Annotated in this window: 36 protein-coding genes; 22 read left to right on the top strand and 14 right to left on the bottom strand. The window is 69.4% G+C overall.

Features of this window, described 5'->3' with window-relative positions; all coding sequences use genetic code 11:
• Positions 1-371: 371 nt before the first annotated feature.
• On the bottom strand, positions 372-992 hold the full coding sequence (locus tag ACZ6YV_RS31705) for a hypothetical protein (RefSeq protein ID WP_465513114.1): 621 nt from the start codon (positions 990-992) through the stop codon (positions 372-374).
• A gap of 237 nt (positions 993-1,229) precedes the next feature.
• Between ACZ6YV_RS31705 and ACZ6YV_RS31700 the strand changes: the two genes are divergently transcribed.
• Positions 1,230-1,532: a hypothetical protein gene (locus ACZ6YV_RS31700; protein ID WP_465513109.1), complete on the top strand. Its 303-nt coding sequence runs from the start codon at positions 1,230-1,232 to the stop codon at positions 1,530-1,532.
• 24 nt (positions 1,533-1,556) lie between these two features.
• Here the strand turns inward: ACZ6YV_RS31700 and ACZ6YV_RS31695 are convergent, their stop codons facing one another.
• Complete coding sequence (locus tag ACZ6YV_RS31695) at positions 1,557-2,057, bottom strand: GNAT family N-acetyltransferase (protein ID WP_465513108.1); 501 nt, start codon at positions 2,055-2,057, stop codon at positions 1,557-1,559.
• Between the two features lie 64 nt (positions 2,058-2,121).
• Positions 2,122-4,797, bottom strand: coding sequence for an ATP-binding protein (locus ACZ6YV_RS31690; RefSeq protein WP_465513107.1), 2,676 nt, complete (start codon positions 4,795-4,797; stop codon positions 2,122-2,124).
• Positions 4,798-5,084: 287 nt separating this feature from the next.
• Between ACZ6YV_RS31690 and ACZ6YV_RS31685 the strand changes: the two genes are divergently transcribed.
• Genes ACZ6YV_RS31685 through ACZ6YV_RS31670 form a run of 4 tightly spaced genes read left to right on the top strand, consistent with a single transcriptional unit; the run spans position 5,085 to position 10,280 of the window.
• Positions 5,085-6,680, top strand: a complete 1,596-nt coding sequence (locus ACZ6YV_RS31685; protein ID WP_465513106.1) for a S8 family peptidase — start codon at positions 5,085-5,087, stop codon at positions 6,678-6,680.
• On the top strand, positions 6,677-7,261 hold the full coding sequence (locus ACZ6YV_RS31680; RefSeq protein WP_465513105.1) for an RNA polymerase sigma factor: 585 nt from the start codon (positions 6,677-6,679) through the stop codon (positions 7,259-7,261). The genes ACZ6YV_RS31685 and ACZ6YV_RS31680 overlap by 4 nt, the downstream gene beginning before the upstream one ends.
• Complete coding sequence (locus ACZ6YV_RS31675) at positions 7,258-7,728, top strand: hypothetical protein (protein WP_465513104.1); 471 nt, start codon at positions 7,258-7,260, stop codon at positions 7,726-7,728. The genes ACZ6YV_RS31680 and ACZ6YV_RS31675 overlap by 4 nt, the downstream gene beginning before the upstream one ends.
• An 8-nt stretch (positions 7,729-7,736) precedes the next feature.
• Positions 7,737-10,280 (top strand): CHAT domain-containing protein, encoded by a 2,544-nt coding sequence (locus ACZ6YV_RS31670; RefSeq protein ID WP_465513103.1) that lies wholly within the window; start codon positions 7,737-7,739, stop codon positions 10,278-10,280.
• 16 nt (positions 10,281-10,296) lie between these two features.
• Here the strand turns inward: ACZ6YV_RS31670 and ACZ6YV_RS31665 are convergent, their stop codons facing one another.
• Both ACZ6YV_RS31665 and ACZ6YV_RS31660 read right to left on the bottom strand, forming a co-directional pair.
• Positions 10,297-11,325, bottom strand: coding sequence for a sensor histidine kinase (locus tag ACZ6YV_RS31665; RefSeq protein ID WP_465513102.1), 1,029 nt, complete (start codon positions 11,323-11,325; stop codon positions 10,297-10,299).
• 17 nt (positions 11,326-11,342) lie between these two features.
• Positions 11,343-12,002: a response regulator transcription factor gene (locus ACZ6YV_RS31660; RefSeq protein ID WP_465513101.1), complete on the bottom strand. Its 660-nt coding sequence runs from the start codon at positions 12,000-12,002 to the stop codon at positions 11,343-11,345.
• Positions 12,003-12,102: 100 nt separating this feature from the next.
• Between ACZ6YV_RS31660 and mptB the strand changes: the two genes are divergently transcribed.
• Positions 12,103-13,581, top strand: coding sequence for a polyprenol phosphomannose-dependent alpha 1,6 mannosyltransferase MptB (gene mptB / locus ACZ6YV_RS31655; RefSeq protein ID WP_465513100.1), 1,479 nt, complete (start codon positions 12,103-12,105; stop codon positions 13,579-13,581).
• Between the two features lie 117 nt (positions 13,582-13,698).
• On the opposite strand, the gene ACZ6YV_RS31650 is transcribed toward mptB, so the two are convergent.
• The 3 genes from ACZ6YV_RS31650 to eno form a co-directional block, all read right to left on the bottom strand.
• Positions 13,699-14,568, bottom strand: a complete 870-nt coding sequence (locus ACZ6YV_RS31650) for an aminoglycoside phosphotransferase family protein (protein ID WP_465513099.1) — start codon at positions 14,566-14,568, stop codon at positions 13,699-13,701.
• A gap of 280 nt (positions 14,569-14,848) precedes the next feature.
• Entirely contained in the window at positions 14,849-16,081 is a 1,233-nt protein-coding gene (locus ACZ6YV_RS31645) for a cytochrome P450 family protein (protein ID WP_465513098.1), read from the bottom strand.
• A 264-nt stretch (positions 16,082-16,345) separates the two neighbouring features.
• Complete coding sequence (gene eno, locus ACZ6YV_RS31640) at positions 16,346-17,629, bottom strand: phosphopyruvate hydratase (protein ID WP_465513097.1); 1,284 nt, start codon at positions 17,627-17,629, stop codon at positions 16,346-16,348.
• 194 nt (positions 17,630-17,823) lie between these two features.
• Between eno and ACZ6YV_RS31635 the strand changes: the two genes are divergently transcribed.
• On the top strand, positions 17,824-20,805 hold the full coding sequence (locus tag ACZ6YV_RS31635; RefSeq protein ID WP_465513096.1) for an AfsR/SARP family transcriptional regulator: 2,982 nt from the start codon (positions 17,824-17,826) through the stop codon (positions 20,803-20,805).
• Positions 20,806-20,867: 62 nt separating this feature from the next.
• Here the strand turns inward: ACZ6YV_RS31635 and ACZ6YV_RS31630 are convergent, their stop codons facing one another.
• A complete protein-coding gene (locus tag ACZ6YV_RS31630) occupies positions 20,868-22,064 on the bottom strand; it encodes a DUF8189 domain-containing protein (RefSeq protein ID WP_465513095.1) in 1,197 nt (398 codons plus the stop codon).
• Between the two features lie 454 nt (positions 22,065-22,518).
• Between ACZ6YV_RS31630 and ACZ6YV_RS31625 the strand changes: the two genes are divergently transcribed.
• The 7 genes from ACZ6YV_RS31625 (at position 22,519) to ACZ6YV_RS31595 (ending at position 29,124) form a co-directional block, all read left to right on the top strand.
• Positions 22,519-22,635: a lasso RiPP family leader peptide-containing protein gene (locus tag ACZ6YV_RS31625; protein WP_005163738.1), complete on the top strand. Its 117-nt coding sequence runs from the start codon at positions 22,519-22,521 to the stop codon at positions 22,633-22,635.
• 100 nt (positions 22,636-22,735) lie between these two features.
• Positions 22,736-24,562, top strand: a complete 1,827-nt coding sequence (locus tag ACZ6YV_RS31620; RefSeq protein ID WP_465513094.1) for an asparagine synthase-related protein — start codon at positions 22,736-22,738, stop codon at positions 24,560-24,562.
• Positions 24,559-24,825, top strand: coding sequence for a PqqD family peptide modification chaperone (locus ACZ6YV_RS31615; RefSeq protein WP_465513093.1), 267 nt, complete (start codon positions 24,559-24,561; stop codon positions 24,823-24,825). The genes ACZ6YV_RS31620 and ACZ6YV_RS31615 overlap by 4 nt, the downstream gene beginning before the upstream one ends.
• On the top strand, positions 24,822-25,241 hold the full coding sequence (locus tag ACZ6YV_RS31610; RefSeq protein WP_465513092.1) for a lasso peptide biosynthesis B2 protein: 420 nt from the start codon (positions 24,822-24,824) through the stop codon (positions 25,239-25,241). Before ACZ6YV_RS31615 ends, ACZ6YV_RS31610 begins: the two co-directional genes overlap by 4 nt.
• A 71-nt stretch (positions 25,242-25,312) precedes the next feature.
• Positions 25,313-27,121, top strand: coding sequence for an ABC transporter ATP-binding protein (locus ACZ6YV_RS31605; protein WP_465513091.1), 1,809 nt, complete (start codon positions 25,313-25,315; stop codon positions 27,119-27,121).
• A gap of 51 nt (positions 27,122-27,172) precedes the next feature.
• Entirely contained in the window at positions 27,173-27,847 is a 675-nt protein-coding gene (locus ACZ6YV_RS31600) for a response regulator transcription factor (protein WP_465513090.1), read from the top strand.
• Positions 27,844-29,124 carry a sensor histidine kinase gene (locus ACZ6YV_RS31595; protein WP_465513089.1) on the top strand — a complete coding sequence of 427 codons (1,281 nt, stop codon included), beginning with the start codon at positions 27,844-27,846 and terminating at the stop codon, positions 29,122-29,124. The genes ACZ6YV_RS31600 and ACZ6YV_RS31595 overlap by 4 nt, the downstream gene beginning before the upstream one ends.
• Here ACZ6YV_RS31595 and ACZ6YV_RS31590 read toward each other — a convergent pair.
• Together ACZ6YV_RS31590 and ACZ6YV_RS31585 are read right to left on the bottom strand one after the other, a co-directional pair.
• A complete protein-coding gene (locus ACZ6YV_RS31590; RefSeq protein WP_465513088.1) occupies positions 29,105-30,358 on the bottom strand; it encodes a DUF1501 domain-containing protein in 1,254 nt (417 codons plus the stop codon). The genes ACZ6YV_RS31595 and ACZ6YV_RS31590 overlap by 20 nt on opposite strands.
• Before the next feature lie 10 nt (positions 30,359-30,368).
• Complete coding sequence (locus tag ACZ6YV_RS31585; RefSeq protein ID WP_465513087.1) at positions 30,369-31,583, bottom strand: DUF1800 domain-containing protein; 1,215 nt, start codon at positions 31,581-31,583, stop codon at positions 30,369-30,371.
• A 194-nt stretch (positions 31,584-31,777) separates the two neighbouring features.
• On the opposite strand from ACZ6YV_RS31585, the gene ACZ6YV_RS31580 reads away from it, so the two are divergent.
• Genes ACZ6YV_RS31580 through ACZ6YV_RS31570 form a run of 3 tightly spaced genes read left to right on the top strand, consistent with a single transcriptional unit; the run spans position 31,778 to position 33,758 of the window.
• Positions 31,778-32,482 carry an ABC transporter ATP-binding protein gene (locus tag ACZ6YV_RS31580; protein WP_465513086.1) on the top strand — a complete coding sequence of 235 codons (705 nt, stop codon included), beginning with the start codon at positions 31,778-31,780 and terminating at the stop codon, positions 32,480-32,482.
• Positions 32,479-33,195 (top strand): ABC transporter permease, encoded by a 717-nt coding sequence (locus tag ACZ6YV_RS31575; protein WP_465513085.1) that lies wholly within the window; start codon positions 32,479-32,481, stop codon positions 33,193-33,195. The genes ACZ6YV_RS31580 and ACZ6YV_RS31575 overlap by 4 nt, the downstream gene beginning before the upstream one ends.
• A complete protein-coding gene (locus ACZ6YV_RS31570) occupies positions 33,192-33,758 on the top strand; it encodes a hypothetical protein (RefSeq protein WP_465513084.1) in 567 nt (188 codons plus the stop codon). The genes ACZ6YV_RS31575 and ACZ6YV_RS31570 overlap by 4 nt, the downstream gene beginning before the upstream one ends.
• A gap of 9 nt (positions 33,759-33,767) precedes the next feature.
• Here ACZ6YV_RS31570 and ACZ6YV_RS31565 read toward each other — a convergent pair whose 3' ends face one another.
• The 3 genes from ACZ6YV_RS31565 to ACZ6YV_RS31555 form a co-directional block, all read right to left on the bottom strand.
• Positions 33,768-34,448, bottom strand: coding sequence for a response regulator (locus ACZ6YV_RS31565; protein WP_465513083.1), 681 nt, complete (start codon positions 34,446-34,448; stop codon positions 33,768-33,770).
• The gene (locus ACZ6YV_RS31560) at positions 34,442-35,299 is read right to left on the bottom strand and encodes a sensor histidine kinase (protein WP_465513082.1); all 858 of its coding nucleotides are present in this window, start codon (positions 35,297-35,299) and stop codon (positions 34,442-34,444) included. The genes ACZ6YV_RS31565 and ACZ6YV_RS31560 overlap by 7 nt, the downstream gene beginning before the upstream one ends.
• Before the next feature lie 635 nt (positions 35,300-35,934).
• Positions 35,935-36,705, bottom strand: a complete 771-nt coding sequence (locus ACZ6YV_RS31555) for a TSUP family transporter (protein WP_465513081.1) — start codon at positions 36,703-36,705, stop codon at positions 35,935-35,937.
• Between the two features lie 134 nt (positions 36,706-36,839).
• Between ACZ6YV_RS31555 and ald the strand changes: the two genes are divergently transcribed.
• From ald to ACZ6YV_RS31530, 5 genes are all read left to right on the top strand, one after another.
• On the top strand, positions 36,840-37,943 hold the full coding sequence (gene ald, locus ACZ6YV_RS31550) for an alanine dehydrogenase (RefSeq protein WP_465513080.1): 1,104 nt from the start codon (positions 36,840-36,842) through the stop codon (positions 37,941-37,943).
• A gap of 65 nt (positions 37,944-38,008) precedes the next feature.
• A complete protein-coding gene (pdxR, locus tag ACZ6YV_RS31545; protein WP_465513079.1) occupies positions 38,009-39,472 on the top strand; it encodes a MocR-like pyridoxine biosynthesis transcription factor PdxR in 1,464 nt (487 codons plus the stop codon).
• A 111-nt stretch (positions 39,473-39,583) separates the two neighbouring features.
• Positions 39,584-41,248, top strand: coding sequence for an amidohydrolase (locus ACZ6YV_RS31540; RefSeq protein WP_465513078.1), 1,665 nt, complete (start codon positions 39,584-39,586; stop codon positions 41,246-41,248).
• Entirely contained in the window at positions 41,245-41,457 is a 213-nt protein-coding gene (locus tag ACZ6YV_RS31535) for a DUF3311 domain-containing protein (RefSeq protein ID WP_465513077.1), read from the top strand. The genes ACZ6YV_RS31540 and ACZ6YV_RS31535 overlap by 4 nt, the downstream gene beginning before the upstream one ends.
• The gene (locus ACZ6YV_RS31530) at positions 41,457-42,896 is read left to right on the top strand and encodes a sodium:solute symporter family protein (protein ID WP_465513076.1); all 1,440 of its coding nucleotides are present in this window, start codon (positions 41,457-41,459) and stop codon (positions 42,894-42,896) included. Before ACZ6YV_RS31535 ends, ACZ6YV_RS31530 begins: the two co-directional genes overlap by 1 nt.
• Positions 42,897-42,970: the final 74 nt, after the last annotated feature.

The following is a 42,970-nucleotide window of genomic DNA, read 5'->3' as shown; positions in this document are numbered from 1 at the left end:
CCCGCAAAACACTGGAATGGCTTACACCCCAAGAGAAACTCAACATGCTACTGTCCTAAATAGAGCATGTTGCGACGACCGCATGAATCCGCCGCTCCTTCACTACCTTCAGGGTAGGTAAGGAGCCTTCACGGACCGGACCTGCGCTCAACCGCGGCCAGAATCCGGTAGGTAACTAAGACGCCTTTGGCTCTAGCCCGAGCCGCTCATGGCCGCGGTCGTGCGGGGGCCATGAGCGCATTCGCGGCAGCGTGTTGCGAAAGCCACTTTCGCAACGTTCAAGGTTGCGAAAGTGGCTTTCGCAACACGCGCTGGGAGTGAGTGCTGCGGCGAGGCGTCGGTCGGGGTGGTCGTGAGTGGCAAGTGTCGTTCTAACGACCCGAATCACTCACGACCACAATGCGGGCAAGGGCTGCGACGACCGCGACGGCATGGCGGGGCAGGTGCTGACCGGCCCAATCCGTTGCCAGCGCGAGGAAACTGGCGAGGTCCTGCTCGGCTTTACCGAGAAGGCGACGGAGATCGACGGCGGGCAGCTCGATCACCGGACTGTCGCGCTGTTCCGCGTCGACGGTCAGCCGGACGGTCTCGCCCAGACGTTCGGCCACCGGATCGGGATCGTGCCCGAATCCGACCTGTCCGCCGCCATCGAAGACCTGGTACCACTCGCGCCAGTCCTCCAGGCCGTTGCAGCAGCCCGGCAGAAGAGTCACGCCTGTGGCGCTGTCCGTCACCCGCAGCCCTCCTGCGGCGAAGAGCGTGTCGAAGGTGAGCAAGCCGTGCAGGAACGACCCCAACAGGTCGGCGGGACGGGGCGGGCGGTCGTTGTGTTCGGGGTCGATGTCGTTGTCCGCGACGAGGGACATCATCGCGGTCCCGACCTCCAGGGGCGTGAGCTCGCCGCTGAGCGCCAGATGGCCGAACGACTCGACCTCCGCGACTGGCCAGAGGGCGAAGCCGTCAGTCACGCGGACTTCCAGGACGGGCTGCATCGTGATCACCCGGCCAGTATCGCGCGACCCGTCCGTCAATTCTCCCGATTATTTGGTGAGCCCTCCTCCCGCGCGAATCCGAGACGCCCCAAGAGGCGGACTTCGCGGCCCGTTAGGCGAACTCTTCGAACCCGCTCGGCAGGCGCCGGAGCAATACAGTCCTCTTTGTGTCCTGATTGGACACATCGCCCGTACGGAGGGATGAACATGCGAAAGCTCGTTCGCAGGGTCGGCGGCATGGCCGTCGCTGCTTCAGTGACCGGCGGCATCATGGTCGCGGCCGCCTTGCCCGCTCAGGCAAGCTTCGTCACGCCGGTGTACGGAATGACCTGCGACACCGGTTACAGCTCGACCTACCAGGCGTGGGGAGTGTGCAACGCGCCCGGTCCGGCGAAGTGGAAGCTGAGGGTCGACTGCAAGTTCGGCGGCACATACGACACGATTTGGTATTACCCGCCGCAAAACCAGTGGTACCGGATCGACCACGACATCAGCTGCAACGTCGGCGTCAACTCCGTTTCCGTTGTCGAGGGGAGCTGACACTGTCGGCTCGCAACGCGGCGGTCAGCAGGCGATCTTCCGGTGGAAGCACACCCGATCGTGGCTGGGGCCGTCGTAGTCAGTGTGTACGGGGAGACCGTCGACCACCTGGTCTCCGGTTTCGAGGGTGAACTCCATGGCGCGGTGAAAGGCGATGGACCCGCTGTTGACTGGCGAGGTGATCGCGCGCACGTCCGTGCGACCTGCTTCGGCGGCACGCTGGAAGAAGGTCGTGTACAGGCGGCGGGCTGTCCCTTGTCCGCGAAGCCGCGGGTCCACCCCCACGAAATGGATGTACGCCTCCGCGTCGTTGTCGGCGGCGTAGAAGCCGACAAGGAAAGCCCTGATTCCGGTTTCGTCCTCCAGGACCAGGCTTGTACTGGAGAAGAACTGCAAGAACAGTTTGGGGAGCAGAAGGGAAAGTTCGCGAGCCTGCTCGGGTGTCCGTGAGTCGCCCCACCACTGTTGTACGCAGGTGACGATCTTGCCGTGGTCGGAGACGTGGGCTTGACGCAGTTCCGGCATGTGTTCCCTTTCAGAGCCGAGAGTCTTGGTACGACACCGTTTCTATCAGGAAGCCGCTGCCGTCTCAGTCACCTTGCCCGGAAGACGCGTCGTGGAGGCGCTGGCGGACCTCGGCGGCCCTGTTGGGGTAGCCGGTGTCGTCGTAGACAGCGACGGCCTCTTCCCAGCAGGCGATGGCTTCACCGGTGTTGCCGAGTTGATGGAGGCAGATAGCCAGGACGTCCAGCGGCTCGGCGATGGTTTCGTCGCGGTTGAGGGGTGTTTTGTGGCCGATGGCGATCGCGTCCCTGCACAGAGCGATCGCGGTGTCAGGAATACCCAGTTGACGCCACGCACGTGCCAAGTGCGTCAGGGCTGCCGCTTCGCCAACGATATCTCCGGCTTGGCGGCGTAGGCGCAGGCCACGTTCGGCATGATCGAGCGCGACCTGGATGCGGCCGAGGCCAAGGTGAGCGACGCTCAGATTTCCCTCCACCACAGCCTCCCAGCGTCTGGTCTCGAGTCCCCGGCTCAGTGGCAACGCCAAGTCGAGCCACCGCACCGCTTCATCGAACTTGCCCTGTCGGAGCAACAGCAGGCCATGGTCGTTGAGCCCGTACACCTGGAGCGGAGTGTCATCAATTTGCTCGGCCAATGCGGCTGCAAGATGGAGGTCGGTTTGGACCTGGTCCCACCAGGCTAGATAGCCGGCTATTTCCCCGCGGCCGAGCCGGAGGATCGCTTCCTGGGCACGGTTGCCTGCGCGGTTCGCGGCTGCTATCCCGGCGCCGTAGGCGTCGATCGCTTCGCGCGGGCTGCCTGCAGAGCCGAGGAATCGACAGGAGCGGGCGAGGAGGACGGTGTGGTGGTCGAGCCGGTGATCGACGGCCTGCTGGAGCGCGGCCAGAATGTTGGCGCGTTCGGTGGTGAGCCAGGCCCATGCCTCGTTGAGATCACCGAGGGCGTGCGGTTGGTCGGGTTCGGCTGTAGTAGGGATTGGCGAGGCCAAGGGGTAGAGGTGGTGGTCGGCGGTGCGGGTGGTGTGGGCGTACCAGGTCAGCATGGATTCCAGTGCCCGGTCCCGATCGTCCTCGGAGTCGTGGCGGCGCGCCTGGTCGGCGGCATAGGCCCTCAGCAAGTCGTGAAACCGGTACCGCCCACCGGCGGTGGGCTCGATCAGGTGCGCGTCGGCCAGGGCGGCGAGCAGAGGGCGAGCAGAAGCGGGCGAAAGCTCGGCGAGCGAGGCGGCGGCGGGCAGGGATAGGTCTGGTCCGGGGTGCAGCCCGAGGCGCCGGAACAGTCGCGCCTGCTCGGGCGGGAGTCGCCGGTAGGACCAGCCGAACACCGCCCGGACGGCTGCCTGCTCATCACCGAAATCGCTGAGGACGTCGAGCCGGGTGCTGTCGTCGGCCAGTTCGGCGACGACCTCGGTGACCGTCAGAAAAGAGTGGGCGGCTACACGGCTGGCCGCGACCCGCAGTGCCAGCGGCAACCGCGCGCACAGCCGGACCAGTTCGCCGATCGCGTCCGGTTCGGTGGCCGCCCGTTCGGCGCCGAGGATGCCGGTGACCAGGTCGAGCGCTTCCGGTTCGGTCAGCAGGTCGAGGGTGAGGCGGTGAGCGGCGTCGGTGACGACGAGGCCGGTCAGGCTGTCGCGGCTGGTGACCACCACCATGCACCCGGCGGTGCCGGGCAGGAGGGGCCGGATCTGCTCGGCGCTGTGGGCGTTGTCGAGGACGAGCAGCGTGCGTTTGCCCGCGAGCAGCGACCGCAGCAGCGCCGCCTGCGCGTCGACGTCGGCGGGGATCGCGCGGGCCGCGACTCCCAAGGCCCGGAGGAACCCGCTGAGGGCTTCACCGGGAGTGACGGGGACTCCGGGGCCGTAGCCGCGCAGGTTGACGTGCAGGGTGCCGTCGGGGAACCGGTCCTGGATCCGGTGGGCCCAGTGCAACGCGAGAGTGGTCTTGCCCATGCCGCCCGCGCCGTCGACCGCCGTGATCACCACCGACTGCGGCCGCCCGTCGTGCTGGTCGGGGCCGGGCGGGATCAGCGCGTCGAGCGCGGCCAGATGCTCGGCCCGCCCGGTGAAGTCCCGCACTGATCCCGGAAGCTGCCGGGGCACCACCCTCCCCGAACCCGCGCGCGGACGCCCCGCCCCGGCACTCGAGTCGGCCGGATAGGGGTGATCGGGCAGGGTGATCCAGCCGGTCGTCGCGATCTCTTTGACGTCGACAGGTACCGGCCGCCAGGTCGCGGGCGCGGCGCCGGGGGTGTGGCGCACGACGTCGTCGAACAGCCAGTCCGACGCGATCACCGCCAGCACCCCGGGCGACGCGGCGAGCGCGGTCTTCAGCGACGGCGCGTCGCACAGCCGGAACGTCAGCGTCAACGACGACGATGTGACACCATGCTCGTCGTAGCCGACCTCCCCGGCATGCAACGCGACCCGCAACCGGATCCGCTGCGCCTCCGGGTGAGTGTCGTTGTGCACCCGTAGCCGGGTCACCAGCACCGGCAGCGCCGCCTCCACGAAGGCCGCCTTGTCCACTTCGCCCGGCACCAGCACGAACAGCGCGTCTCCACGGTCCTCCCGATAGCAGCTCGCCCACGCCGTCCCCGTCGCGGCGAACACCGTCTCCATGACGTCGTAGAGACCGTCGCGCACAGCCCGCTGATGCGGTCCCGTCCGCCGCCGATCCCCGAACCCCTCCACGTCGGCCACCACGATCAAGTGATGCCGCGAACCCCGCCCCTCGATCATCGCCGCTCCCCTCCCGGCCCCGCCGGACAGCAAGACACGACAAGGGTCTCAAGAACCGTCGGTCAGGGATAAGTGTTGCGAGGCGAGCGCCGGGTTCTTCGAAATATTTTCGAAGCGGAAAGCATTCGCGGTTCGACGAATTCTTTGCGGTGACTGATGATTTGTTGTCAGAACTTGCCTGCGCGGTTGAATTTCGTTACCCGGTTGAGATAGCCGTTTTGTATCCGTATCCAGCACTTCCGCGACCTCAGTCACATGGTCCGCAGCGCTGTGAGAGGGAGGCCGTGATGGTGGTCAGGTTCGTCTCGCCCGACCCGAACGCATACCCCGTATCGGACACCGTCGAGGAGGCTTACCTGCCACCTGTTCCTCCGGAACTGCTCGAACGTCACGGCGCCCGGGTGCTGAAACCCGCCGACGCGCTCGTCGTCGCCGGGTGGCCATCGGAACGGTCGAGCAGGTTCTTGCCCGCGGTCTATCGCGCGAACGTCCTCGTGATCCCCGCGGACGCGTGGAACGACGGCCCCACCCGCGCCGGTATCGAAGCCGTCCTCAGGGAGATGGGCCTGCGGGCCGTCACTTCCGGCGGCGAGTCGCGCCCGGCGGGTGCGCCGGTCGCGCTCGCCTTGGGGCTCGACAAGGGAGTGACCGCGCGGACCATCGACGCGTGGGAGGCGCTGCAGCGTCTGCGCGCGGCCTCCGCCGGCGGCAGGGCGGCGCTCGACCCGGCCACCGTGCGACGGTTTTCCCTGGACCATCTCCTGTTCACCGGGGTGGGCCTGACCGGCGTTCCGTGGGACGTCACCTCGCTGGGCGGGCGCGTCAGCGGTGGCCGGGCGGGGGTCCGGTCGCGGATCCCCGTGTCCCTGCCCGGACCCGCGCCGGCGCGCCCCTCGCTGCCGCGCCGTCCCACGGTGCTGGTTCCCGATTCCGGCACCGGCCCCCACCCCTGGCTCGACGTCTACGACCCTTCGCGAGGAGGGCAGCCCGCCGACGAGTTCATCGTGGTCGCACCGGACATCCAGGCCGCGATCCTCGAGAACGAGAGGCTGCTGGCGGTGACGGCGCCGACGGAGTTCCTCGCCGACCATCGCGACGGGCCGATGGCGACGGACGCGCTGATCGGCGAGGTCGCCGCGGACGCCGGCCACGGCACCTTCATCGCCGGTGTCATCCGGCAGGCGGCGCCGCGGGCGAAGGTGCTCGCGGTCAGGATCGTGCACACCGACGGTGTCGCCTATCTGTCGGACACCCTGCTCATGCTGCACAAGGCGCTGGACCGGGTCCGTGCGGCGCAGAAGAAACCCGGCGACCCGAGTCTCATGATCGACGTCATCTCGTTCTCCATCGGATACTTCGAGGAGTGGCCCGCGGCCTCGCAGTACACCTCGCAGCTCGCCGAGGTCATCGGCAAGCTGACCGAACGCGGCGTGGTGGTCGTCGCCGCGGCAGGCAACAGCGCGACGACACGCGAGTTCTTCCCCGCGGCGCTTTCCACCCGCCCGCTGGGAAAGGGGCCGCGGGTGGTCGGTGTCGGCGCGCTGAATCCCGACGGCAGCAAGGCTTTGTTCTCCAACGAAGGTGCCTATGTGTCCTGCTGGGCCGACGGCGTCTGCGTGGTGAGCACTCATCCGACGGACATCGACGGCTCGGAGACCCCGGATCACCACGTGCCAGCGCTGGGCCGGAAGGGGTTCGATCCGGACTGTTTCTCGAGCGGGTTCGCGATCTGGGACGGGACCTCCTTCGCCGCTCCGCTGGCCGCCTCGGCGGTGCTCAACGCACTGATCCGGGCCTCGGAGCAGGAGGAATCGCAGCTCGCGGCCTGCACGCGAGGCGCCACGCGCAAGAGGGCCGAAGCGGCTTTGGAACTACTCCGATGAGCGCGTCGTCCGGCTCACTCGACTTCGAACATCTCGCGGCACTGCTCAAATCCGCCCAGGACGGCGACAGGGAGGCCTTGAACGGGCTGATCGAGATCCTCACCCCGTTGCTGTGGCACGTCGCGAGAGCGCAGGGGATCGACAGGGAGAGCGCTTCCGACGTCGTCCAGACGTCCTGGCTGAACCTTCTCGGTTCCCTCCATGAGATCCACAGCCCGGCGGGCCTGACGGCCTGGCTGATCACGGTGACCAAACGGGAGACCTGGCGGGCGCGGACCCGGCACCGGGCCGAGAGCCCGCCGGACGACGCCTTCCTGGAGTCGGTGTCCGCACCCGGCCCGCGTCCGGACGAGGAGGCGGTCACCGCCGATCAGCGGCGGCGTTTGTGGGCGGCGGTGAACAAGCTGCCCGAACGGTGCCGGACGTTGCTCCGCATCGTTGCCTTCGTGCACCGCCCGGACTACGAAGAGATCGGCTCGGCGCTCGGCATCAAACGAGGCAGTGTCGGGCCGACGCGAAGCCGTTGCCTGACCCGGCTCAGACAGATCCTGACCACCTCCCACGGCGAGGAGTGGAGATGAACGGCATCAACGACGGGTGGATCGACGAACTGGACCGGACGCTCCTCCGGCAAGTACGCGAGCTGTGGGACGAGGCCGATCCGGTACCGGCGACCCTCGTGGAACAGATCCAGTTCGCCATCGGGCTCGAAGACGTCGAACTGGAGGTCTTCCGGCTGGCCGAGACCGGAGGGATACCCGCCGCCAGAGGGGACGAGCGCAGCACCCTGCTCACCTTCGAATGCAGCAGCCTCACGATCATGGTCAGCGTCGGCGCCCGCAACGACGGCACGGTCCGGCTCGACGGGTGGATCCAGCCGCCGGCCGCGCTGCTCGTCGAGGTCAGGACGTCGTCCGGCTCGATCACGGTCAGCTCCGACGAGGAGGGGCGCTTCGCCGCAGACAGGGTGAGCCGGGGCATGGTGCAGCTGATCGTCCGGCCGCCGGGGGAATGCCGGACGATCAGCACCCCGGCGATGGAACTCTAGGCCCGGTCGTGGCGCCGGAGCACCGGTCGCCGAAGGACATCGGCGAGCACGCGCGGGAGCTGCACCGCAAGGGGATCGACGCGACCAACAGCGGGCATCCCGTTCGCGGGGCACGCCTGCTTCGCGCCGCGTTGAGACTGCTGGATCGGCGCGCGCCCGCCGACGGCACCCTCGTCGCGAGGGTGCTGAGCACGCTCGGCGGTGTCGAGGTCGTGCTCGGCAACAGCGACCACGGCTTCGAGCTGCTGGATGCCGCCGAGGAGATGCCCCTCGCCCCCGGCGACCGCGGAGCCCTCCGCCAGCAGCGCGGGCTGGCCCTGATCCTGGTCGGCCGGATGACCGACGCGCTCGCCTGCTTCGACGACGCCATCCCGTTGCTGAGACGGTCCGGCGAGCCGGTGGCCCTGGCCAGGGCGCTGCTGAACCGCGCGCTGCTGCACCAGACCGCGGGCCGGGTCCGCCTCGCTCTCGCCGACCTCGACGCTTGCGCCGAAATCGCGAGAGCGCACGGTGCCGTCGACGGACTTCCCCGCACACTGGCGAAAGCGCTCCAAGGGCGGGGACAGGCGAAGGTGCTCACCGGGGACATTCCCGGCGCCCTTCGCGATTTCAGCGCGGCGGCCGAGGTCTACGCGGAACATGGCGAGGGCATGCTGGCCCCGCTCGCGGTGGACAAGGGACGAGCTCTGCTCGCGGCGGGCTTGCCGAGCGAAGCGGCCGCCGAACTCGATCTGGCGCTCGCCCGCTTCCCGCGGCTCCGGATGGATCAGGAGCACGCCGAAGCCGAGCTCACCAGGGCGCGAGCCGCCTTGGCGGCCGGGGACCTGGCGGGCGCTCGACGGTGGGCGGGCCGAGCGCGACGCCGATTTCGCCGACGGGGCAACGACACCTGGGCCGAAGTCGCCGCGCTTACCTTGCTGCGGGCCGACTTCACGGCCGGTGGCCGGATGAAGCCGGTGGCGGTGGACGCGGCGGAACTGGCTACCCGGCTCACGCGGCTGGGGCTCCGCAACGACGCGGAGACGGCGAAACTCCTGGCGGCGAGGGCGAATATCGCCCACGCCGAGCCGGATGCCGCTCGCGCCGCGCTGGAAGACCGTGCCCTGCCTGGTGGCCCGCTGGCGAACCGGCTGCTCCGGCACCTCGCCCGGGCCGAGCTCGCGTGGTCGACAGGGGACCGGCGGGCGACCTTGGCCCAGGCGCGGGCCGGTTTGAAAGCGCTGGAGGCCTATCGAAACGGGTTCGGGAGCCTCGACCTGCGAACCGGTGTGGCGTCACTCGGCCGCGACCTGGCCAAGACCGGCCTGACAGCGGCATGGGCGACAGGTTCGCCGGAAGTCGTCTTCCGCTGGCTCGAGCGCTCACGTGCCCAGGCCTTCGGGATCCAGCAGGTCCACCGGCCCGACGGGGAATCCGCCGACGCCGTCGCCGAACTGCGCCAGCTCGCCGGTGAGATCCGCGCCGCGGAACTCGACGGCACTTCGGCCGCGGAGGCGCGCCGCCGGTGCACCGAACTGGAGCGCCGGATCAGGGCGCGAGGCTGGGAAGCCGAGGGTTCCGCCCTCCAGGTGTCCAGGGCGACCTACCGCGGCGTACGCGAGGAACTGTCCAAAAGGGACAGTGTGCTGATCGGATTCCTCGCCGACAAGGACAGATTCCGCGCGATGGTGATCGACGGCCGGCGCGCGTCGCTGATCGACCTCGGCGATGCGACCGTGGTGTCCGAAGCGCTCATGCGCCTGCAGAGCGATCTGAACGCGGTCTGTGGCCGGACGTTGCCGCCCGCGCTGGAGCAGGTCATCCGGGCTTCGGTGCGTCGCCAGGTCGGTGTGCTCGCCCAGGAGCTGATCACACCGCTGCTGCCGGAACTGGGGGACGCCGACGTGGTGGTGGTACCCACGGGAGTGCTTTCGATCGTGCCGTGGGGCCTCCTCGGCCCGCTCCGCGGCCGACCGGTGACCGTCGCACCGTCGCCTTCCGCGTGGCTCGCCCTCAGCGCGGCGCCCGCGCGCGAGACTTCGGACCGCGCGGCGATGCTGGCTGTCGCCGGTCCCGGCCTCGAACACGCCGCGAGCGAGGCGGGGCGCGTCGCGAAGGTCTATCCTCGCGCGGAAGTGCTGGCCGGGAACGACGCCACGATCGAGGCGACGTCGAAGGCGCTGGCCGAATACGATTCGGTGCATCTGGCCGCGCACGGACATCACGAGCAGGAGAACGTGCTCTTCTCCCGGCTCGACCTCGCCGACGGCCCGCTGATGGCCTACGACGTCCAGCTGCTCGAGTCCGTCCCGGCGCACGTCGTCCTTTCCGCCTGCGACATCGGTCAGGCGGTGGTCCGCCCCGGTGACGAGATCCTCGGGTTCACCGCGGCGTTGCTCTACAGCGGGAGCAGAACCGTGATCTCCAGCGTCGCCAGGGTCGACGACGGCGCTGTCGTCCAGGTCATGGAGTCCTACCATCGTGCGCTGGCGCGAGGGACGGTACCCGCCAGGGCACTGGCCGACGCGACCTGTGGCGAAGTGCTGATGCCGTTGGTCTGCTTCGGCCAGTGACCCCGTGCCTGCCGGATCAGGGCAGGACCACGTCCACCCGCAGGCCGCCGTCTTCGCCGGGAACGGCGGTCACCCGGCCGTCGTGCGCGGTGGCGATCGAGTGCACTATGGACAGTCCGAGACCGGCGCCGTCGCGGTGGTTCGTGCGGTCGGCGGTCAGCCTGCGGAACGGCTGGAACAGCGTGTCGACCGACTCGGCCGGCACGCGCTCGCCGGAATTGCGCACGCTCAAGGCGGGTTCACCGCCGACGGTCACTTCGATCCAGCCGCCCGGCCGGTTGTACTTGATCGCGTTGTGCACCAGGTTGGCGATCAGCCGCTCCAGCAGGACGGTCTCGCCGGACACGGTCCGTTCGGCGATTTCACGGCGTACGATGAGTTCGCGCTCGGCCAGCCGCTCGTCGAACCGGGCGAGCACCGAGTCCACCAGTTCGTCCAGCCGCACCGGCACGGTGCCGGGCAGCCCGCGATCCGCCTCGGCCAGTACGAGCAGTCCCTCGATCAGCTGCTCGTTGCGCTCGTTGACCACCAGCAGCTGCGCCGCCAGCCGCCGCACGTCGTCGCCCCCACCGGTGACCATCGCGACCTCGGCGAGCGTCCGTTGCACAGCGAGCGGCGTCCGCAGCTCATGCGACGCGTTCGCCGCGAATCGGCGCTGCCCCTCGAAACCGACGGCCATCCGGTCGAGCATCCTGTTCACCGCGGCGGCCAGCGCCCGCACTTCGCCGTCGGTCTGCTCCAGCCGCATGCGCTGGCCGAGGTTCTGCGGCCCCAGCTGCTCGACGGTGGCGGTGAGATCAGGCAACGGCCGCAGCACCCAGGCGGCCACCGGCCGCCGCAGCAGGATCACGAGCACGAGCGCCGCGACGAGCGGCAGCGTCCACAAGAGCCCGCCCGCCGTGTCGGCGCAGCCGGTGCCCCGCGGGCAAAAGCTGCGGTCCGCGAACGTCCCGAGCACCATGCCCGCCGCCTTGGCGAGCGGGTAGGCGAGCAGCACGAGGACGATCAGCGCGCCGAGGAGGACCAGCTCGACGCGGCCGCGCACCGACGCGAGCGCCCGCTTCAGGTACCCAGCCGGTAGCCCGCCCCGGACACGGTGTGGATCACCTGCGGTGTCCCGAGCTTCTTCCGCAACGTCATCACCGTGACCCGCACCGTGTTCGTGAACGGATCGGCGTGTTCGTCCCATGCCTTCTCCAGCAATTCTTCCGGGCTGACTACCCGTCCTTCGGCGCGCAACAGCACCTCGAGGACGGCGAACTCCTTGGGGGACAGGGACAACAGCCGACCGTCACGGGACGCGAACCGTCTCGCCGGGTCTAGCTCGACACCGGCTCTGTCGAGCACCGGCGGCAACGCCGGACGGGCTCGCCGGGCCAGCGCGTGCACCCGGGCGACGAGTTCGGCGAACGCGAACGGCTTGGTGAGGTAATCGTCCGCGCCGAGGCCGAGCCCGTCGACGCGGTCGCGGATGCCCGCCGCGGCCGTGAGCATCAGCACGCGGGTCTCTCCGTCACCTTCGGCGATCTTCCGGCACACCTCGTCGCCGTGCACCAGCGGCAGGTCGCGGTCGAGCAGTACGACGTCGTACCGGTGGACGGCGACACGTTCGAGCGCGGCGTCGCCGTCGTAGCAGACATCCACCGCCATGCCCAGGTGCCGCAGGCCTTCGGTGATGGAATCCGCCAGCATCCGCTCGTCTTCGGCCACGAGTACGCGCATCAACCATTCTCCACGATCCACAGTAGAACGCCGGACGGATAAAGAACCGATAAAAGCCGATCTTAACGGCCCGAGAGCACCGGCCGGTTAGACCTGCCGCATGATCTTCATCGGAAGGAACGCGGCCACCGTGGGATTGGCCGGGTCCCTGCTGGTCTCGTTCGGCGCGTTCGGGGCGGGGGCGACGCTGCGGGCCGATCCCGCCCCGTCCGGGCACGTCCGGACGCTCGCCACCGCTGTGCTGTACCTGGGTCTCGCCCTGCTTCTGGCGGCTTGGGTCCGGTTAGGACACTCGACGCGTGCGGGCCGGACGAGTGCCCGCGAGGTCACGCGGGCGACCTGGCTGTGGTGTGTACCGCTGCTGTGCGCGCCGCCGTTGTTCAGCACAGATCTGTACACCTACCTGGCTCAGGGTGCGGTGGCGCAGGCCGGTCTCGACCCGTACACGCACGTTCCCGCCGAGGTTCCCGGCCCGATCACCGACAACGCCGTGGGCGGGTGGTCGTACATTTCGTCGCCGTACGGGCCGCTGCAGATCCTGATCGTGAAGAGCGTGCTCGCCTTGACCGGCGAGAATCTGGTCGTCGGTACTTTCCTGACGCGGCTGGCGATGGCGGCAGGGTTGGCGTTGCTCTGTGCCGCTTTGCCCGTCCTGTGCCGGCATCTCGGTGCCCGGCCGGAACGCGCGCTGTGGATGACGACGGCGAATCCGCTGATGGTGCTGTGCGTGGTTTCGGGCGGGCACAACGACTTGCTGATGGCCGGGCTGCTCGCGGCCGGCGCGGCGCTCGTGCTCACCCCTGCGCCCGGGACGGGGTTCGCGCTGGTCGCGCTGGCCGCCGCGGTGAAGGCTCCCGCGGCTGTGGCGTTGCCGTTCCTGGTGTGGGTTTGGGCGGCACGGCGATCGGCTTCGCCGCGTGGCTTCTTCTTCGTGTCCGCGGCGGCTGTGTCCATTGTGGTCGGCACGTTCGGGCTGTGCTCCGTCGTCGCCGGGGTCGATCTCGGCTGGATTCGGGCGCTGAGCGGAAATTCGATGCTGGAACCCTGGCTGTCGATCCCGACCGCGCTCGGGAAGATCGGCCAGGCGTTGTCGCCCGGCTCCGTGGATGCCGTCGCGGCGTGCCGGATCGCCGGCTGGGTCGTCCTCGCCGGTCTGGTGACATGGCTGTGGTGGCGTTCACGGGCGGGTGGCGCGGCCGCGGTGCGCGGGGCGGCGTTGGCGCTGCTGGCGGTGGTGGTGCTGGCCCCGGTGGCGTTTCCCTGGTACTTCACCTGGCCGCTGGTGCTCGGGGCGGCGGTCGCGTGGCCGATCCGCTATGTCGCGGTCGCGGCCGCCGCCTCGACGTGGCTCGTGGTGAGCACCCACCCCGACGGGGCGACCCTGCTGCCGCCGTGGGGATTCGGGGTGCTCGCGGTGGTGTCGGCGGGCGTCGGTGTGCTGACCGCATGGGGAGATTCGCGCGTTCTGTGGTGGCGATGGGTCACTCGCGCCGGACTTCCCGTTGTGCGGTGGCGTGGAGGCTGCTCAGCAGCGCGAGGGCGTGGGCGCTGGGCGTGGCGGGTTCGGCCTGGTAGATGATCAGCCCGGGGCGTTGTCGGACACTGCGAAGCAACTCGCGGAATTCCAGCACGTCACCACACTGGTGTTCGTGGAACGTCCTGATTCCGGCTGAACCGCTTGCCTCGCAAGAGATGGTCAGCCGGCGAGGGCCTGGGTGACCTGGCGGGCGGTCTGTGCGGCGACGCGGGGATTGACGGCGGCGTAGGAGAGGTAGGCGTTCAAACCGGTGGCCAGGGCCCAGCCACGTCCGCGAGTCCAAGTGGCGTCGTCCACGTCGAGGGCGGCGCGGAAGGTGGCTCGTGTTTCGGCCGACATGAGGGTGAAGGCGATGATCAGGTCGCAAGCCGGATCGCCGATCCCCAGCTCGCCGAAGTCGATGACCGCGCTCAGGCGGCCGCCGGTCGTCAACAGGTTGCCGGTATGGAAATCGCCGTGGAACCAGACCGGTGGACGGTCCCATCCGGGAGCGGCGAGCGCAGCGTCCCACAGCTCGCTCATCGCTTCGGTGTCGAAGGTTTCGCCGGTTTGTGCGATGGCGGATCGTGTCGCCGTGTCCCGTGCGGCCAGCGGCCCGCCGGTGAGATCCTCGGTCGTATCGGTGTCGAACCGATGGAGTGCGGTCAGGAACTCGGCCAGCGCACCGGCGGCCTCGTGCGAGCCGGAAAGGGCGTCGACGGTCGCCACCTCGCCGTCCAGCCAGCGCGACACCGCCCACGGCCACGGATAGCCGAAGTCCGGTTCTCCCACCTCCACCGGCACGGGAACGGTCAGTGGCAGGTGCGGGGCGAGCCGGGGCAGCCACTCGGCTTCCTTCCTCGCCTGCTTGATCGCGCCGCTGTGGCGGGGCAGCCGAACGGACAGTTCCTCGCCCAGCCGGTAGATCACATGGTCCGACCCGGCCGGGGTGAACGGAATCAGCGGCAACTCGGCCCATCGAGGGAACTGTGTGTCGACCAGTCGCCTTGCCAGCTCGGCATCGATTGCCGGGGTTGTCTCGGCGGTCAAGAACAGCTCCTGTAGGTCGTAGCGGTTAGGTGAGGGAGGGTTTCATGTCCCTCGTCCTTCGCTCAACCAGTTTGATTTCCGCTGCCCGCCTCGGCCAAGGACAAGTTCGTGAAACGGTGCGAGCAAAGATGAGGGCGCGAGGTGTCACTCAGGGTGAGGGGTGTGTGGAAATAGGGACGCTCAACGTCCCTATTTCCACACACCCCTCAAACCCGGCCGTCGTGACCGGCCCGGCCACGTTTGCCTTGGCCCAACCGAATCTCCGGCGCGACACCCCTCGCTAGGCAGCGTCCGGACGAGGTCCGTGCAGCAACACCGGCAGCACGCGATGCCCGTTGGAAATAAAGGAGTCGAGAGGCCGCAGAGCGTCCGGTGAGGTCGCGAGTGTCATGTCCGGGAACCGTTCGAACAGGGCGGGCAAGGCGATCGCCGCTTCCATTCGAGCCAGCGGCGCGCCGAGACAGTGGTGCACCCCGAACCCGAACGCGACATGCGACTTGTCGGTGCGGGCGACGTCGAACGCGTCGGCGTCCTGGCCGTGCAGCGCCGGGTCCCGGCCGGCGGCGGCATAGCCTGCCAAAATCGCGTCACCCTGCCGGATGACCATGTCTGCGAGAGGGATGTCCTCGACGGCGTAGCGCAGGGGCAGGTGTGCCACCGGCGCCTGCCAGCGCAGCGTCTCCTCGATCGCGTCGGGCCAGGAGATCCGCCCGGCGCGGATCTCGGCGAGCTGGTCGGGATGGGTCAGTAGCGCGATGATGGCCTGGTCGAGGAGGTTCACGGTGGTTTCGTGGCCTGCCGAGATGAACAGGATCAGGGTGTCGATCAGTTCGGTTTCGTCCAGCCGGGCGCCGTCGTCCTGGCTCTGCGCGGCGATGAGCGCGGTGGTGAGGTCTTCGCCGGGGGCCGACCGCTTGGCGGCGACGAGTTCGGTGAAGATCGAATGGATTTCCTGGTACGCGGCCAGCATCGTCTCTTGGCTCGCCGAGGTCTGGAAGAAGGTGTCGACAGCCTTGCGCAGCGTGGCGCGGGCCGAGTCCGGTACCCCGAACAGCTGGCAGATCACCTCGATGGGGACCGGGTAGGCGAAGCTCTCCCGCAGGTCAACGGGTTTGCCTGCGGGCAAGGCCGCCATGTCGTCCAGCAGGCCGGTCACGATCCGGGTGATCCAGGGTTGCAGAGTGGCGATCCGGCGCGCGGTGAACGCCTGCGCCACGAGTGAGCGCAGCCGTTTGTGGTCGGCGCCGTACGCGGTGAACATGTTCCGCACCGAAACCCACACGAGCAACGGCCAGTCCGCGCTGATGTCGGCGAGTGCCGGCCAGTGTTGCCGCGCGTCCTTGGAGACGCGGGGGTCGTTGAGCAGGCCACGCAACAGTTCGTAGCTCGTCACCGACCAGGCCACCACGCCGCCCGGCAGTTCGACCTGGGTGATCGGGCCACGTTCGCGCAGCCGTTCGTTCTCGGCGTGGATGTCGTGACCGTTCGGGTCCAGCACCAGCGGACGTGTCACCGGAGATCCCCCTTTTCGGCGATTGGGCCGAGTCCAGCGTGCCAGCCGTCGCCATCGCCCGGCTACAGCCAATCGGTGACATGCCCGGGAGGACGCCGTCAAAGCCGGGAATGTGGAAGGTGGCGAGCGCTCTTGGCTCGCCACCTTCAGGACATTCCGCGGCGCGGCTCACGGCACCGAAACCCTTGCGGACGTGACGCGAAGGGAACCTTCCCATGCCCTACCCTCAACGGAACCGTTTTGCGGCCGGCTGGGCCGGATTCGTCAGCGGCGGCCGCTTAGCGTGGTGGCGCCGGCGTAGCGGGCTTCGGTGCCGAGCTTCTCTTCGATGCGGATGAGCTGGTTGTACTTGGCCGTGCGGTCGGAGCGCGACAGCGAGCCGGTCTTGATCTGGCCGCAGTTGGTGGCGACGGCGAGATCGGCGATGGTGGTGTCCTCGGTTTCGCCGGAGCGGTGCGACATCACCACGGAGTAGCCCGCTTTGTGCGCTGTCTCGACCGTGGTGAGGGTTTCGGTGAGCGTGCCGATCTGGTTGACCTTGACCAGGATCGAGTTCGCGATGCCGCGTTCGATACCGTCGTTGAGCAGCTTCACGTTGGTGCAGAAAACATCGTCACCGACGAGCTGGACGCGGTCGCCGATGGTGTCGGTGAGCTGCTTCCATCCGGTGAAGTCGTCCTGGGCGACACCGTCCTCAATGGACACGATGGGGTAGCGCGAGGTGAGGTCGGCGAGGTAGGCCACGTGCTCCTCGACGCTGCGCTTGCGCCCTTCGCCCGTGTAGTCGTAGACGTCGCCGGTGTAGAACTCGGACGCGGCGGGGTCGAGCAGCAGGGCGATGTCCTCGCCGGGGGTGTAACCGGACTTCTCGATCGCGCGCAGCACGAATTCGAGTGCTTCGTCGGCGGAGCTGAGGTTCGGCGCGAAGCCGCCTTCGTCGCCGACGTTGGTGCCGTGCCCGGCTTCGTGCAGCGAAGCGCGCAGGGTGTGGAACACCTCCGAGCCCATCCGGACGGCTTCGGCGAAGGTCTCGGCGCCGAGCGGGCCGATCATGAACTCCTGGAAGTCGATCGGGTTGTCCGCGTGCGCGCCGCCGTTGATGATGTTCATCATCGGCATCGGCAGCAGATGCGCGAACACGCCGCCGACGTAGCGGTACAACGGAAGTCGCTTCGCGGCCGCGGCCGCTTTGGCCACGGCGAGCGAGACGCCGAGCGTGGCGTTGGCGCCGAGCCGGGCCTTGTTCTCGGTGCCGTCCAGCGTGATCAGCGCGCGGTCGACGTCGGCCTGCGCTTCCGCGTCGCGCCCGACGATGGCCTCGGCGATCTCGGTGTTGACGGCGTCGACGGCTTTGCGGACACCCTTGCCGTGGAAGCGGGTCTTGTCCCCGTCGCGCAGTTCGACGGCTTCCTTGGTCCCGGTGGAGGCGCCCGACGGTACGGCGGCCTGGCCGAGCGAGCCGTCCGCGAGTTCGACCTCGACTTCGACGGTCGGGTTGCCCCGGCTGTCGAGGATCTGACGGCCGTGGACGCGGATGATCGCGGTCATTTTGCTCCTCGATGAGTCGCGCCGGAACGCCGTGCCGGAACGGCCACGGCGGCCTGGCTGCGGTGCGCGGCCCCCAGCGAGCCGCGAGACATCCGCGAGGCTAGCAGAAATCACTGAATCGATCCCGTGCCCTGACCAGGCCTGCGTGAACGATTTGCGGCTTTACGATGCCTCGGGAGCGCTAGGGGTCGGGAGTGGAATTCCAGGTTCTGGGATCGATCACGTTGTGGGCGGACGAGCGGGTGTTCCCGGTCGGCGAGCCGCGTCAGCAGCAGATTCTGGCGGTGTTGCTGCTCGAGGCCGGGCGGACGGTCGGTGTCGACACACTGGTGAGCCGGGTCTGGGGCGAGGCGCCGCCCAACCAGGTTCGCCGTTCCCTGCAGGCGCACATCACGCGCATCCGGCGGGTGCTGGAGCAGGCCGAGCCGGGGAGTGCGCGGCTCGCGCGGGACGCCGGTGGTTACCGGCTGGACATCGGCCCCGACCAGGTCGACGTGTTCCGGTTCCGGAGCGCGGTGCGGGACGGCGACCGCGCCGCGCTGGCCGAGGCGCTGGGCCTGTGGCGGGGCGAGCCACTGGCGGGGCTGCCGGGGGAGTGGGCCGAGCGCACCCGCCGCACCCTGAGCCAGGAACACGAGGCCGCCGTGGTGGCCTGGGCGACGGCCGAGATCCAGGAAGGCCAGGCGGCCGCCACGATCGGCAGGCTGACCGAGCTGCTCGGGGAGCATCCTCTGCACGAGGGGGCCACGGCGGTGCTGATGCGCGCGCTGTACGCGGTGGGCCGGGCGGCCGACGCCCTTGCCCTGCACGAACGGATCCGCCGGGCACTGCGTGACGAACTCGGCGTCGATCCCGGTCCGGAACTGGCCGCGGTGTACGAAGCCGTGCTGCGCCACGACCTTTCACCGCGGGAGCCGGGACGGCCGGTCGTACCCGCGCAACTGCCGGCCGACGTCACCGAGTTCACCGGCCGGGACGGCGAGATCGCCGAGCTGGACAGGCTGGTGGGCAGGGTGGGTGACGAGCCGGTGATCGTCTGCCTGACCGGCACGGCCGGGGCCGGCAAGACGGCGACGGTCGTGCACTGGGGCCATCGGGTGCGTGACCGGTTCCCGGACGGGCAGCTGTATCTGGATCTGCGCGGGTACGCGCCGGAGCAACCGGTGCCGCCCGAGGACGCGCTCGCCGCGTTCCTGACCGCGTTGCTGCCCGGCGGCGCGGAGGTACCGCTCGGTGCGACCGAACGCGCTGCCCGCTTCCGCACCGAGCTCGACGGACGGCGGATGCTGGTGGTGCTGGACAACGCGGTCTCGGTCGAGCAGGTCCGCGCGCTGCTGCCCGGCACCGGCACCTGCGCCGTCGTGGTGACCAGCCGCGACTCGCTCACCGGTCTCGTGGCGCTGCACGGCGCGCACCGGGTCACCCTGGACCAGCTCCCGCTCGCCGACGCGGTCACCTTGCTCAGGCGCCTGGTCGGGCGGCGGGTGGACGCCGAACCCGGGGAGGCCGCCGCGCTCGCCGAGCGGTGTGTGCGGCTGCCGTTGACCCTGCGCCTCGCGGCCGAGCTCGCCGTGTCCCGGCCCGCGGTCCCGCTGTCCCGGCTGGTCGCCGAACTCAGCGAGGCTCAGCGCACCCTCGACGTGCTGAGCGGCGGAGAAGACCAGCGGGCCGCCATCCGGGCGGTGTTCTCCTGGTCGTCGCGGCACCTGAGCGACCAGGCCGCCGACGCCTTCGCCGCGCTCGGCCGCCACCCCGCCCGGGCCTTCGACGTCCACGTCCTGGCCGCGCTCGCCGGGCAGCCGCTCGAGACGGCCCACACCCTGCTGAACACTCTCGTCCGCGCGCACCTCGTGCAACCGGCGGGCGTGGACCGGTATCTCATGCACGACCTGCTCAAGGCGTACGCGGCGGAAACCGGCAGCGTCGACGAGCGTGCCGCGCTCGACCGCGTCTACGCCTACTACCTCGCCACCGTCGCCGCGGCGATGGACCGGCTCTACCCCGGCGAAGCCCGCCGCAGGCCGTCGGTTCCCGCCGCGGCGAGCCCGGTGCCCGGGTTCCCCGGCGTCGACGACGCGCGGGATTGGCTGGCCGCCGAACTCGCCACGATGCCGGTTCTGGCCACGCACGCGGCGACGCACGGCCGGCCCGAGGCCTCGGTGACGTTGTCCCGGTTGCTGTTCCGCTACCTCGACGGGCGCAACGAGACCGTCGCCATCGCCATCCACGATCACGCGCGCGCCGCCGCCCACACCATCGGCGATCGCGTCGGCGAAGCGACCGCCTTCCACGCACTCGGCGGTGTCCATCTCCAGGCGGGCCGGGCCGACGCGGCCGTGGCGCACCTGCGGGCGGCGTCCACCCTGTTCAAGGAGATCGGCGACCTGTCGTCGCAGGGCCGGGCCGTGGCCGCCGTCGGTATGGTCGAAGAACGCGCCGGACGGTACCGGCCCGCCATCGACCACTATTCCCGTGCGCTGGCCCTGTTCCGCCATGACACCGACCTGGTGGCCCAGGCGCACGTCCTGACCAGGCTCGGCGCCACCCAAGCCCGGATCGGGCACGCCGCCGCGGTGACCAATCTGGACCACGCGATGGCGCTGCACGAGCGGGCGGGCCACCACTTCGGGCAGGCGTGGGCCAAACTCGGATTCGCCGAGATCGCGCTCACCCGCGGCCACCTGAGCGACGCCCTCGCCCTGCACACCGAAGCCGTGGAGCTGTTTCGCGCCGTCGGCCACCTCGGAAGCGAAGCCTGGGCCATCGACGGTCTCGGCAGGACCCACACACTCCTCGGACGGCCCGACAGGGCGGCCGAACATCACCGGCGGGCCCTCGACCTGTTCGTCACCCACGGCGACCGCGACGGCGAAACCTGGGCACTCAACGGGCTCGGCGAAGCGTGCCGCGCCGATGGCGACCCCGCCGCCGCCCAGACGCAGCACGCCGCGGCGGTGCGTCTCGCCGGCCGAACCGGTGCGCGAGAACAGGAAGCCCGCGCCCACCACGGTCTCGCCAGAGCCGCTGCCGACATCGGCGACCTCCTTGCCGCACAACGGCACTACACCGACGCCTTCGCGATCTATCGCGACCTCGGCCTGCCCGCCGCCGACCTGGTCCGAAAGGAACTGGCGGACCATCCCGAGCAAGGGCCTCCGCCGGCAGACAGCGCGTGAAGGCCCCCTTCCCTCGACTGAGCCGAGGGAAGGGGGCCTTCACGCGCGAAACGATCTGGTGGTCAGCCGTGCAGTGGTCCTCCGAAGGCGAAGAAGGCCGTGAAGCCGCCGACGAAGTTGGTCTGGATCCGGCTGTACAACCGGTTGTCAGTGCCTCTCACGATGAACTGATCGGCCACCGTTCGGATGGGCGTCGCTGTCCCGCCGCTCGCGGCAGGGTTGCCGAAGGATTTGCCGCCGAGGTCGATGTACCCGCCGAACCTGTTCGACCCGGGTGGGCGCCGGTTCAGGTAGGTACGGAGGTTGGTGCCCCGGTGGTAGAACTGCAGCCCGGTGTCCTTGGCGATGGAGACGGCGATGTCGCTGGTGGCGATACCGCCCAGATTGACCCAGCCCGGGGCGTTGAAGTTCCAGGTGAAGATGGCGTTGCTGCCCGATTGACGGGTGAACACCTCGTTGCCCCGGAAGGTGAACATGGCGCCCTCGTTGACGAGCGTCGGGTTGCCGGTGGTGAACAGGTCGCCGAGCTGTGTCCAGCCGGGGATCGACCCGGTGGTGTTGTCGATGACCGTCGAGTACAACCGGTTGACCACGCCTCGCACCACGAGCCGGATGCTGATGTCGAGGCCCGGCGAATCGATGACAGCCGCCGAAAGCTCGCTGGTGGCGTAGAGGCCGAGGTCGGACCAGCCCTGTGGTGCGCCCTGGACGAGCAGATTCGTGAAGACCCGGCCGGTGTCCATGTCACGGGCGAAGATCCGGATCATCGGCAGCCGGGAGCCCCGGGTGGGGATCTTGACCGCGGTGACCTCGCTGGAGATCCGCAGCCCGGGAATGACCTCGAAGGCGGTCGGGAAGTTGTACGAGACGACCAGGCTGGTGATCGCCTGGTTGTCGGTGTTCCTGGCGAAGATCTGCGCGCCTTCGGGCGCGGTGACGCCCGTCGGGTCACCGATGATCTGCTGGCCGAGGGAACGGAAGTCCGCGTAGCCGTTGGTGCTGGGCGTTCCCGGGCTGTACAGGATGGTCTTGTCCAGCCCGCGGGAGACCATGAACAGACCCGACGGGTCGATCACCGGGGTGCTGTTGAAGGTGACGTCCGGATCCAGCGGCGCCGCGTCGGCGAGGGCCGTGCCCGGTGCCGTGAGGGCGACCAGGGCGGACATGGCCACCCCCGCCAGCGTCCTGACCAGTATCCGGCGCCGGTTCCGCGGCTTGGCCGCGGGACCGGCGCTGTTTCTCCTGCCTGTCGTGATCATCTGTCCTCCGTAATTGGTTGAGACCTGTTGGAAGCTAGGTCCGCCCACTTGCGGGAATGTTGTGGAACCGCAGTGGCCGACAGCCCGGCGCCGAGGGAGGCGCCCCGGTTCCGGATTCCTTACTACATCTTCGTCGCGATCGACATCGATGTCTTCGAAGGTCAAGGAACACTCCGGGGGAATTGCCGACACCCTGCTCGCCACTGCGCGAAAATGGCCTGGAATATCCGTCGTCCGCCGGGCCGGGTCCTGCGAAATCCATCGACGTCCCGATTGTCTCGGGGTGTCCTTCTGAGATTCCTTGACAGTGACTTACTTGTCTCGGTACACAGGCCATGTCGGTACTCGGCCACGGGGAGGCTGGAGCAAAACTCGGGCCAAGTGGTTGTACCGCAACGTGTCCGACACGGCGGACGCGGGGAAGGGAACAGAGAATCGGAAAGGAGGTGTGCACATGTATTCGAAGCCGACCCTGCTCAAGCTCGGTTCTTTCGAGCGGCTGACGAAGCACAGCCGTCCGGCCAAGAAGGACAAGGCGGGACGTCGTCGTCCTCGCCACGTTCTGCTCTGATAAGTCGCTTTCAGGCGCGTGGTGGCGTGATATCCGCGAGGCGGGATATCACGCCGCCGCGTGTATTTCGGGATCGGTTTCGAACGGGGTGGCCTTGACGGTGAACAATGCTCATGCGGGGGAGTGGCTGATCGCGCTTCCCGACCATCCGGATGCCGCCGCGGTCGTCGCCAGGCTCGGCCCGGCACCGCGGCGAGTCGACCATCCCTCGGGCAGGCCCTGGCTGATCGGCCACTGGGATCCGGTCGACCTGCGGGTCGGTTCCGCCGGAGACGCGGGGTCCGTCGCGGCCCTCGGGTTCTGTTCTGCCACAGTCGAGAAGCTGTCGAAGCTCGCGGAGCGGGCCGCTGACGTGTCAGCGCTGGACGATCTCCCGCTGGCAGGCAGTTTCCATCTCCTGGCCACCTTGGGCGGCACCAGTCGGATCCAGGGCAGCCTGTCGGGTTTCCGCCGGGTGTTCCATGCCTCCGTGGGCGGTCTGACCGTGGCGTCGACCCGCGCGGACGTGCTGGCCGCGCTGACCGGCGCCGAGATCGACCGGTCTCGGCTGGTGATGCGGTTTCTGCTGTCGGAGGTCCCGCTCCACACCGTGAACTCGCCGCTCTGGCAGGGAATACACGTGGTGGACGAGGACTCCTGCCTGCTCCTCTTCCCCGACGGGCGCTTCCGGATCCGGCGGCGCTGGGAACCGCCCCTCGACGACCTGCCGCTGGCTGAAGCCGCCGACGCGCTGCGGGTGGCGCTGGCCGACGCGGTGCAGACCCGGCTGGACACGGGCCTGAAGGTGACCGCGGATCTCTCCGGTGGCCTGGATTCCACCACCTTGTGCTTCCTGGCCTCGCGCGGAGGCCGTCCCTTGACCGCTGTCACCCAGCTCGCCATGGACGTCGGCGACGACGACCCCCTGTGGGCGGACCTGGCCGCCGAGCACCTGCCGAAGCTGCGCCGGATCAAGGTTCCCCGCGCTGAACTGCCCGCCCATTACAGCGACGTCCTCGACCGTTTCCCGCCGACGGAAGAGCCGTTTCCCGGCGTTGAGGACCGCCCCATGTATCGCGCGCTGGCAGCGAGGGCGGCCGCGGCGGGGTCGCAGGTCCACCTGACCGGTGACGGCGGCGACGAGACCTTGATGGGTGGCGCGGCAGGCGTGTTCGAACTGCTGCCCGCCCAGCCGTTGACCGCGTTGCGGCGACTGCGTGCGTACCGGGCGCTGGAGCACTGGAAATGGCGCGATATCGCCAAGTACGCCCTGGAACGGCGGAGCGACTATCCGGCCTGGCTGGCGAAACGCGCCCGCGGGATCGTGGCCTCGCCACTGGACGACGAGGGTGCGTCCAACCTCGTGCAACTGCCGCCATGGGCCACGGCCGAGGCGGTCGACCTCGCCCGGAGCCTGCTTCAGGAAGAAGCGGAGAAAGCCCGTCAGCACGGGCACAACTGGACGGCTCACCACACGATCTGGGGAATCCGCCTCTGCGCGAGCCTGGTGCGGGCGACGACACCGCTGTACGCGGCCGAAGGAATCCGCGTGACCTCGCCGTACCTGGACGACGCGGTGATCCAGGCTTGCATGGCGGCTCGCGCGCATGAGCGCCGCACTCCCTGGCAGTACAAACCCCTTCTGGCGGAAGCGATGCGGGGCATCGTGCCCGAACGGTGCCTGGCGCGCTCGACGAAAGCCGAGGGCTCCAACGTCGAACACGACGGCTTGCGCGCCAACGCGGACCGGTTGGCGGCGCTGTGCGACGAATCGCGGCTCGGCCGGTTGGGCTTGATAGACCCGGGCACGGTGCGGGAAATCTGCACCAGCTTCCGGATGCGGCTTTTCACCCCGTACGCCCTTTCCATCACCCTCAGCTGCGAGCGGTGGCTGCGCGATCTGGAACAGCCGGTCACCGCGGACTCGACCCCGGGGAGTGCCTCATGACCTTGCGGCTGCGCGACGACGTGTCGCTGACCGAGGGCGAAGACGGTGGCGGTGTGCTTCTCAACGAGCGTTCCGGAGAATACTGGCAACTCAACCTCAGCGGCTTCACGACTTTGCGGATGGGGCTCGCGGATGCCGAGGAACAGGTCATCGCCCGTGCCCTGGTCCCCGATGGCGCGCCGACCGGCGTGGAGCAGGCGTTGCTCGACATCAGGGAACTCGTCGAGCAGCTGGTGTCGGCAGGGCTGGTGACCCGGTCGTGAGCTCGCCGGAGACGCTGTTCGCCGCCGATCGGCCGCCGTTGCTCCTCCGGTTGGCGGCCCGGCTGGCGGTCGCTGTCGCACTGCCGATGGCCCATCTCCCGCCCCGCCGGATCCGCCGTCTGCTGTCGGTGCTGCGCCGGGGCGCGGTTCCGGCCACTTACGGGCAGGCGAGGGCGGCGCGGTCGGCCGTCATCACGGTCAGCCTGACCTGTGCCGGCAAAGGTTGTCTGCCCCGTTCGATCGCCACCGCGCTGCTGTGCCGGCTGCGGGGCCGGTGGCCGACGTGGCGGGTCGGGGTGCGCACCGGGCCGTTCGGCGCGCACGCGTGGGTCGAGGCCGAAGGCCGTGCCGTGGACGAGGGAGAGCAAATACTGGCCTTCCGTCCGCTGATGACGGTCGAACCACGTCACCGCTAGCGGTTTCGCCCGGTGGATACCATCGAATCCGGGAATCCCGACAGATATCGACAAGGCATCAGGGAGCCTGCATGGTCACCGAGGTCCAGTCCGGTCGCGCCGATCGGAACGCCGATGTGGACGAGGAAGATCAGGAGCCGGAGACCGACGAGAAAGTGCGGGTGAATTGGCGCGAGCTCGTCCGGATCACCCGCGGCCATCGGCTGCCCATCGCCGGGGCGATGGGATTGGCACTGCTCGGCGGCCTGACCGGTCTGGCGCAGCCCTTGCTGGCGACCAAAACCATCGACGCGTTCTCCGGCAGCCGCCCTTACGCGCTGCTGCTGACCTTGCTGGGCTTGGTTTTCCTGGCCGAAGCCGTCATCACCGCCTTCAGCCACTACATGCTCGAACGCACCGGCGAGAGCATCGTCCTGGGGTTGAGGTTGCGCATCGTCGACAGGCTGCTGCGCTGGCCGATGCGCCGCTACCAGCAGCATCGCCTCGGTGACCTGCTCACCCGTACCACCAGCGACACCACCCTGCTGCGCGATTCACTGGCGTACGACCTCGTCGAGGCCACCGTCGGCGTGTTCATCATCATCGGCGGCATCGCCATGATGATCTGGCTGGACGCGATGATGTTCCTCATCGTGGCCGCGATCGTCGGCACGATCGGCGGCCTGACCCTTCTGCTGCTGTCGGGAATCCGCACCTCGGTGGAAGACGCGCAGGACAACCTCGGCGGGATGAGCGCCGAGCTGGAACGTGCGCTTTCGGCTATCCGGACCGTTCGGGTAATGCGCGCCGAAGGCCGTGAGAAGGACCGCATCGGCCGCCTCGCCCAGGAGGCCTATGCGAGCAGCCTGCAAGCCGTCAAACGCAACGCCGTCATCAATCCGGCGATGACCCTCGCCGTGCACGGCGCCATGATCACCGTGCTCGTGGTGGGCGGGCTGCGGGTGGCCGGCGGCGGGACCTCGCTGGCCGACCTCGTCGGATTTCTGCTCTACGTCACCTATATCGCCACGCCGATGGCGAACATGTTCGACGTCTTCGCCACGCTGCAACGAGGATTGGCCGCCCTGCAGCGAGTCGACGACGTCACGCGGATTCCCACCGAGGACGAGGAAATCGCGCGGCCGGCGACCACCCGCCCCCGCACTCTCGAGAACTCCCCGGGCACCGAGACCCCGGCGATCGAATTCCGCGAGGTGGGTTTCTCCTACGAACCCGACCGTCCGGTGTTGCGGGAGGTGTCGTTCAGCGTCGAACGCAACAGTCACGTCGCGCTGGTCGGCCCGTCCGGCGCGGGCAAGTCGACGATTTTCGCGCTGATAGCCCGCTTCCACGATCCGCAGACCGGGCACATCCTCCTGGGTGGACGGGACAGCACCCACGAGATGTCCGTCGACGAGTGCCGTGAGGCGATCAGCTTGGTGGAGCAGAGCGCACCGGTCATGCACGGCACCCTGCGGGAGAACATCGTCTACGCCAAACCCGGTGCCGAAGCCGCCGAGATCGAGCGTGCCGTCGAACTGGCCAGCCTGGAAGGTCTCGTCCGCCGCTTGCCGCAAGGCCTCGACACCCCGGTGGGTGAGCACGGCAGCGCCCTCTCCGGGGGTGAGCAGCAACGCGTCGCCATCGCGCGGGCCCTGCTGCCACGGCCGCAGCTGCTGCTGCTCGACGAACCGACCTCACAGCTGGACGCGGCGAACGAAGCGGTCCTGGCCCGCACCATCGAGCACATCACCGCCGAATGCACGCTGCTGGTGATCGCGCACCGGCCGTCCACGATCCAGGCGGCAGACAAGACCGTCCTGCTGAATCACGGACGCGTCGAGGCGATCGGGCCGTACTCGGAGGTCGCGGGCGCCGAACCCGGCTCGCCGCCTGCCTGAGGATCGGCTGAAGATCCCTGCGCGTTCCTCCCGAGCGGGGAGAATGGGCGCATGGAACCGGCTCGGGTGCTGCTCGTCGAGGACGCGGAGGCGATCCGCGCCGCTGTCGAGTCCGCGCTGACCGGCGCCGGGCACCGGGTGCTCGGCTTGCCGGACGGTGAACAGCTGGAACGGTGCCTCGCCGAGTTCCGGCCCGATCTGGTGGTGCTGGACGTCATGCTGCCCGGGCGCGACGGTTTCGAGCTGCTGAAGGTCGTGCGCCGGTCCACCACGGCCGGGGTGCTGCTGCTGACCGCGCGGGACGCCGTGGACGACAGGCTCCGCGGGTTCGGCGAGGGCGCCGACGACTACGTGACGAAGCCGTTCGTGCTGGCCGAACTCGTGGCCAGGGTGGAGGCGGTGCTGCGGCGGCTGGGCCGGACGCGTCCGGTCGTCGAGGTCGGCGACCTGCTGATCGACGTCGAATCCGGAGTGGTGCGCCGGGCCGGGGTATCGGTCGAGCTGACCGCGACCGAGCTGAAACTGCTCACCTTCCTCGCGAACCGCCGGGACCGCGTGGTCGGGAAGGCGCAGCTGCTCACCGGGGTCTGGGGCTACGACGACTACGCGGCGAACCTGGTCGAGGTCCACATCAGCGCCTTGCGCCGCAAACTGGAGGCGAACGGCCCGCGGCTGCTGCACACCGTGCGCGGCCTCGGTTATGTCCTGCGCGACGGGGACGCATGAGCCGCCTCGGCACCGTTTCCCTGCGCCGCCGGGTGACCGTGACGGCGTCCTTGGTGCTCGGGGTGGTGCTGGTGGCGCTGGGATTCACCATCTCCGCCGTGTTCTCCGCCCAGGGCGAGCGGAATCTGAACGCGTTGCTCGCGGGACGGGTGCAGCTGGCTCAGCAGCTGGCGAAGGAGAACGTCGCGCCGTCGAATCTGGTGCGCCGGATCGACGCGCGCGGGGTGGTGGTGAGCCTGCGGCTGCCGTCGGGGGACACCATCGGCACGCCGCCGGAGCGTTCCGGCGACGGGAAACGGGTGAAGGCCGTGCTTTCGGGGCCGCCGCGGATCGACGGCGCCGAACTGGTCCTGACCGCGGACACCGCGTTGCTCGACGGCGCCGAGCGCACCTTGGCCCGGGTACTGGTGATCGGCGGGCTGGTCGCGATCGTGGTGACGGCGTTCGCGCTGCTGCTCGGGATGCGGGTCGCCCTCCTGCCGCTGGACCGGATGACCGGGCTGGCGCGGTCGATCGCGTCGGGTAGCCGGGGTGGCCGTTTGTCGCCTTCGCGGACGGACACCGAACTGGGCCGCACGGCGGAGGCCTTCGACGAGATGCTGAATTCCCTGGAGGCGTCCGAAGAACGGATGCGCACCTTCGTCGCGGACGCCGCGCACGAACTGCGCACGCCGGTCGCCGGGGTGCAAGCGGCCGCCGAAGCGGTGCTGGAGCTGGGCCCCGACGCGCGGCCCGAACAACGCGAACAGCTGGAGCTGCTGCTGATCCGGGAATCGCGGCGGGCCGGACGGCTGGTCGAGGATCTGCTGGACCTCGCGCGGATCGACGCCGGTGTCCGGCTGGAGCCGGAAACGGTGCGCCTGCGGGAGCTCGCGCGAAATCAGGCGGACCGGCTGACGCTGCTGGCGCCGTCGTCGACGGTGGTGGTGTCCGGCCCGGAGGCCGAGACCGTCGCCGACGAAGCCCGCGTCACCCAGATCCTGGCGAACCTCGCGGACAACGCCAGGAACGCGGCGGGTGACACCGGCCGGATAGAGTTCCATTGTGGACAGTCGGCGGACGGTGTCTTCGTCGTGGTCACCGATTCCGGGCCCGGCGTGCCGGTGGAGGACCGGGAGCGGATCTTCGGCAGGTTGGTGCGCCTGGACACCGCCCGGCGCCGTGATCGCGGTGGTTCGGGACTGGGCCTGACGATCGCCCGCGGCCTGGCCAGGGCCCACGGCGGGGACCTGACCTGCGAAGACGCGGGGTTCCGGCTCACCCTGCCGTACGGATGAGGTTCTCCAGCCGGGTGGTGTGCCCGGACAGGACCCGGCCGGGATCGGTGCCGAGGACGTCGCCGAGCACGGTGGCGTAGACGTCGCGGAAGTCGGTCGTCGCCTTGAGATCGTCGTCGTCGAGATCGGTCAGGCTCGGTTGCTCGCCGTGGAAACCGCCCTGGACGTGCTCGCCGAGCACGAACATCGGGCCCGCGGTGCCGTGATCGGTGCCGTCACTGGCGTTCGCGCGCACGCGCCGCCCGAATTCCGAGTACACCAGCACGGTGACCTGCTTGCCCCGGTCGCTGCCCTGCAGCCGCCGCACGAACGGTGTCAGCGCGGTGTCGAGTTCGGTGAGGAGCCGCTGCTGCGTGCCACGCTCGTCGGAATGGGTGTCGAATCCGCCGAGCGACACGGAATACGCGCGCGTCGGCACGCCGGCCTCGACCAGTCCCGCCACGAGGTCCAGCTGAGCGGCGAGGCCCGAGCCGCCGCCCGCCGACGCTCCCTTGTTCCGCTGCTCGTCCTCATCGTCCTTTTCGGACGCGTCATGCGCGGCTCCACCGAGAACGCGGACGGCGTTGTGCAGATCGCCGATCGAGCGAGCGGCCCTGGCACGCCAGGGATCCTCGCCGGGGAGCGGCGCGCCGAGAGCGGCGAAGGCGGTGCCCACTTCACCCTTCGGCAGCACCAGCCCGCCGACCGGCATCGACGCGGCCGCGGTGCTCTCCCCGGCCAACAGCGGCGGAAGCACCGGCTCGACCGAGACCGCGCGCAGGGGATCCGCGCCGGAGGTGTCCAGCCAGCGTCCGAGCCAGCCTGTCGGCACCGAGGTGTCGGGGGAGGCTGTCTGCCAGATCGCCATCGACCGGAAGTGACTGTGGTCCGGCTTCGGATAGCCGACTCCCCGCACGACAGCCAGTTTTCGCTCGTCCCACAGGTCTTTCAGCCCTTTCATGCCGGGGTTCAGCCCGAGCCCCTCGCCGAGGTCGAGCACTTCCCCCGGCTGATAGGCCAGGTCGGGCCTCGCGTCCTGGTAGGCCTTGTCGCCCGCCGGGATCACCGTGTTCAGCCCGTCGTTGCCGCCGTAGAGCGTGACGACCACCAGGACTCCCGCGTTCGGATCCAGCGGGTTCTCCGCGGCCGCGGTCATCAGCGAGTCCCAGTCCACCCTGGTCGCGCCGACGGCGAGCGCGCCGGCCGCGGTCACCCCGGTCAGGGTGAGAAAACGGCGCCGGGTCACGGTTTTCATGCTGTCCTCCTCATCCGCTCACGACATACTCAGGCGCGCACGCGGCCACCGTGAGCAGTGTGCGAGGGTCCTTGGCCACGCCGTCCAGCGCGGTCTTGGTCCGGTCGGACCAGGTGTCGATCCCGAAGGTTTCCTGTAGCCGGCCCAGGGCGTCGTCCCGCGCTTTCTGGGCGACCAGCCGCGCGAGGTTCATCCGCGCCACCCCGGCCGACGTCGTCAGCCACGCCCCGCCCGCGGGCCAGCCGCCGACGCTCGGTGGCCGGAACGGCAGCTGTCCCATCCCGCGCAAGCCGTTGAGCAGCTTCTTGGGGTCGAGATCGCTCGCCTTCACGCCGGCGCCGCGCAGCAGGCCGACCAGCCACTCGACGGGCTGCTTGACGATCGTCGTGGCCGTGTCCCGGAACGCCGGTTCCCCGGCGATCGCCCGGAGTGCGGCCTGGATGTCCCGGCCCGGCCCGTACGCCGCGATGACCCGCTGCTGCGCGTCCGGTGGCGGCGGTGTCGGTGAAACCAGGCGGAACCACAACCGCCCGGTCACGAAGGCCGCCGATTCCGGCCGTTCCAGCACGAGGTCCACAAAGGACTCCGCGGCGAAGTCGACTGTCCGGCCGAAGATCTGTTTCGGGCCGTGGTCCTGGCGTTGGGTTTTCAGTGTGGCCGCGCCGGTCTTCTTGTCCAGCGTCCAGCCGGTGAGCGCGCGGGCCGACTCGCGTACGTCCTGCTCGGAGTAGTGCCCGACGCCGAGCGTGAACAGTTCCATGAACTCCCGCGCCAGGTTCTCGTTCGGCGAACCGACCTTGTTGTCGTTGCCGTCGAGCCATTTCAGCATCGCCGGGTCCACCACCAGCGCCTTGGCCAGTGCGGTGAACGCGCCCCGGCCGAGCTGGTGGAAGGTCTCGTTCTGCGCCAGCATCAGCGCCGGCTCGCGGACCTTCTGCTCGCTGGTGGCGAAATGCCCGTGCCAGAACCAGGTGAGGCGCTCGGCGTCGTCGGCGACCATGCGGTCCAGCCACCAGATCGCCAGCCGCTGCTCCTGCTCGGCTCTGGCCTGCTTGTTCTCCTTCTTGTCCTTGCGGTCGGGCAGCGCGGCCAGCGGCGGTGCCTGCCGTGCGCCTCCCGGCGACAGGAGGGCGTCCAGGGCCGGGAGCGGCTCCCCGGGGCGGGGGCCGAAGCCGAAGCGATCGGCCAGCCGCCGGGCAGCGGCGCGTTCATCGAGGACAGCCATGGCCCGATTGTGGGCAGCGGCCTGCCGGGCCCGCCAGGAACACGGGCACATCTTCAGGTGACCCGAAGGTCGCGGCCGTAGGACCCAGGGCCCAGGGGCGCCGGTCAGGATCGGTCCCCGGTCCGACGCGAGCGGGTGTCCCGCCGGGATGGACTGGCGAGCGACGTGATCGCGCTCGACGGGAAGAAGACCTGATGCTCAAGTTCGACCGGCTCACCAAGCGACGAGGATCGGCGACGATCCTCTCCGAAGTCAGTTTCGAAGCGCGTCCCGGCAGGGTGACCGGCTTCCTCGGGCCCAACGGTGCCGGGAAGTCCTCGACCCTGCGGATCCTGCTCGGACTCGACCGGCCGACCTCGGGAACAGCGCTGGTCGACGGCGTTCCGTTCGCCGAACTGCGGGATCCGCTGCGCAAGGTCGGCGCCGTACTCGACGGCTCCGGGGCGCATCGCTCGCGCACCGCCCGGGCGCATCTGAAGTGGGTCGCCGCGGCGGGCGGTATCCCGCGCGGCAGGGTGGACGAGGTCCTGGCGGAGGTCGGGCTGTCCGCGTCCGCCGGCAAACGCGTCCGCGGCTACTCGCTGGGGATGGGGCGACGGCTGGCCCTGGCGGCGGCGCTGCTCGGCGACCCCGAGGTGCTGGTGCTCGACGAACCGGTCAACGGTCTCGATCCGGAAGGCATCCGCTGGATTCGCGGCTTCCTCCGCGAGCGGGCCGCGGCCGGGCGAACCGTCCTGCTGTCGAGCCATCTCATGGGAGAACTGTCGGAAACCGTCGACGACGTCGTGGTGATCGACGGCGGCAGGATCGTCGCACAGGGAACGCTCGCCGAAGTCGTCGGCGGGCACCGGAGCCTGGAGGACGCCTTCTTCGCGCTCACCACCGAGGTCGCGCGATGAGGGCCTACCGGAGCGAACTGCGCAAGCTCAGCTCGCTGCCGTCGGTCTGGGCCGCGTCGGCGATCGGCGTGCTGGTCCCGGCCGGCCTCACGTTCCTCAACGCGAAGTCGGCGGCAGCGCGTGGCAACGTGGACATCGGGTTTCAGGAACTCGCGTTCGGCGTGGTGGGCGCGATCATCCTGGGCGTCGTCGCGGTGAGCAGCGAATACACCACGGAAGGGGAGAACGCCGGAGGCAGCCGCCAGATCACCACGAGTCTCACGGTCGTGCCGTCCCGGCGGCGGTCGCTGATCGCGAAGCTGGCCGCCGTGAGCACCGTGGTCAGCGTGATGGCGGCGGTTTCCGCCGCCATCACGCTGACGAACGTCGAAGCGCTGCTGGGCGCGAGTGACTTCGGGCGCCTGCCCGGAGTCGTCCTCTACTGGGTACTGACGGCGCTGCTCGCGTCCGGCCTGACTTTGTTGACGCGTAACGGCATCCTGCCGCTCACCGTGCTGATCCTGAACACGTCGGTGGTCACGGTCACCTACCTGCTCTCGAAACTCACGCCGCTGGCCGCGTTCTTCCCCGACCTGGCCGGGTTTCGCCTGTTCATCAGGCGAGTGGAGCTGCCCGTGCAGCTTTCGCCGGTCGCCGGTGGCCTGGTGATGACGGCCTGGGTCGCCGCGCTGCTCACCGCGGGTTTCCTGGTCTTTCGCGGGCGGGACGCATGACGGGCGTCCGGGCCGAGATCCTCAAGCTGCTCAGCCTGCCCGCGACGTACTTCACCCTGCTCGGCACTCTGGGGGTTTCGGCGCTCCTCGCGATTCCTTTGTCGCGACAAGGCATCTCGCCTGTCGGCTATACCCAGGCGGGGTTCATCGTTCTCGGCGTCATCGCCGTGACGTCGGAGTACAGCGGCGGCCAGATCCACGTGACCCTCACCGCCATGCCACGCCGGATCGCTCTGCACCTGGCCAAAATGGCCGCCCTCCTGATCGTGGCCGTCCCCGCGGCCATCGTCACCGTGCCGGCCGGTGGGTCATGGGTGGGAGCGAGTGCCTACCTCGCACTCACCGCGGTGCTCTCCGCCGCCGTCGCGACCGTCCTGCGGCGGAGTGTTCCGGCGGTGGCGGGGCTGCTCGGGTACTACTTCATCGTGGGTCCGCTTCTCCGCGATCGAGTCACGTTCGCGGCCTATCTGCCGGACGTCGCGAGCCACGACCTCGTCGCGTTGGGCTGGACGCTCGTCGCCGTAGGGGTTTCGGCGACCACGTTCCACCGGCGGGATGCTTGACCGCACGCCTCAGCTTCGCGGAACCACCAGTCCGAGGTCGTACGCCGTGATCACCAGCTGAGCGCGATCGCGGGCCGAAAGCTTGCTCAACAGCCGGCTGATGTGCGTCTTCACCGTCTTGATGGAGATGGTCAGCGTCTCGGCGATCTCGGTGTTGGACAACCCGCGGCCGACGAACGTGAGGATCTCGACCTCACGCTGGGTCAGCCCTGACGTCGGGCGCGGGCCCTGGTGCGGCGGCGCCGTGACGTAGTGCTCGATCAACCGGGTGAGGATGGCGGGCGCGAAGAGGGATTCGCCGGCGTGCGTCCGGCGGACGGCGGCGATGAGCTCGTCGGGTTCGGTGTCCTTGAGCAGGAAACCGCTCGCTCCCGCGCGGAGCGCGCCGTAGACGTACTCGTCCAGTTCGAACATGCTCAGGACGAGGATCCTGGTCCCGGCCAGGTCGGGGGAGGCGCTGATCTCCTTGGTGGCCACGATCCCGTCCTGGCCGGGCATGCGGATGTCCATCAGCACCACGTCCGGGCTCAGCCGCCGCGCCATGTCCACCGCTTGGGTTCCGTCCTCGGCCTGTCCGACGACGACCATGTCCGGCGTGGCGCCGATGATGATCGCCAGGCTGTGCCGCAACAGCCGTTGGTCGTCGGCGAGCAGGACCCGGATCGGTGGCTGTTCGGGATTCGTCACCATGCTCCGTCGGGTAGCCGCGCGGTGAGCCGGAATCCTGCTCCGGCCGGAGCCGCGCGTAGGTCGCCGCCGAGCATCTCGGCACGTTCTCGAAGTCCCGCCAGGCCGTGGCCGGCACCGCGGGCGGGGGACCAGGCACCTCGCGGCCCGTCGTCCTCGACGGTCACGAGGATCGTGTCGCCCTCACGCCGTAGATCGACGCGAGCGATCGTCGGTCCTGCGTACCGCGCGGTGTTCGCGACTGCTTCGCGGACGATTTCGCAGACTGTCGCTTGTACCCCAGGGGAAACGTCCCCCAGTTCGCCGACGTCCAGCCGCGGCTCGAGGCCCAGCGGGCGGGCGGCCTCGACGATGGCCGGAAGATCCGACAGGTTCAGCACGGGCCGCAACGGCGCGCCGCGCTCGTCAGGATCGCGAAGCACCGCCAGCATGCGCCGGAGTTCGGTGACCGCGTCCCGGCTCGCCTGCTCGATGTCGACGAGCGCCTGCTCGCGCTCCGCTTCCCGGACGTCTCCTCGGACCAGCCTCGCCGCACTGGCCCGCAGCGTGATCACGCCGAGGCCGTGGGAAACGATGTCGTGGAGTTCCCGGGCGATCCGGAGCCGCTCATGATGCGTGGCGTGCTCCGCCGCCCAGCCGGTAAGACGTGCTTCGTAGTCGAGGCGCCGCTTGCGGGCGCGAACCAGCGTCCACGTCGTCACTCCGATGGCCGTGGCCACGACGAGAATCGGCGCGATGACCGCGCCCGGCCCGTTCGCGCCGACGGCCAGCAGCGCGACCGCGGCCACGACCAGCACCGCGGAGGCGACCAGCCACGCGCGCGATCGCCATACGGGGCGGTCCGGCGGTGTCATCACCGGCCATCGTATTACCGGTCACCGGGAGCGAAAGTCGCGGTACAGGGGGCGTGAGCGGCGATTCGGGTTCGGGCCAAGAGTGCCTTGGGTGCCTACGGGATTCTGGCTGGGGTTGATCGCCGGTCCTGTCCGTGAAGGACACTTTCCCAAGTACATGAAGGACTCCTTCACTGCGCTAGACGCAATGAAGGAGTCCTTCATGTACTTGCGGATCGCCACATGCGTCCCACATGCACCAACAGTCACAGCAGTAGCACGGCAGGCGACAAGGGTGCCGCGCCGTGGTGGGTCGGGTTGGTCGTGAGTGGCAAGTGGGGTTCTATTGAGGGGTTAGGCAAAGGTGTGGGGTCGACGAGGGCGCGTGTTGTCACTCAGGGTGAGGGGTGTGTGGAAATAGGGGCGCTCAACGTCCCTATTTCCACACACCCCCCTGTCCGACTGTCGTGACCGGTCCGGTCACGACAGGAGTGTGTGGATTTCTGGTCATCCAACGCACCAAAATCCACACAGTCGACGCCAACGACCCGGTGTCGCGCAGAGTCACCGACACCGTCCACAAACACGCCAGGTTTGCCTTACCCCTCAATAACCCGGATCGCCACATGCGTCCCCCTGTACCGAGACCACCCAGCTCAGACCGCCTGCGCCAGCGTCAGCGCGCCACCCGCCGCCGAAAGCAGGAGGACGGACCAGCGAACGGAGCGTTCGCCGACCCGTCGGCTCAGCGCCCGTCCCAGCAGATCCCCGATGAGGGCGGCGCCCGCGACCGAGACGAGCACGCTCGCGGGCACCTCCACCCAGCCGAGACTGGGCAGCGCGACCAGGCCGAGCAGGAAGAAGTAGATCGACAGCGTCCCGCGCGTCTCGTCCGCACCCCAGCCCGCGCTCGCCCCGTACACCGCCACGGCGGGCCCGGAGAGCCCGGCGACGGAGTTCATCGCCGCGCTCAGCACGCCCGCGCCGACGGCACCCGTCCTGCCCGCGAGTCGTCTGCCGGTGATGCCGCTCGCCAGCACGCCGACAGCGAGGACACAGCAGCCACCCGCCGCGAGCAGCAGCGGACGTTCGGGAACGCCGCGGACCACGAGCGCGACGACCGGCGTGAACACCACCGCGGGCGCCGTCAGCCAGGCGACCTGCGCCCACCTGATCGCCCGCCAGTGGGTGATCGCGACCGCGAGATAGACCGGGAAGCCGAGCAGCAGGGTGAGCCGGACGGCGTCGAGCGGGCCCAGCGCCAGCGCCAGGAACGGGACGCACAGCAGGGAAAGCCCCATACCGGAAAGGCGCTGGGCGACGACCCCGGCCGCCGCCGCAAGCGAGGTCATGGCCAGGGTTCCCACCCGGCCACTGTGGACCGGACGCGGGACGGGGCGGTAGCCGGTGCCGGACGAGGACGTCATAGCCCACCGCTATGACCAGTGCTTGGTCCTCAACCAACTGGACCCCTCGATCACGGGGATTCTGGCCCTTCTGGCCGTTCCAGTCGTGCCGCACGCTCAGCGTCACTGCCTTTTGGAACAGACGGGAGCGTGAGATGAAGATCGGTGTCCCTCGTGAAGTCAAGAACCACGAGTACCGGGTCGCGGTGACACCCGCGGGCGTGCACGAGTTCACCTCGGCCGGGCATGAGGTGTTCGTCGAGCGCGGAGCCGGGGAAGGGTCTTCCCTCCGCGACGAGGACTACGCCGCGGCGGGGGCGAAGGTGCTGGACAGCGCCGACGACGTCTGGGCGACCGGCGAACTCGTGCTCAAGGTCAAGGAGCCGATCGCCGAGGAGTACCACCGCCTGCGGCGCGACCAGCTGCTGTTCACCTACCTGCACCTCGCCGCGAGCGAGCCGTGCACGCGGGCGCTGCTGGACGCCGGCACGACGTCGGTGGCCTACGAGACGGTGCAGCTGCCGAACGGTTCGCTGCCCCTGCTGTTCCCGATGAGCGAGGTCGCCGGACGGCTGGCCCCGCAGGTCGGCGCACAGACGCTGATGCGCGCCAACGGCGGACGCGGGGTGCTCATCGGCGGGGTCTCCGGGGTGACCCCGGCGCGGGTGGTCGTGCTCGGCGCCGGGGTGGCGGGGATGAACGCGGTCGCCGGCGCGGCCGGGGCCTGGGCCGACGTCGTCCTGTTCGACAAGAACGTGGACAAGCTCCGCGCCGCCGACCGGATGTACCAGGGCCGGATCCGCACCGCCGCGGCGAACGCCTTCTCGATCGCGGAGGCCGTGGTCGAAGCCGACCTCGTGATCGGCGCGGTGCTCGTGCCCGGGGCCAAGGCGCCGAGCCTGGTGTCGAACGACCTCGTGTCTCGCATGAAGCCCGGCAGCGTGCTCGTCGACATCTCCGTCGACCAGGGCGGCTGCTTCGAGGACACGCGGCCGACGACGCACGCGGAGCCGACGTTCGCCGTGCACGACTCGGTGTTCTACTGCGTCGCCAACATGCCCGGCGCGGTCCCGCACACCTCGACGTACGCGCTGACGAACGTCACGCTGCCCTACGCGCTGGAGCTGGCGAACCACGGTCTGTCCGGCGCCGTCGAGCGGTGCCCGGAGCTGCGTGGCGGGGTCAGCACGGTGGACGGGCGGCTGACGTCCGCGCCGGTCGGCGAGGCGCTCGGGATCGACTCGGTCGCGTTCGGCTAGGTGGTGCGGGCCGGGATCTGGAGCTAGGTTCAGACCCCGGCCCCGTCGCCGTGAGGGAGGTGCCGTTGCCGCGAACGTTGATCGAAATCGACCGGACGTCCGCCGAACCGCTCTACCGGCAGGTCCGGCGCGCCATCGAGCACGGCATCGCGATCGGCACGTTCGACCCCGCTCACCGGCTGCCGAGCTCGCGTGAGCTGTCCGCCGAACTCAGCGTCTCCCGCAACACCATCAACCTCGCCTACCAGGAGCTGGTCGCCGAGGGGTTCGTGGAGAGCCGGGAGCGCAGCGGGCTGTTCATCAACGCGGAGATGCGGCCGCACTGCGCTGTGCAGGAGCGTGGCACCAGCCCGTCCATCGACTGGAGCAAGCGGGTGCGCCGGTATCCGGACGCCGGGGTGCCGCATATCGAGAAACGCCCGGACTGGCACACCTACCCGTACCCGTTCCTCGCCGGGCAGGTGGACGTCACCGCCTTCCCGGCGCGGTCGTGGACCCGCTGCCTGCGCGACGCGCTGTACCGGCCGCACGTGTTCCCGAGCCTGCAGGACAGCGTCGGCTCGGACGACCCGATGCTGGTCGACCTGATCTGCCGTCAGCTGCTCACCGCGCGGGGGATCGAGGCCGATCCGTCCGAGGTGCTGATCACCGTCGGCTCGCAGCAGGGGCTCGACCTGCTCGGCCGCGCGCTGCTCGGGCCGGACAGCGTCGTCGCGATGGAGAACCCGGGGTACCTCGACGCCCGGCACATCTTCCTGCGCACCGGGGCCGGGTTACGCGGCGTCGACGTCGATCAGAGCGGTCTGCGCCCGCCGGAGACCCTCGACGGCGTCGACCTGCTCTACCTCACCCCGAGTCACCACCATCCGACGAACGCGACGTTGAGCATCGGCCGCCGCCGAAAGCTGCTCAGTCTGGCCGCGAGTGCGGGCACGGTGCTCGTCGAGGACGATTACGACAGCGAATTCCGGTACCACGGCAGCCCGACCCCCGCACTGAAGGCGCTCGACGGCACCGGCGACGCGATCTACCTCGGCACCTTCTCCAAGTTCCTCTCACCCGGCCTGCGGCTGGGCTATCTCGTCGGACCGCGTGAACTGGTGCGGGAGCTGCGGGAGATCCGGCGGTACGTGCTGCGGCATCCGCCCGGTCATCTCCAGCGGGCGCTGGCGCTGCTCATCGACAGCGGCGAGTATCACCGTTCCCTGCGTCGGTACCGCACGAAACTGATGCGGAAATGGGAGGCGACCTGCGCCGCTGTCGCCGAGTACCTGCCGTGGACGCAGACGGCGTATCCGCCGGGCGGGGTCAGTCTCTGGATGACCGGACCGTCCGAACTGGACTGCCGGGCGCTGATGGAGCGCGCCGAACGCGACGGTGTCCTGATCGAGCCCGGCGACATCTTCTTCGTCGGGGACGACCCGCCGCGCAACCACTTCCGGATCGGCTTCGCGGCGGTGCCGTTGCGCGACATCGACCCCGGAATCCGGCTGCTCGGCGAGGCCTGCCGCGACCTGCTCGGCGGCTGAGGAGCAACTGGTACCACCGCACCGGAGCGTTCTGGACCTGTTCAGGCGGCCAGATGTATCGCACTGTCTGGGGATCCTTCGTGAGCCAGGACACGTCGCCAGGAGGTCCGTGTGGTGCAGTCCCTTCGAGAAGATCCCCGTAGTGCCGCCGAATTCGTCGCGCTCGGGGGCACCGTGCTCACCCTGGACCCGGCGGGGAGACGGGTCCGCGCGCTGGCCGCGAGAGGCGGCCGGATCACCGCGCTGGGTTCCGAACGTGAGATCTCCCGGCTGATCGGCCCGGAGACCACGGTGTTCGACCTGGCCGAGCGCACGGTGATCCCCGGTTTCGTCGAGTCCCACAACCATCCGGCGTTCTTCGGGATGACACTCGCCGCGCCGGTCGACGCCGGCAGCCCGCCCAACGACACCATCGCCGACATCGTCGGCCGGGTCGCCCAGGCGGCCAAGGATCTCGGGTCGGGGGAGTGGATCCGGGGTTTCCGCTACGACGACACGCTGCTCGCCGACGGCCGCCATCCGACGCGGGCGGACCTCGACCCCGTCTCCGGCCGCAATCCCGTGGTGCTGACCCACGTTTCCGGGCACTTCTGCACCGCGAACTCGCTCGCCCTGCGCGAAGTCGGGATCACCGCCGAGACCCCTGATCCGCCGGGCGGGCTCATCGTGCGTGACGCCCGGGGCGAGCCGACCGGGGTGCTCGTCGAGACGGCGGCCTTCCTGGTCACGTCGCGGCTGCCCGGGCAGAGCGCGGGCGAACTGGCCGAAGCCCTGCTCCTGGCGGACGAGGAGTACCTCGCCAACGGCGTGACCTCCGTGCACGACACCGGGATCGGGCTCATCGGCGGCGCCGCGGAACTGGAGGCGTACGCGCTGCTGCGGCGGGCCGGGAAACTACGCGTCCGGGTGCGCGGCTACCTGTTCGACGGCCTGGTTCCCGGTCTGGACGAAGGAAGGCCGGAAGCGCCGGACACCGGCGGCGTGACCGACAAGTTCGCGATGACGGGCGTGAAGATCGTCGCGGACGGGTCGATCCAGGGCAAGACCGGCTGCCTCGCGGAGGGCTACACCTGCGACCCGGACGAGCACGGCATGATGCTGCTCGAACCCGCCGATCTCGGCCGCCGGATCGCCGCGCTCGACGCGGCGGGCTGGCAGGTCGCCGTGCACGGCAACGGGGACGCGGCGATCGACGCGATCATCGACGGCTACTCGCGGCTGGGCTCGCCGACGGGAACCGGCAGGCGGCACCGGATCGAACACTGCCAGACGGTGCGCGAAGACCAGCTGGACCGGATGGCCGCCCACGACGTCCTCGCGTCGTTCTTCGTCAAACACGTCTACTACTGGGGAGACCGGCATCGCGATGTCTTCCTCGGCCCCGAGCGGGCGCGCCGGATCAGCCCGCTGGTCTCGGCCCGCTCGCGCGGAATCCACTTCGGACTGCATTCGGACACCCCGGTGACGCCGGTGCCGCCGTTGGAGGGGATCTGGTGCGCGGTGCGCCGGATCACCAGACAGGGCAAGGTGCTCGGCCCGGAACAGGCCGTCGATGTCGATGCCGCTTTGCGTGGCTACACGATCGACGCCGCCTACCTGGCCGGCGAGGAGAACCTCAAGGGAAGTCTGGAGATCGGGAAGCTCGCCGATCTCGCGGTGCTTTCCGGCGATCCCACCACGGTCGACGCCGACCGGATCCGCGAGCTGACCGTGGACGCCACCGTCAGTGGCGGCGAGGTCGTCTGGTGGCGCGAGACGGCGGGAGTATCACGATGATCCGCAGCTGGCCGAGTGTCCTCATCGGACTGTTCGTCCCTGCTTTCGCCCTGTTGGCGGGAATTCTGGTGCTGTCGGGATCGACGGCATCGGTACTGGGCATCCCGGTGCTGTTCTTCTGGGTGTTCTGCTGCTGCCCGCTGACCACCCTGTGCCTGTGGATCAGCTGGCGTTTCTTCGACCGCGCTCACTACCAGGAGGACGACTGATGCTGATCGCGATCGTGGCGGTGGTGATGGCGGGCTCGATCGGGCTCGCGGTGTGGGTCGGCCGGTCCACCCGCGGTGGCGGGATCTCCGAGTTCCTGGTCGGCGGCCGCTCGTTCCCGGCGTGGCTGGTGTACTTCCTCGCGGTCGGCGAGGTGTACAGCATCGGGACGATGATCGGCTTCCCGAGCGGGATCTACGCGCACGGCGCGAGCTACGGGATCTGGTTCCTCGGCTACATCCTGCTCGCGTACTCGCTGGGCTACTTCCTGGCCCCGCTGGTGTGGCGGGCGGCGAAACGGTACGACGCGATGACCGTGCCCGACGTGTTCGGACGGCATTTCGGCAGCAGGCGGCTCGAGCTGATCACCTGCGTCACGATGCTGATCGCGCTGGTCCCGTGGGGGCAGTACCAGTTCATCGGTCTCCAGGTGGTGCTCAGCAATCTGGGCCTGCGGCTGGATCCCGTGCAGTGCGTGGTGCTGGCGGGCATCGTGGCGTTCGTCTACATCGCCGTCTCCGGAGTGCGGTCGCCCGCGTTCGTTTCGATTCTCAAGGATCTGTTCATGCTGGTCGGCGTCGTGCTCGTGGGAGTGGCGGTCGTGCTCGCCGCTGGCGGCACCGCGAAGGTCAGCGGACCCGAGGTGCTCAGCGCGGCGCAGACCACCATGGGCGGCTCGGAACTGACGTTCGCGATGACGACGATCCTCTTCCAGAGCATCGTGTTCTACCTCGGTTTCGGTGGCGCGTATGTGTTCCCGGCCCGGTCCGAACGCGCGGTGAAGAGCTCGACCGTGTGGATGCCGCTGTACATGCTGATCTACCCGTTCCTGGTGCTGGCCGCGTACTACGGCGTGCGCGCGCATCCGGACCTGAAGAACCCGAACACGGTGTTCATGGTGACCGCCAAGGGTTTGCTGCCCGACTGGCTGCTCGGTCTCGTCGCCGCCGGTGCCGCGCTCTCCGGCGTTCTGGTGCTCGCCGCGACCGCGCTCACCATCGGCGGGATGGTCTGCCGCAACCTCGCGCCGAACATCCCGGCCACGGCGCAACGACGGTGGACGGTCGTCGCGGTGGCGAGTTTCCTGGTCCTGGCGGCGGTCCTGACCCTCGTCGCCTCGACCTTGATGCTCACGATCCTGAACCTGACCTACAACCTGCTGGCTCAGGTCGTCCCCGGCTGGCTCGCGATCCTGTTCGTGCGCCGGGTGCGGACGGCCGCGGTGGCCGCCGGGATGGTCACCGGGGTGATCGCCGCGATCGTCCTTTACGTCACCGGTGCGACGTTCGGCGGGTTCAACGCGGGTCTGGTGTCGATGGGGCTGAACGTGGCCGTGGTGGTGGTCTGGAGCCTGCTGGCGCCGGACAAGGCGCGGATGCCGGTGGCGCGGTCGGCGGAAAGCGCTCCGGCCACTGCGGCGGTGCCGTCACTCAGCCGCTAGCCCGGAGGTGTGTCGCGAAAGCCACTTTCGGGACATCAGACGTCGCGAAAGTGGCTTTCGCGACACACGCCTGC

It is taken from the genome of Amycolatopsis sp. NPDC102522 (genome assembly GCF_055584485.1).
This window is presented reverse-complemented; position numbering and strand designations above follow the sequence as displayed.

What these genes read in the sequence shown, in the direction of transcription:
- ACZ6YV_RS31695 (WP_465513108.1), bottom strand. Translation starts at nt 2,057, where the DNA reads ATGCCGGAACTGCGTCAAGCCCACGTCTCCGACCACGGCAAGATCGTC.
- ACZ6YV_RS31590 (WP_465513088.1), bottom strand. Translation starts at nt 30,358, where the DNA reads ATGAAAACCGTGACCCGGCGCCGTTTTCTCACCCTGACCGGGGTGACC.
- ACZ6YV_RS31530 (WP_465513076.1), top strand. Translation starts at nt 41,457, where the DNA reads ATGCTGATCGCGATCGTGGCGGTGGTGATGGCGGGCTCGATCGGGCTC.
- ACZ6YV_RS31605 (WP_465513091.1), top strand. Translation starts at nt 25,313, where the DNA reads ATGGTCACCGAGGTCCAGTCCGGTCGCGCCGATCGGAACGCCGATGTG.
- ACZ6YV_RS31625 (WP_005163738.1), top strand. Translation starts at nt 22,519, where the DNA reads ATGTATTCGAAGCCGACCCTGCTCAAGCTCGGTTCTTTCGAGCGGCTG.
- ACZ6YV_RS31615 (WP_465513093.1), top strand. Translation starts at nt 24,559, where the DNA reads ATGACCTTGCGGCTGCGCGACGACGTGTCGCTGACCGAGGGCGAAGAC.
- ACZ6YV_RS31690 (WP_465513107.1), bottom strand. Translation starts at nt 4,797, where the DNA reads ATGATCGAGGGGCGGGGTTCGCGGCATCACTTGATCGTGGTGGCCGAC.
- mptB (WP_465513100.1), top strand. Translation starts at nt 12,103, where the DNA reads ATGATCTTCATCGGAAGGAACGCGGCCACCGTGGGATTGGCCGGGTCC.
- ACZ6YV_RS31660 (WP_465513101.1), bottom strand. Translation starts at nt 12,002, where the DNA reads ATGCGCGTACTCGTGGCCGAAGACGAGCGGATGCTGGCGGATTCCATC.
- ACZ6YV_RS31570 (WP_465513084.1), top strand. Translation starts at nt 33,192, where the DNA reads ATGACGGGCGTCCGGGCCGAGATCCTCAAGCTGCTCAGCCTGCCCGCG.
- ACZ6YV_RS31585 (WP_465513087.1), bottom strand. Translation starts at nt 31,583, where the DNA reads ATGGCTGTCCTCGATGAACGCGCCGCTGCCCGGCGGCTGGCCGATCGC.
- ACZ6YV_RS31685 (WP_465513106.1), top strand. Translation starts at nt 5,085, where the DNA reads ATGGTGGTCAGGTTCGTCTCGCCCGACCCGAACGCATACCCCGTATCG.
- ACZ6YV_RS31595 (WP_465513089.1), top strand. Translation starts at nt 27,844, where the DNA reads ATGAGCCGCCTCGGCACCGTTTCCCTGCGCCGCCGGGTGACCGTGACG.
- ACZ6YV_RS31630 (WP_465513095.1), bottom strand. Translation starts at nt 22,064, where the DNA reads ATGATCACGACAGGCAGGAGAAACAGCGCCGGTCCCGCGGCCAAGCCG.
- ACZ6YV_RS31675 (WP_465513104.1), top strand. Translation starts at nt 7,258, where the DNA reads ATGAACGGCATCAACGACGGGTGGATCGACGAACTGGACCGGACGCTC.
- ACZ6YV_RS31565 (WP_465513083.1), bottom strand. Translation starts at nt 34,448, where the DNA reads ATGGTGACGAATCCCGAACAGCCACCGATCCGGGTCCTGCTCGCCGAC.
- ACZ6YV_RS31705 (WP_465513114.1), bottom strand. Translation starts at nt 992, where the DNA reads ATGCAGCCCGTCCTGGAAGTCCGCGTGACTGACGGCTTCGCCCTCTGG.
- eno (WP_465513097.1), bottom strand. Translation starts at nt 17,629, where the DNA reads ATGACCGCGATCATCCGCGTCCACGGCCGTCAGATCCTCGACAGCCGG.
- ald (WP_465513080.1), top strand. Translation starts at nt 36,840, where the DNA reads ATGAAGATCGGTGTCCCTCGTGAAGTCAAGAACCACGAGTACCGGGTC.
- ACZ6YV_RS31535 (WP_465513077.1), top strand. Translation starts at nt 41,245, where the DNA reads ATGATCCGCAGCTGGCCGAGTGTCCTCATCGGACTGTTCGTCCCTGCT.
- ACZ6YV_RS31680 (WP_465513105.1), top strand. Translation starts at nt 6,677, where the DNA reads ATGAGCGCGTCGTCCGGCTCACTCGACTTCGAACATCTCGCGGCACTG.
- ACZ6YV_RS31580 (WP_465513086.1), top strand. Translation starts at nt 31,778, where the DNA reads ATGCTCAAGTTCGACCGGCTCACCAAGCGACGAGGATCGGCGACGATC.
- ACZ6YV_RS31555 (WP_465513081.1), bottom strand. Translation starts at nt 36,705, where the DNA reads ATGACGTCCTCGTCCGGCACCGGCTACCGCCCCGTCCCGCGTCCGGTC.
- ACZ6YV_RS31600 (WP_465513090.1), top strand. Translation starts at nt 27,173, where the DNA reads ATGGAACCGGCTCGGGTGCTGCTCGTCGAGGACGCGGAGGCGATCCGC.
- ACZ6YV_RS31575 (WP_465513085.1), top strand. Translation starts at nt 32,479, where the DNA reads ATGAGGGCCTACCGGAGCGAACTGCGCAAGCTCAGCTCGCTGCCGTCG.
- ACZ6YV_RS31560 (WP_465513082.1), bottom strand. Translation starts at nt 35,299, where the DNA reads ATGACACCGCCGGACCGCCCCGTATGGCGATCGCGCGCGTGGCTGGTC.
- ACZ6YV_RS31700 (WP_465513109.1), top strand. Translation starts at nt 1,230, where the DNA reads ATGGCCGTCGCTGCTTCAGTGACCGGCGGCATCATGGTCGCGGCCGCC.